At 71.7% G+C, this 49,430-nt stretch carries 41 protein-coding genes; 24 read left to right on the top strand and 17 right to left on the bottom strand.

Annotated features, from left to right (window positions below; genetic code table 11):
• Positions 1-28: 28 nt before the first annotated feature.
• From E1292_RS21810 to E1292_RS21785, 6 genes are all read left to right on the top strand, one after another.
• Entirely contained in the window at positions 29-499 is a 471-nt protein-coding gene (locus E1292_RS21810; protein WP_132597071.1) for a hypothetical protein, read from the top strand.
• Positions 500-524: 25 nt separating this feature from the next.
• Positions 525-1,664 carry an FAD-dependent monooxygenase gene (locus E1292_RS21805; RefSeq protein WP_132597070.1) on the top strand — a complete coding sequence of 380 codons (1,140 nt, stop codon included), beginning with the start codon at positions 525-527 and terminating at the stop codon, positions 1,662-1,664.
• 322 nt (positions 1,665-1,986) lie between these two features.
• A complete protein-coding gene (locus E1292_RS21800) occupies positions 1,987-2,955 on the top strand; it encodes a fatty acid desaturase family protein (RefSeq protein ID WP_132597079.1) in 969 nt (322 codons plus the stop codon).
• A 125-nt stretch (positions 2,956-3,080) separates the two neighbouring features.
• On the top strand, positions 3,081-3,653 hold the full coding sequence (locus E1292_RS21795) for a hypothetical protein (RefSeq protein ID WP_132597069.1): 573 nt from the start codon (positions 3,081-3,083) through the stop codon (positions 3,651-3,653).
• Positions 3,654-3,730: 77 nt separating this feature from the next.
• Positions 3,731-4,363 carry a copper resistance CopC family protein gene (locus E1292_RS21790; RefSeq protein WP_165974665.1) on the top strand — a complete coding sequence of 211 codons (633 nt, stop codon included), beginning with the start codon at positions 3,731-3,733 and terminating at the stop codon, positions 4,361-4,363.
• Positions 4,353-5,342 carry a hypothetical protein gene (locus E1292_RS21785; protein WP_132597067.1) on the top strand — a complete coding sequence of 330 codons (990 nt, stop codon included), beginning with the start codon at positions 4,353-4,355 and terminating at the stop codon, positions 5,340-5,342. The genes E1292_RS21790 and E1292_RS21785 overlap by 11 nt, the downstream gene beginning before the upstream one ends.
• Before the next feature lie 6 nt (positions 5,343-5,348).
• Here E1292_RS21785 and E1292_RS21780 read toward each other — a convergent pair whose 3' ends face one another.
• Entirely contained in the window at positions 5,349-6,335 is a 987-nt protein-coding gene (locus E1292_RS21780; protein WP_132597078.1) for an aldo/keto reductase, read from the bottom strand.
• Between the two features lie 169 nt (positions 6,336-6,504).
• Here E1292_RS21780 and E1292_RS21775 point away from each other — a divergent pair, with 169 nt between their 5' ends.
• Positions 6,505-7,359 (top strand): helix-turn-helix domain-containing protein, encoded by an 855-nt coding sequence (locus E1292_RS21775; protein ID WP_132597066.1) that lies wholly within the window; start codon positions 6,505-6,507, stop codon positions 7,357-7,359.
• Positions 7,360-7,371: 12 nt separating this feature from the next.
• On the opposite strand, the gene E1292_RS21770 is transcribed toward E1292_RS21775, so the two are convergent.
• The 3 genes from E1292_RS21770 to E1292_RS21760 form a co-directional block, all read right to left on the bottom strand.
• Entirely contained in the window at positions 7,372-7,965 is a 594-nt protein-coding gene (locus tag E1292_RS21770) for a pentapeptide repeat-containing protein (protein ID WP_132597065.1), read from the bottom strand.
• Positions 7,966-7,982: 17 nt separating this feature from the next.
• Complete coding sequence (locus tag E1292_RS21765) at positions 7,983-9,086, bottom strand: cation:proton antiporter (RefSeq protein ID WP_246090255.1); 1,104 nt, start codon at positions 9,084-9,086, stop codon at positions 7,983-7,985.
• A gap of 65 nt (positions 9,087-9,151) precedes the next feature.
• A complete protein-coding gene (locus tag E1292_RS21760) occupies positions 9,152-9,634 on the bottom strand; it encodes a cation:proton antiporter regulatory subunit (RefSeq protein ID WP_132597063.1) in 483 nt (160 codons plus the stop codon).
• Between the two features lie 236 nt (positions 9,635-9,870).
• Between E1292_RS21760 and E1292_RS21755 the strand changes: the two genes are divergently transcribed.
• Positions 9,871-10,284 (top strand): ATP-binding protein, encoded by a 414-nt coding sequence (locus E1292_RS21755; RefSeq protein ID WP_132597062.1) that lies wholly within the window; start codon positions 9,871-9,873, stop codon positions 10,282-10,284.
• Positions 10,285-10,432: 148 nt separating this feature from the next.
• On the opposite strand, the gene E1292_RS21750 is transcribed toward E1292_RS21755, so the two are convergent.
• Positions 10,433-11,641 carry an acetate/propionate family kinase gene (locus E1292_RS21750; protein WP_132597061.1) on the bottom strand — a complete coding sequence of 403 codons (1,209 nt, stop codon included), beginning with the start codon at positions 11,639-11,641 and terminating at the stop codon, positions 10,433-10,435.
• Entirely contained in the window at positions 11,617-13,920 is a 2,304-nt protein-coding gene (locus E1292_RS21745) for a phosphoketolase family protein (protein ID WP_132597060.1), read from the bottom strand. Before E1292_RS21745 ends, E1292_RS21750 begins: the two co-directional genes overlap by 25 nt.
• A gap of 177 nt (positions 13,921-14,097) precedes the next feature.
• Here E1292_RS21745 and pgi point away from each other — a divergent pair, with 177 nt between their 5' ends.
• The 3 genes from pgi to E1292_RS21730 all read left to right on the top strand — a co-directional run bounded on the left by pgi (position 14,098) and on the right by E1292_RS21730 (position 16,859).
• Positions 14,098-15,741: a glucose-6-phosphate isomerase gene (pgi, locus tag E1292_RS21740; RefSeq protein ID WP_132597059.1), complete on the top strand. Its 1,644-nt coding sequence runs from the start codon at positions 14,098-14,100 to the stop codon at positions 15,739-15,741.
• 52 nt (positions 15,742-15,793) lie between these two features.
• Entirely contained in the window at positions 15,794-16,150 is a 357-nt protein-coding gene (locus E1292_RS21735; RefSeq protein WP_132597058.1) for a spore germination protein GerW family protein, read from the top strand.
• Positions 16,151-16,223: 73 nt separating this feature from the next.
• Complete coding sequence (locus E1292_RS21730; protein WP_132597057.1) at positions 16,224-16,859, top strand: LysE family translocator; 636 nt, start codon at positions 16,224-16,226, stop codon at positions 16,857-16,859.
• Here the strand turns inward: E1292_RS21730 and E1292_RS21725 are convergent, their stop codons facing one another.
• Both E1292_RS21725 and E1292_RS21720 read right to left on the bottom strand, forming a co-directional pair.
• A complete protein-coding gene (locus tag E1292_RS21725; RefSeq protein ID WP_220446987.1) occupies positions 16,860-18,233 on the bottom strand; it encodes an amino acid permease in 1,374 nt (457 codons plus the stop codon).
• 20 nt (positions 18,234-18,253) lie between these two features.
• Complete coding sequence (locus E1292_RS21720; RefSeq protein WP_132597056.1) at positions 18,254-19,387, bottom strand: aminotransferase class V-fold PLP-dependent enzyme; 1,134 nt, start codon at positions 19,385-19,387, stop codon at positions 18,254-18,256.
• Positions 19,388-19,463: 76 nt separating this feature from the next.
• On the opposite strand from E1292_RS21720, the gene E1292_RS21715 reads away from it, so the two are divergent.
• Together E1292_RS21715 and E1292_RS53930 are read left to right on the top strand one after the other, a co-directional pair.
• On the top strand, positions 19,464-20,000 hold the full coding sequence (locus tag E1292_RS21715) for a helix-turn-helix domain-containing protein (RefSeq protein ID WP_132597055.1): 537 nt from the start codon (positions 19,464-19,466) through the stop codon (positions 19,998-20,000).
• Between the two features lie 112 nt (positions 20,001-20,112).
• Positions 20,113-21,705, top strand: coding sequence for a serine/threonine protein kinase (locus E1292_RS53930; protein WP_132597054.1), 1,593 nt, complete (start codon positions 20,113-20,115; stop codon positions 21,703-21,705).
• 8 nt (positions 21,706-21,713) lie between these two features.
• On the opposite strand, the gene E1292_RS21705 is transcribed toward E1292_RS53930, so the two are convergent.
• From E1292_RS21705 to E1292_RS21680, 6 genes are all read right to left on the bottom strand, one after another.
• Positions 21,714-22,250 (bottom strand): GNAT family N-acetyltransferase, encoded by a 537-nt coding sequence (locus tag E1292_RS21705; protein WP_132597053.1) that lies wholly within the window; start codon positions 22,248-22,250, stop codon positions 21,714-21,716.
• Between the two features lie 69 nt (positions 22,251-22,319).
• Positions 22,320-23,042: a VIT1/CCC1 transporter family protein gene (locus E1292_RS21700; RefSeq protein ID WP_132597052.1), complete on the bottom strand. Its 723-nt coding sequence runs from the start codon at positions 23,040-23,042 to the stop codon at positions 22,320-22,322.
• A 179-nt stretch (positions 23,043-23,221) separates the two neighbouring features.
• Positions 23,222-24,214, bottom strand: a complete 993-nt coding sequence (locus E1292_RS21695) for an endonuclease/exonuclease/phosphatase family protein (protein ID WP_220446986.1) — start codon at positions 24,212-24,214, stop codon at positions 23,222-23,224.
• Positions 24,215-24,264: 50 nt separating this feature from the next.
• Positions 24,265-26,064, bottom strand: coding sequence for a metallophosphoesterase family protein (locus E1292_RS21690; RefSeq protein ID WP_132597051.1), 1,800 nt, complete (start codon positions 26,062-26,064; stop codon positions 24,265-24,267).
• 11 nt (positions 26,065-26,075) lie between these two features.
• Complete coding sequence (locus E1292_RS21685; protein ID WP_132597050.1) at positions 26,076-27,119, bottom strand: endonuclease/exonuclease/phosphatase family protein; 1,044 nt, start codon at positions 27,117-27,119, stop codon at positions 26,076-26,078.
• A 153-nt stretch (positions 27,120-27,272) separates the two neighbouring features.
• The gene (locus E1292_RS21680) at positions 27,273-28,046 is read right to left on the bottom strand and encodes a GntR family transcriptional regulator (protein WP_165974664.1); all 774 of its coding nucleotides are present in this window, start codon (positions 28,044-28,046) and stop codon (positions 27,273-27,275) included.
• A 121-nt stretch (positions 28,047-28,167) separates the two neighbouring features.
• Here E1292_RS21680 and E1292_RS21675 point away from each other — a divergent pair, with 121 nt between their 5' ends.
• The 5 genes from E1292_RS21675 to E1292_RS53925 are packed head-to-tail and all read left to right on the top strand — an operon-like array spanning position 28,168 to position 34,169.
• Positions 28,168-29,460, top strand: a complete 1,293-nt coding sequence (locus E1292_RS21675) for an ABC transporter substrate-binding protein (RefSeq protein ID WP_165974663.1) — start codon at positions 28,168-28,170, stop codon at positions 29,458-29,460.
• Complete coding sequence (locus E1292_RS21670) at positions 29,439-30,428, top strand: carbohydrate ABC transporter permease (protein WP_246090254.1); 990 nt, start codon at positions 29,439-29,441, stop codon at positions 30,426-30,428. Before E1292_RS21675 ends, E1292_RS21670 begins: the two co-directional genes overlap by 22 nt.
• The gene (locus tag E1292_RS21665) at positions 30,425-31,255 is read left to right on the top strand and encodes a carbohydrate ABC transporter permease (RefSeq protein ID WP_132597047.1); all 831 of its coding nucleotides are present in this window, start codon (positions 30,425-30,427) and stop codon (positions 31,253-31,255) included. Before E1292_RS21670 ends, E1292_RS21665 begins: the two co-directional genes overlap by 4 nt.
• A complete protein-coding gene (locus E1292_RS21660; RefSeq protein WP_132597046.1) occupies positions 31,252-32,196 on the top strand; it encodes an N-acetylglucosamine kinase in 945 nt (314 codons plus the stop codon). Before E1292_RS21665 ends, E1292_RS21660 begins: the two co-directional genes overlap by 4 nt.
• Positions 32,193-34,169, top strand: a complete 1,977-nt coding sequence (locus tag E1292_RS53925; RefSeq protein ID WP_246090253.1) for an SIS domain-containing protein — start codon at positions 32,193-32,195, stop codon at positions 34,167-34,169. Before E1292_RS21660 ends, E1292_RS53925 begins: the two co-directional genes overlap by 4 nt.
• 178 nt (positions 34,170-34,347) lie before the next feature.
• Here the strand turns inward: E1292_RS53925 and E1292_RS21650 are convergent, their stop codons facing one another.
• Together E1292_RS21650 and pulA are read right to left on the bottom strand one after the other, a co-directional pair.
• Positions 34,348-34,941, bottom strand: coding sequence for a hypothetical protein (locus tag E1292_RS21650; protein ID WP_132597045.1), 594 nt, complete (start codon positions 34,939-34,941; stop codon positions 34,348-34,350).
• Positions 34,942-35,139: 198 nt separating this feature from the next.
• Positions 35,140-37,776 carry a pullulanase-type alpha-1,6-glucosidase gene (gene pulA / locus E1292_RS21645; protein ID WP_246090252.1) on the bottom strand — a complete coding sequence of 879 codons (2,637 nt, stop codon included), beginning with the start codon at positions 37,774-37,776 and terminating at the stop codon, positions 35,140-35,142.
• A gap of 383 nt (positions 37,777-38,159) precedes the next feature.
• On the opposite strand from pulA, the gene E1292_RS21640 reads away from it, so the two are divergent.
• Genes E1292_RS21640 through E1292_RS21625 form a run of 4 tightly spaced genes read left to right on the top strand, consistent with a single transcriptional unit; the run spans position 38,160 to position 43,803 of the window.
• Positions 38,160-39,446, top strand: coding sequence for an extracellular solute-binding protein (locus E1292_RS21640; RefSeq protein WP_132597043.1), 1,287 nt, complete (start codon positions 38,160-38,162; stop codon positions 39,444-39,446).
• A 3-nt stretch (positions 39,447-39,449) separates the two neighbouring features.
• Positions 39,450-40,445, top strand: a complete 996-nt coding sequence (locus E1292_RS21635; RefSeq protein ID WP_132597042.1) for a carbohydrate ABC transporter permease — start codon at positions 39,450-39,452, stop codon at positions 40,443-40,445.
• Positions 40,442-41,293, top strand: coding sequence for a sugar ABC transporter permease (locus E1292_RS21630; protein ID WP_246090251.1), 852 nt, complete (start codon positions 40,442-40,444; stop codon positions 41,291-41,293). Before E1292_RS21635 ends, E1292_RS21630 begins: the two co-directional genes overlap by 4 nt.
• A 53-nt stretch (positions 41,294-41,346) precedes the next feature.
• Positions 41,347-43,803: a hypothetical protein gene (locus tag E1292_RS21625; protein ID WP_132597041.1), complete on the top strand. Its 2,457-nt coding sequence runs from the start codon at positions 41,347-41,349 to the stop codon at positions 43,801-43,803.
• Positions 43,804-43,837: 34 nt separating this feature from the next.
• On the opposite strand, the gene E1292_RS21620 is transcribed toward E1292_RS21625, so the two are convergent.
• Positions 43,838-45,028 (bottom strand): cytochrome P450, encoded by a 1,191-nt coding sequence (locus tag E1292_RS21620; protein WP_246090250.1) that lies wholly within the window; start codon positions 45,026-45,028, stop codon positions 43,838-43,840.
• A gap of 106 nt (positions 45,029-45,134) precedes the next feature.
• On the opposite strand from E1292_RS21620, the gene E1292_RS21615 reads away from it, so the two are divergent.
• Together E1292_RS21615 and E1292_RS21610 are read left to right on the top strand one after the other, a co-directional pair.
• A complete protein-coding gene (locus E1292_RS21615; RefSeq protein ID WP_281284050.1) occupies positions 45,135-48,539 on the top strand; it encodes a phosphodiester glycosidase family protein in 3,405 nt (1,134 codons plus the stop codon).
• Between the two features lie 158 nt (positions 48,540-48,697).
• Positions 48,698-49,430 (top strand): thiamine pyrophosphate-dependent dehydrogenase E1 component subunit alpha (locus E1292_RS21610; RefSeq protein ID WP_220446985.1); only part of this gene is annotated, 733 nt, incomplete at its 3' end.

The following is a 49,430-nucleotide window of genomic DNA, read 5'->3' as shown; positions in this document are numbered from 1 at the left end:
ACACTCGCCTAGTGGTCGGGAGCGTCAGATGTGTTTAAGGGACAGCCAGTACGCCTCCGCCGTCGGCTCGGCCACCATGGCGCGCATGGTCGGCGGCGCCGTGGGCGTCGCCGTGGTGTCGGTCGTCATCGACCACCCGTTCATGACCGGCCCCTTCGCCGGCCTCGCGGGCGCGCTGGCGCTGTGCGTGGCCATCTCCGTGCTGATCGGCGCGCTGGCCCTCACCAAGATCACCAGGATGCGCCCCGACCCGGGCGACGTCATGGTCAAGGTGCCGCGCAAGCTCCTGCTCGAACTGCGCATGACCCTCGCCACCGTCGCGGCGGAGGCGGACGCGCTGCTGCCGGTCGAGACCCGCACGCCTCCCACGACCACCCCTCCGGCCCTCCAGCCGGACGCCCAGCCGGTTTCCCCCGTGGACACCCGGATGGGCCGGGTCCCGCTGCCGCGGGCGGCCGAAACAGGCCCGCTCGCCGGCACCCGCGGGCCCACGAACTAGTTCCACCTTCAGAAGGGCTCTCGTCATGGCAACCACATCGTGCGACGTGGCCATCGTCGGCGCCGGGCTCGGCGGCTGCTTCCTGGCCTTATTACTGGGCCGCCGCGGACAGCGCGTCGTCGTCATCGAGCAGGGACCCTCGGTCCCCAGCGCGGGCGCCGACTTCCTCAAGCCCCCGGGCCAGCGCGTGCTCGCCCGTCACGGGCTGGCGGACCTCGTCGAACGCCATGGCCTCAGGCGTGACACCATCCGCTACTACCACGACGGCGACCCGATCAGGGAATGCCGCTTCCCCGACGGCGGCTTCCTCATCCGCCCCTACCGCGAGCTGGTCGAGCTCATCTACACCTCCTGCGCCATGGAGGGCGTCGAGTTCTGGTTCGGCACCAGCATCGACGACATCGCGATCGGCGACGGCCAGGTGGAGGAGCTGACGCTCTCCGACGGCCGCACGCTCAAGGCCGGCGTCGTGATCGGCGCCGACGGCACCAAGTCCGCCGTACGCCGGGCGCTCGACATCGAGCAGCAGACGATGCCGTACGAGCGGCTGCTGATGCGGGTGGCCACCGTGCCGCTGACCGCCAGCGTCGCCCAGCTCAACCGGCTGTACTTCAGCTCCGAAGGCTGGCTGGCCTACCTCTACCCGCTCAACAGGGACCAGGCCAGGGTGTTCGTCGGCCTGCCGCCCGAGGACGACAAGGAGATCTTCCAGGACGGCATCCCCGTCCTCATCGACACGCTGAAGAGGTTCGTCACCGACAGCTCGGACGCCTTCAACGCCCTGCAGCCCGCCACCTGGCAGCGGATCAAGGTCTCGTCGCTGCGCGTGGCCGCCTACCACAAGGGCAACGCCGCGCTGCTCGGATCCGCCGCCTTCGCCTGCCACCCGATGACGGGCATGGGCATGAGCTACACGCTGCACGACGCCGAGATCCTGGCCGACGTCATCTGCACGGCCGGCGGCGACCAGGACCTGCTCGACCGGCTGCTCTACGCCCGCTACGAGCCCCGCAGGCACGCGCACAGGGAGCTCATCGACTACGGCGACGCGCTGGCCGCCACGTTCCGCGACAGGGCGGCCTATCTCGGGGCCTTCCGCCCCGACCTGCACGTCTACGGCGACGCCGCCGCGCCCGAGGAGGTGCCGGCCCTGCAGCCGATCTGAGCAGCCGATCTGAGCAGCCGATCTGAGCAGCCGATCTGAGCAGCCGATCTGAGGCGGGCGTCCCCGCCGCCCGCCCCACCCCGAAGGTGACGGCAGCCCAGGCCCAGGCGGCGGGGGCGTCGTTCCGGCGTCCGTGGTAGGGCCTGCCCTACCGCGGGAAAGGGTGACAGCGGGGGTCACACCCGGTCGCATTGTCCGCGATGCTGTTACGTAATCCCCGTACGACGCATCAGCATCGGAGAAGACTTTGACTGTGGTGGACACGTCCCGTGCCCGGCCATCAGGAGAGAGAGGAAGCGACTTCGCCAAGCTGTCGCGCCGTATGGCGCAGGCGGGCCTGCTGAAGAAGCGGCCAGGCTACTACGCGGCCAGGATCACCCTGGTCGCCGGCCTGTTCGCGGGAAGCTGGGCGCTGTTCGCCTGGGTCGGCGACTCGTGGTGGCAGCTCGCCGTCGCGGTCCTCATGGCCATGGCGTTCGGGCAGGTCACCCTGCTGGCCCACGACCTGGCGCACGGGCAGATCTCCCGCTCGCGGCGCACCAGCAGGATCGCCGGGCTGATCACCGGCAACCTGGCCATCGGGCTCAGCTACGGCTGGTGGATGGACAAGCACACCCGCCACCACGCCAACCCCAACCACGAGGACCACGACCCCGACGTCTCGCCCGACGTCCTCCTCTGGTCGGAGAAGCAGGTCGAGGCCAGCCAGGGGCTGCCCAGGTTCGTGGGCCGCTGGCAGGCGTTCCTGTTCTTCCCGCTGCTCACCCTCGAAGGGCTGAACCTGAAGGCGTCGAGCTTCCGCGCGCTGCGCAGGAAGTCGCTGAAGAACAGGAAGCTCGAAGGGCTGCTGCTGACCGGCCACGTGCTGGCCTACGCGGGCGCGCTGCTCCTGGTGCTGCCGCCGGGCCTGGCGCTGGCGTTCCTCGCCGTGCACCAGGCGTGTTACGGCGTCTACCTCGGCTGCACGTTCGCGCCCAACCACAAGGGCATGCCGGTGCTCACCGCCGAGGACGAGCTGGACTTCCTCCGGCGCCAGGTGCTGACCTCCCGCAACGTCCGCGGCGGCCGCCTGGTCAACACCGCGCTCGGCGGCCTGAACTACCAGATCGAGCACCACCTGTTCCCCAGCATGCCCACCGCGAACCTGCGCAAGGCGCAGCCGATCGTCAGGGAGTACTGCGAGTCGCTCGGCATCGACTACGTCGAATGCGGCCTGTTCCAGTCATGGGGGCAGGCACTGCGCCACCTGCACGAGGTGGGCCGGCCGCTGCGCGAAACCGCCAGGGCCTGACGCCCGGCCCCGCGAGGCGCCGGGCGGTGGGAAGCGGGACCGCCAGGGCGTGACGGTCCGGCCGGCGATGCGCCGCGGGCGGTGAGAACGCGGGACCGGCCGGCCCCTGTGTAAGGATGGCGGCTGTGCCCCTTCCGTCCTCACCCGCGCTCCCGGCGGCGTCCGGGCTGCGGCTCGCGCGGGCCGTCGTGTTCGCGGCCGTCTGCGGCGCGGTGTCGGCGGGCGGGCACGCGCTGGCGGGCGGCGGGCCGGTGCCGCTCCCGGTCCACGGCGCCGCGGTGCTGGCGGCGCTCGGCCTGGCCTACCTGATCGACGGGCGCGAGCGCGGGCCCGTCGCCGTGCTCGCGGCGACCGCGGGCACCCAGATGCTGCTGCACCAGCTCTTCGAGCGGCTGGCCCCCGCACCCGGGCCCGAGCTCGCGCATGCGCACCCGGGGCCGGGCATGGCGCTGGTCCACCTCACGGTGGCGGCGCTGACGGCGTGGTGGCTGCACCGCGGCGAGCGCGCGTTGTGGCTCATGATCCGCCTGTACGCCACGCCGCCGCCGGTCATCCGGCTGCTCGCCGCCGCCCCCGTGGAGGTCGCCCTGCCGTCATGGCGGCCCCCCACCCCCGACGTCCCCGCGTACGCGGGAGAGACCGTCTCAGGAACGGTCAGCAGGCGCGGCCCGCCCGTAAAGGCCCAGCGTTCACGCTGAAACCCGCCGCCCTGCCAGCATCCGGACGCCGGCGCCACGGGCGCGGTCGTCCGGAAGACCCTTTCTGGAGACCTGTCATGGCATTCCCGCCATCCACCATCCGCGCATCACGCCTGCGCAAGGCGGCGCTCGCCGCGTTCGCCTGCCTGCTCGCCCTCGCCCTTCCCGCCGCGCCCGCCCACGCCCACGACAAGCTCAAGAGCAGCTCGCCCGCCAAGGACGCCGAGGTGTCCGCGGTCGAGGAGATCGAGCTCGAATACACCGCGACCGTCAAGTTCCCGTTCGTGGTGCTGCGCGACGGCGCGGGCCAGCAGGTCGGGCTCGGCGAGCCCCGGCTCGACGGGCCGAAGGTGTCCGCCGCCGTGCCGCGGCCGCTCGCCCCCGGCCCGTACGTGATCGCCTGGCGGGTCGTCTCCTCCGACGGCCACCCCATCGAGGGCGAGATCCCCTTCACCGTGAAGGGCGCGGCCTCCACCTCGTCCGCACCGCCTTCTTCCGCTCCCGCCTCCGCTGAGCCGGCCTCTTCCGGGCCCGCCACCGCGAGCGGGCAGGACGCCGCCGCCTCGACGGCCGCCTCCTCCGACACGGCGTCGTCGGGCGTGCCCGCCTGGATCTGGGGCGCGATGGCGGTGCTCGTCGTGCTAGGCGCGGTCGTCGCGCTCAGGGCCGCGCGCCGCCGACCCGGAGGAGAGGAGCCGGATGCTCAATGAGCAGGCCAGACAGGTCGCCGGGCGATGGGTGGAGATGGAAGGCGCCAGGCTGCCAGGGTTCGGCGGGGCGTTCCTGACCGGGTCGGTGTTGTGGGGCGACCCGCGCGCCGAGCTGCCCCCGACCTCCGACGTCGACGTCATGCTGATCGCCGACCCCGGCGTCAGGCCGGGCAAGTTCGCCTACGAGGGCGTGCTGCTCGAGGTCTCCTCGCTGCCGGGCATCGGGTCCGCGGACGAGGTCCTGGGCGACTACCACCTGGCCGGCAGCTTCCACCTGCCGTGCGTGCTGGCCGACCCGACGGGCCGCCTGAGCGCGATCCAGCGGGTCGTGGCCCGCGACTTCGCCGCGCGACCGTGGACGACGGCCCGCTGCGCGGGCGCGATGGACCGCGTGCGCGCGTTCCTCGGCGGCATGGACGCGTCGGCGCCGCTGCCCGGCCAGGTCACCACCTGGCTGTTCGGCACCGGGGTGACCACGCACGTGCTGCTGGTGGCCGGGCTGCGCAACCCGACCGTCCGCCGCCGGTACGCGGCCGTGCGCGACCTGCTCGCCGCGCACGGCCGGCTGGACGTCCACGAGACCCTGCTCGACTGGCTGGGCTGCGCCGGCCTCGGCGCGGCGCGGGTGGAGCGCCACCTGGCGGCGCTGGAGACGGTGTTCGACGCGGCCGCGGCCGTGCGGGCGCCCGCGTACCGGTTCGACTCGGACATCACCGCCCAGGCCAGGCCCGTCGCCGTCGACGGCAGCCGGGACCTCATCGCGCGTGGGCTGCACAGGGAGGCCGTCTTCTGGATCGTCGCCACCTACGCGCGGTGCCTGGCCAAGCGGGCCGCGGCGGGGGAGCGGGGCTACGAGGACGGGCTGCTGGAACTGCTCGCGGACCTGGGAGCGGAGACGTTCGCCGACCGCAGGCGGCGCGCCGACCGCGTGCTGGCCAGGCTGCCCGGCCTGTGGGAGACGGCCATGTCGCTGTGCTGACCGGGGTCACCGGCCGTCGAGGCGGTCGACGGCGTCGCCGTAGATGCCGGGGCTGCGGTCCACCTCGCCGATGAAGTCGCCGGGGAAGCCCAGCTCGAAGTCGACCGCCGACTCCAGCCGCCGCACCGCCTCGCCGGGCAGCTCCACCCCGGTCGCCCCCAGGTCGTCCTTGAGCTGCTCGGCGCTGCTCGCGCCGAGGATCGGGTGCACCCCGCGCCGCAGCACCCACGCGATGGCCACCTGCGAGGCGGTGACGCCCAGCTCGGCGGCCACCTCCATCACGGTTCGCGCCGCCGTACGATCGCGCTCGGTGAGGGAGCCGGGGGACAGCCGCGAGGCCGCCGCGCCTGGCGCGTTGTAGCGGCCGGACAGCACCCCGCGCGCGAGCACCCCCCACGCCGCCACGCTCACCCCGTACGCCTGCGCCATCGGCAGCAGCTCCCGCTCCACGTCCCGCGACAGCAGGCTGTACGGCACCTGCAACCCGGCGAACGGCGTCCACCCGCGCCACTCGGCCAGCGTGTTGGCCCGGCTCACCACCCAGGCGGGAGCGTCGGAGACGCCGGCGTAGAGGATCTTGCCCGCGCTGACCGCGTCGTCCAGCGCCCGCATCGTCTCCTCGACCGGGGTGTGCCGGTCCCAGACGTGCACCCAGTAGAGGTCGACGTAGTCGGTGCGCAGCCGCCGCAGGCTCTGCTCCAGCGACCGGACGAGGCTCTTGCGGTGGTTGCCCGCGGCGTTCGGGTCGGTGCCGTCGATGGTGCCGGTGTACTTCGTGGCCAGGACGTAACGGTCCCGGCGGCCCTGGAGCAGTTCGCCGACGACGTTCTCGCTCTCGCCGTACATGGAGGCCGTGTCCACGACGTTGCCGCCGGCGTCGGCGTACATGTCGAAGATGCGCCGCACCTCCGGGGACGCCTCGCCGTAGGTCATCGCGCCGAGGAACAGCTGGGAGACCCTGAGCCCGTTACGGCCCAGCAGACGGTAACGCATCATGGGAGCACCCTCCTGGCACGGACGGGCGGTGCTCCGGCTTTCGATCGGGTCGTGGACGTCATGCGCACCACCCTCCCGGAGTCGGCGCGGTCGAGGGAGACCGTGCCGAGACTGGCCCTGCCGGGGCCACGATGGGGCCAAACGGATTTTCCGTACACTCGAGGGCGTGAGCGACAACGAGCTGGGCGCCTTCCTGCGCTCCCGCCGCGAGGCCGTCAAACCCGCCGACGTTGGGCTGCCCGGCGGCCCGCGGCGGCGCACGCCAGGGCTGCGCAGGTCCGAGCTGGCCACGGTGGCGGGCATCAGCGTCGAATATCTGACCAGGCTGGAGCAGGGGCGCGATCGCAACCCGTCCACGCAGGTGCTCGTGACGCTCGCCGACGCCCTGCGCATGACGCAGGAGGAACGCCTGCACCTGCGCAACCTGGCCAAGGTGGCCGGCGGGGGCGTCGCGCTGTGCATGGCGGTGGGGCAGGCGCCCTCCCGCGACGTGCGCCCCACCGTGCGCGCGCTGCTCGACCGGCTGGAGCCCGCCCCCGCCGCGGTGCTCAACAGGCTGGGTGACGTGATCGCCCACACCGAGGGGTACGCGCGGCTCTTCGAGCCCCTCGGCCTCCTGGACGGAGACCCGCCCAACGTGCACAGATTCGTGTTCGAGGACGAGCGGGCCAGGGACGCCTACCCGGAGTGGGACCGCGTCGCGGCCGAGCACGCCGCCCTGCTGAAGCTGGTCAGCGGCTACGACGACCTCTACGTCGACGACCTGGTCTCCGAGCTGTCGTTCACGGCGGGGGAGGCGTTCACGTCGCGGTTCGCCGCCCCGCCGCTGACGCCGATCGTGCCGGTGGAGCGGGTGACGCATCCCGGCGTCGGCGAGCTGCGGTTGTCGCGGGAGACGCTCGACCTGCCGGACGGCGAGCAGAGCATCGTCGTCCACCTGCCGGCCGGCGCCGACACCGCGGACGCGCTCGACCGCCTCACGGGCCGCGTGCCGGGCGGCCTCCACGCGGTGCACGGCTGACCTCGCGGCCGCTCACTCGCGGACGTCGAGGCCCAGCGCGGCGGCCACGACCGTGGCCTGGAACGGGTCGATGATCGCGCCCGTCAGCGTGACCGTGCGCGGGTCGAACGTGCCGAGGTCGCTGCCGCGAAGGTCGCACTTCGTCAGGTCGGCGCCGCGCAGCGACGCCCCCGTCAGGTCGGCCCGCCGCAGCTCGGCCCGCTCCAGCCGGGCGCCCGCCAGATCTGCCTCGCGCAGCCGGGTGCCGTGGAAGGTGCTGCCCCGCAGATCGGCCCCCGCCAGGCGGGTGTAGGACCAGTCGCCGCCCTCGACCTTGAGCAGGCCGTACGTGCAGCCGTCGAACACGCTCCCGGTGAGCTTGCACCCGGTGAACGTGGCGTCGAAGAGCGAGCACCGCGTGAACGTGCAGTTGAGGAACCTCGCGTCGGTGTGCTCCGACACGTTGAACCGCACGTTGCTGAAATGGCACTCCTCGAACGAGGATCCGTGGTCGACCAGCTCGGTCATGTCCACGTCCTGGAACAGAACCCGGTGGTGGCTCTCGCTGGATATCTCGAGCGTGTCCCAGTCCGTGGACCAGACCGTCTTCTCTGTGGGGTGGGCCATGCGAACAAGCTAGCGGATCAGGCTCGCTTCGCGATGGCGGTGATGAGGGGCTGCACGGCCTTGGCCGCCAGGGGCCCGAACGCGGCCAGGATCAGCACGTACGCCGCCGCCAGCGCTCCCAGGTCGGGATGCGCGCCCGCGCCGACCGCCAGACCGGCGATGACGATGTTGAACTCGCCGCGCGGGATGAGCGCGATGCCCGCTCGTGCCTGACCGGCCTTGGCGATGCCCGCCCGTTTGGCCGCGTACATGCCCGTGAGCAGCTTCGTGACCATGCTGACCAGGGCCAGCAGCGCGGCCAGCCCGGCCACCGGGAGGATCTTCGCCGGGTCGGTCTGGAAGCCGAAGAACACGAAGAACACCGCGGCGAACAGGTCGCGCAGCGGCGCCAGCAGCGCCTGCGCGTCCTCGGCCAGCTCGCCGGAGAGCGCGATGCCGACCAGGAACGCGCCGACCGCCGCCGACACCTGCAGCTGCTGGGCGAGACCGGCGACCAGCAGGGCCAGGCCGACGACCTTGAGCAATAACACCTCGGAGTTGGGGCTGGACACGAACGCCTCGATGAAGCGCCCGAACCGCAGCGCCACGACCAGCACCACGCTGACCGTCAGCAGCGCGATGCCCACCGAGATCGCCCCGCTCACCAGGCTCAGCCCGGCCAGCATGGTCGTCAGGATCGGCAGGTAGACCGCCATCGTGAGGTCTTCGAACACCAGCAGCGACAGGACCGTCGGCGTCTCCCGGTTACCGATCCACCCGAGGTCCGACAGCACCTTCGCGGTGATGCCCGATGAGGTGGCGTAGGTGACGCCGGCCATGGCCACGGCGGCGACCGGCCCCCAGCCCAGCAGTAACGCGATGATGGCGCCCGGCGCCGCGTTGAGCACCAGGTCGACGATGCCCGCGCGGGCGTTGCTCGTCAGGCTGGTGACGAGCTCGTCGGCGTTGTATTCCAGGCCCAGCGTCAGCAGCAGCAGGACGACGCCCAGTTCCGCGCCGACGGAGATGAACTCCTCGCTGGTGGCCAGCGGCAGCACGCCGCCGGTGCCGAACGCCAGACCGGCGATCAGATAGAGGGGGATGGGGGAGATGCCGCCGCGCAACGCCAGCGCGCCCAACACTCCGAGACCCAGCAGTACTGCACCGAATTCGAGGAAAAGGATCGCGGTATGGTGCACCCGCGGCCCTACCCTTCTGCCAAAATGCCGGCGACCTCGGCGGTGGTGTCCTCGCTGCCGACGACGACCACGACGTCACCGCCGGTGAAGACGAAGTCGGGTCCAGGACTGGCGAAAACCTTCCCGCCGCGCACGACGGCCACGATGGAGGCGCTCGTACGCGTGCGCACACGCGCGTCACCCATGGGGCGCCCCACGTACGGGGAGTCCGCCGGTATCGGCAGTTGCACGCTGACCAGGCCCTCGACCTGCTCGTGCAGCTGGTTGAGCCGCTGCACGATGCGCGGCGCCCCCAGGAGCTCGGCCAGGGTGTCCGCCTCCTCGTCATTGAGCTTGACCGTATGGCAGACGGCGTCGGGGTCCTCTTTGTCGTAGATCACGAGGTCCCGGCGCCCGGTGCGGTGAGACACGATGCCGACCCGCTGCCCTTTGCGCGTCGTGAAGTCGTGCCGCAGACCGATGCCGGGCAGTGCTGTTTGTTCGACCTCCACCTGTCCCACCTGTCCAAATCCGCATTTTTCCGGACAACCCTACCAATGCATTACCCGCGTTATACACGCGCTTACCGAACCCGCCGGCGACACCTGCGCGGGCCGGCTCACGGCCGGTCGCGCCCCCCGCCGCGCGCGGGATGGTGACTCGTGGGAGACTGCTCAACGGCGCAACGTGACGAACCGCGTTCAACGGACGGCCGACCGGCCGCACGAGACCCCCCGAGAGCAGAGGAATGGGCAGCAAGGAGGCGCAGCCGTACATCGTGGACACCCGGTTGCCCGAGGAAATGGGCAGCATCACGGCGTCACGGCAGATCGTCGGCGAGGCTCTGGCCTCACGCGGCTACCAGGGGCGGCACGAGGACGTCCTCCTGGTGGTGTCCGAGCTGGTCACGAACGCGCTCGTGCACGGCGACGGCCCGCCCTCACTCCGCATGCGGGCCGACGCGTCGAGCGTGCGGATCGAGGTGAGCGACGCCGGCGCCGGGCTGCCCCGGCCCCGCGAGCCCGGACCCGGCGACGGCTGGGGGCTGCACGTCGTCAGGCTGCTGTCCACCGGGTGGGGCGTCGCGCCGGCCGAGGACGGCAAGACGGTGTGGTGCGAGCTCGCCGCCGACCTCACCGGGATCCACCCGGCTGAGCTCTGATCCGTCCGCCGGTGACGTGTTCCGTTCGTGATTGATCTGGCCAGCCCGCCGGTGACGTGTCCCGTCCGTAAGTGATCCGGTCAGCCCGTCAATGGTCTGGTCGGTCCGTGCATGGTTTGGTCGGTCCGTCAGGGATACGTGCCGCCTGTCAGGGACCTGATGCGGTGTCCTGCTCGGGCCCCTCGCTGATCAGGGCGAGGACCTCACGGGCGATCTCCCACTCCTCGTCGGTCGGGATGACGAGTACGGCCACCTCGGCGCCGGGCGGCGACACGACGCGCTCCCCGGTCGACGCGGCCCGGTTGAGCGCCGGGTCGACGGCGATACCGAGCCGTTCGAGCCCGGCCAGCGACTCGGCGCGGGTGGCGGCGTCGTGCTCGCCGACCCCGCCCGTGAACACGATCGCGTCCACCCGGCCCAGCAGCGCGTAGTAGGCGCCGACGTACTTGCGGATGCGCCTGGTGTAGATCTCCAGGGCCAGCCGCGCCTCGTCGTCGTCGCGGGCCCGCACCTCGCGCATGTCGCCGCTGCCGGTGAGGCCGAGCAGGCCGCCCTGGCGTCCGAGCGCCTCCTCCACCTGCTCGGCGTCCATCCCGTTCACCCGGACGAGGTAGCCGCAGATCGCCGGGTCGACGTCGCCCGAGCGCGTACCCATGATCAGGCCCTCCAGCGGGGTCAGGCCCATGGAGGTGTCGACGCTGCGGCCGCCGGAGACGGCGGTGGCGCTGGCGCCGTTGCCCAGGTGCAGCACGATGAGGTCGAGCCCGGCCAGGTCGCGGCCGAGCAGGGCGGCGGCGCGGCGCGAGACGTAGGCGCAGGAGGTGCCGTGGAAGCCGAAGCGCCGCACGCCCAGCCGCTCGCGCCAGTCGCGCGGCACCGCGTACGTGTGCGCCGCCGGCGGAAGCGTCAGCTGGAAGGCGGTGTCGAACACGGCCACCTGGGGCACCCCGGGAAAGGCCTCGCCCGCGACCCGGATGCCCGTCAGATTGACCGGGTTGTGCAGGGGCGCGAGCGGCGCCAGCCGCTCGATGGCGGCGATCACGGCGTCGTCGATGAGCACGGCCCGGGTGAACGTGGTGCCGCCGTGCACGACCCGGTGCCCGACCGCGACCGGGCTCAGCTCGGGCCCGGCCGTCTCGAACGCCTCCATGACGGCGTCGAGCCCCTCGGCGTGCCCGGGGAAGCGGGCCCGCCTCTCGTAGGCGGGCCCGTCACCCGCGTGGTGCGCCAGGCGCCCCTCGTCCTCGCCGATGCGCTCGACCAGCCCCCTGGCGGGGCGCTCGCGGGTGCGGACGTCGATGAGCTCGTACTTGATGGACGAGGAACCGGTGTTCAGGACGAGGATGCGGCCGGCCACGTCCACGACCTTATGTCGGCGGGGTCCTCGCCGTGCGCGCGGGTGTGGGCGCGGGCGCGCAACCGCTCATCGCTCATGTGCTGGCGCAGGTGCGCCTGGGTGGCGCCGAGCCCGGGGACGCGGTCGATGACGTCCATGACCAGGTGGTAGCGGTCGATGTCGTTGAGCATGCACATGTCGAAGGGCGTGGTGGTGGTGCCCTCCTCCTTGTATCCGCGCACGTGGATGTTGTCGTGGCCGTTCCGCCGGTAGGTGAGCTGGTGGATGAGCGAGGGGTAGCCGTGGAAGTTGAAGATGACCGGCCTGCCCGTCGTGAAGAGCGTGTCGAACTCGGCGTCGGACATGCCGTGCGGGTGCTCTGACTGGGGCTGCAGCCGCATGAGGTCGACGACGTTGACCACGCGTACCTTCAGCTCGGGCAGGTGCTCGCGCAGCAGCGCGGCGGCGGCGAGCGCCTCGAGGGTGGGCACGTCGCCGGCGCAGGCGAGCACCACGTCGGGCTCGCCCCCCTGGTCGGTGGAGGCCCAGGGCAGGATGCCGAGGCCGCGCGTGCAGTGGGCGATGGCCTCGTCCATGGTGAACAGGTCGAGCACGGGCTGCTTGCCGGCGACGACGACGTTGACGTAGTCGCGGGAGCGCAGGCAGTGGTCGCCGACCGAGAGCAGCGTGTTGGCGTCCGGCGGCAGGTAGACCCGCACCACGGAGGCCTTCTTGTTGACCACGACGTCGAGGAAGCCGGGATCCTGGTGGCTGAAGCCGTTGTGGTCCTGTCGCCACACGTGCGACGACAGCAGGTACGTCAGCGACGCGACCGGCCGCCGCCACGGGATCTTCTGCGACGACTCCAGCCACTTGGCGTGCTGGTTGAACATGGAGTCCACGATGTGGATGAAGGCCTCGTAGCAGTTGAACAGCCCGTGGCGGCCGGTCAGCAGATAGCCCTCCAGCCAGCCCTGGCACAGGTGCTCGCTGAGTACCTCCATGACGCGCCCGCCGGCGCCGAGGTTCTCGTCGGTGGGCAGCAGCTCGGCGTCCCAGGCTCGGTCGGTGACCTCGAACACCTCCTGCAGCCGGTTGGAGGCGGTCTCGTCCGGCCCCATCAGCCGGAACGTGTGCGGGTTCCTGGCGATCACGTCGCGCAGCAGCCCGCCGAACACCCGCGTCGGCTCGGTCTCCTGGACGGCGGGCGACTTGACCTCGACCGCGTGGGTGCGGAAGTCCGGCAGCCGCAGCGGCTCCAGCAGCTCGCCGCCGTTGGCGTGCGGGTTGGCGCTCATCCTGCGCGGTCCGGCCGGCACGGTGTCCACGACCTCCGCGGCCGGGCGCCCGTCGGCGTCGAACAACTCCTCGGGGCGGTAGGAGCGCATCCACTCCTCCAGCATGGCCAGGTGGGTGGCGTTCTCGCGGACCTTCGCCAGCGGCACCTGGTGGGCCCGCCAGGTGCCCTCGACGGGCTGGCCGTCCACCTCGCGCGGCCCGGTCCACCCCTTCGGGGTGCGCAGGATGATCATGGGGAGGCGGTCGGCGTCGCCGGCCTTGTACGCGGCCATCTCGTCCCAGACGGTGTCGAGCGTGCCGGCCATCTCGGCGTGGTCAGGGCCGACCAGATGGGGGCGGTAGCCGTACCCCTCGATGAGTTTGATCAGCTCGGGCTCGGGGATGCGGGCGAGTACGGTCGGGTTGGCGATCTTGTATCCGTTCAGGTGCAGGATGGGCAGCACCACGCCGTCGCGGCGGCGGTCGGCGAACTTGTTGGCGTGCCAGCCGGCGGCCAGGGGGCCGGTCTCGGCCTCGCCGTCGCCGATGACGCAGGCCACGACCAGGTCCGGGTTGTCGAAGGCGGCGCCGTAGGCGTGCGCGAGCGAGTAGCCCAGCTCGCCGCCCTCGTGGATGGACCCGGGCGTCTCGGGCGCGACGTGACTGGGCACGCCACCCGGGAAGGAGAACTGGCGGAACAGCCGCCGCATGCCCTCGACGTCCTGCGAGACGTCGGGGTAGCGCTCGGTGTAGGAGCCCTCCAGCCAGGCGTGCGCGACCGCCGCCGGGCCGCCGTGGCCGGGACCGGCGATGTAGATCATGTCCTGGTCGCGCTCTCTGATCACCCGGTTGAGGTGGGCGAAGCAGAAGTTCAGCCCCGGCGTGGTGCCCCAGTGGCCGAGCAGGCGCGGCTTGATGTGCTCCGGCCGCAGCGGCTCGCTCAGCAGCGGGTTGTCCAGCAGGTAGATCTGCCCGACGGACAGATAGTTGGCTGCCCGCCAGTATGCGTCGATATGCTCCATGCTCCTGCTGCTTCCTCCATAGAGCGAGCTGAATCCACTTTCCACCCGGCAAGGTGCGGGACATGACGTGAGTCCCGCGTACGCAAAAGGTCTCCTCCGCCACGCGCGGAATCAACGCCGGGGGGTACGTGGTTACGGGACGATGGTGATCGGTTTGGCGACGCGAGGAGGAAGAGCGTGAACGGCGACATCACCCGGAGCCAGGAGTGGGCGGCCCTCGACAAGCACCACGGCGAGCTGGCGGGCAAAGAGCTCCGCGAGCTGTTCGCGGATGACCCGGGCCGCGCCGACCGCATGACGGCGACCGCCGGCGACCTCTACCTCGACTACTCCAAGCACCGCGCCACGCGCGAGACGGTCGACCTGCTGCTGGCCCTGGCCGAGCGGGCCGGGCTGCGCGAGCGGATCGCGGCCATGTTCGGCGGCGAGCACATCAACGTCAGCGAGGACCGCGCCGTGCTGCACGTCGCGCTGCGCATGCCTCGCGAGACGCGGCTGGTGGTCGACGGCCAGGACGTCGTGGCCGACGTGCACGCCGTGCTCGACAAGATGAGCGCCTTCTCCGGCCGGATCCGCTCGCAGGAGTGGAAGGGCGCCACGGGCAGGCCCATCGAGACCGTCGTCAACATCGGCATCGGCGGCTCCGACCTGGGCCCCGCCATGGCCTACGAAGCGCTGCGCGACTACGCCGACGCGGGCATCGCGGCCAGGTTCGTCTCCAACATCGACCCGGCCGACATCACCGGCGCCCTCGCCGGGCTCGACCCCGCGACCACGCTCTTCGTGATCAGCTCCAAGACGTTCACCACGCTGGAGACGCTGACCAACGCCAGGGTCGCGCGCCGCTGGCTGGTCGACGCGCTGGGCGAGGAGGCGGTGTCCCGGCACTTCGTGGCCGTCTCCACCAACGCCGCGAAGGTCGCCGAGTTCGGCATCGACACCGACAACATGTTCGGCTTCTGGGACTGGGTGGGCGGCCGCTACTCCTATGACGGCGCCATCGGCCTCTCGCTGATGATCGCGATCGGGCCCGAGCGGTTCCGCGAGATGCTGGCCGGCTTCCACGCCATCGACGAGCACTTCCGCACGGCGCCGTTCGAGGCCAACATGCCGGTGCTGATGGCCCTGCTCGGCGTCTGGTACAACGACTTCTTCGGCGCGGAGACCCGCGCCGTGCTGCCCTACAGCCAGCGGATGCACCGCTTCCCGGCCTACCTGCAGCAGCTCACGATGGAGTCCAACGGCAAGTCCGTGCGCGCCGACGGCGCTCCCGTGACCGCCGCCACCGGCGAGATCTTCTGGGGCGAGCCGGGCACCAACGGCCAGCACGCCTTCTACCAGCTGCTCCACCAGGGCACCCGGCTGGTGCCCGCCGACTTCATCGGTTTCGCCGAGCCCTTCGAAGATCGTGACGGCATGCACGACCAGCTCGTCGCCAACCTGCTCGCGCAGACCTCGGCGCTGGCGTTCGGCAAGACGGCCGAGGAGATTGCGGGCGAGGGCACCGCGGCCGAGATCGTCCCCCACAAGGTGATGCCGGGCAACCGTCCCTCCTCCACCATCCTCGTGCCCAAGCTGACCCCGTCCACGCTGGGCCAGCTCGTCGCCCTCTACGAGCACATCGTCTTCGCCGAGGGCGCCATCTGGGGCGTCGACTCCTTCGACCAGTGGGGCGTCGAGCTGGGCAAGAAGATGGCGCTCGACCTGGCGCCCGCGCTCACCTCCGGCGAGCCGCCCGAGGCGAGCGCGGCCACGCTGCCCGACCCCTCCACCGAGCGGCTCGTGCGCCGATACCGCGAGCTGCGCGGCCGCCGCGTCTGAGCCCGCACCTGCGACATTGGCCAGGCGGGCGGCGCGGGGCCACGATGGGGGCATGGACATCATGGAGCTGGTGGAGCAGTCCAAGGACGCGGCGACCGTCAACCGTGTGTTCGGCGAGCCCATTCACCACGGTGACATCGTCGTCATCCCCGTCGCCAGGGTCGCCCAAGGAGGCGGCGGCGGCCAAGGGCAGGGCGCGAAGGAGAAGGGCGAGAAGGGGGAGGGCAGCGGGGGCGGCTTCGGGTTCAGCGCCACTCCGGCGGGCGTGTTCGTGCTCATAAACGGCGAGGCCCAATGGCGGCCCGCCGTCGACGTCAACCGCATCGTCATCGGCGGCCAGATCGTGGCCGTCGTGCTCCTGCTGACCGTGCGTTCCATCCTCAAGCGGCGCCGCCGGCGCAGGCACTGACCGCCGTCTCGCCGCCGGAACGGACACGGGACGCCGGGCGATCGAGGGACACGGGGCCCGTAAGGTGGACGCCATGACCTCTGTGACGCAGCTTGTCGCTTTCGGCGGGGTGGTGCTGCTCGGCGCCATGGCGCCCGGCCCCGACTTCGCGGTCGTCGTACGCCGCTCGGCCGTCTCCGGGCGCGGGCACGGCATGGCGGCGGCGACGGGGATCTCCGTGGGCGTCTTCGTCTGGGTGGTGGCCGCGGCCACCGGCGTCGCTGCGCTGCTGGCCGCCTCGGCCATCGCGTTCACCGTGGTGAAGGTGGCCGGCGCGGCCTACCTGCTCTACCTCGGGGTCAAGGCGCTGCGCGCCGCCCTGCGCCGGGGCGGCGACCTGACGCTCGACGTGCCGGACCCGGGAGGGCAGGGAGCGTGGGCGGCGTTCGCGGAAGGGCTGCTCACCAACGTGCTCAACCCCAAGGCCGCCCTGTTCTTCGTGGCCCTCATGCCCCAGTTCGTCAGCTCCGGCGCCTCGCTGCCGGACACCCTGGTGCTGTCGGTGATCGCGCTGGCGGGCACGGTCGCGTGGTTCCTGGTGGTGGCCAACATCGTGGGGACACTCCGCAAGATCTTCGCCAGGCCCGCCGTACGCAAGGCCGTGGACGGCCTGACGGGCGCCGCCCTGATCGCCCTGGGCGTCAAGCTGGCCACCTCCGGCAACCCCTAGCTACACCGTTGACCTCGAGCGGCGGGAGATGACGGCGTACGCGAGGCTGACGATCACGAAGAACGGGACGCCCGCCCACCACGCCGGCCGCAGCGACTCGATGAACAACGTCGAGACGAGCACCGCGGCGAGGAAGATCATCACGAGCCCCGACGTGACGGGCGCGCCCCAGAGCCGGACCGGCGAGGGCGGCAGCCCCTGCGCGGCGCGGGTGCGCCGGAAGGCGTGGTGCGTGAGGAGGATCAGCAGCCACACGACCAGCGCGCCGAACACCGAGACGCCGAACAGCGCCAGGTAGGCCTCGCTCTCGCTGGCCGCCGACACGACCGCGGCGAGCGCGAGGCCGAGCGCCGACAGCGCGAGCGCGTTGCGCGGCACGCCGGCCGCGCTGAGCCGCCCGGTCCAGGCGGGGGCGTACCTGTTGGCGGCGAGCGAGTGCATCATCCTGGTGGTCAGGTAGAGGTTCGTGTTGGCGCTGGACAGCGCGGCGGTCAGCACGACGAAGTTCATGACGGTCGCCGCGGCCGGGATGCCCGCGGCGGAGAACACGCTGACGAACGGGCTCTCGGTCACGGAGCCGCCCTGGGCGGTGGTGGTCCACGGCACCACCGTGAGCACGATCGCGATGGCCAGCACGTAGAAGAGGGCCAGCCGGGTGACCATGCGGTGGGCGGCGCGCGGGATGTCGCGCACCGGGTTCTCCGACTCGGCGGCGGTGACCGAGACGACCTCGGTGCCGATGTAGCTGAACAGCACGAACACCATGGCGAGGAACAGCCCGCTCATCCCGTTGGGCAGGAAGCCGCCGTGCGCGGTGAGGTTCGAGACGCCGGTGGCTCCCGCGCCGGGCAGGCCGACGGTGACGAGCAGCACGCCGAGCAGGATGAACACGATGATCGCCACCACCTTGATCATCGCGAACCAGTACTCGACCTCGCCGAACAGCTTGACCGCGGCGGTGTTCACAACGAGCACCACGGCAGAGAACACGGTGACGGGCAACCACAGCGGCAGCGACGGCCACCAGAACTGCACGTAGATCCCGGCCGCGATGACCTCGCCGCCGATGGCGATGACCTGGATCGTCCAGTACGTCCACCGGACCACGAACCCGGCCCACGGGCCGAGGTACCGGTGCGCGATGACGCCGAAGGCGCCCGCCTCGGGGTGGACGACGACCATCTCGGCCAGCGACCAGCCGATCACCAGGGCGACGCCCGCGCAGATGATGTAGGCGACGATGGTCGCCGGGCCGGCCTGGGAGATCGCCAGGCTGGAGCCGAGGAAGAGCCCGGTGCCGATCGCGCCGCCCAGCCCGATCATGGTGAGCTGGCGCCCGGTCAGCCTGCGTCGCAATCCGAATGCGTTGTCCACAAGAGACCTTTCGGGGGTGATCAGGCCCGGCGGCAGGCGCTGATGGCTTCGACGGCCGCGTCCACGTCGGACCGGTCGTTGTAGTAGTGAAAGGACAGCCGCAGCAGGTCGCCCCGCGGCGCGGTCCAGATGCGGCGCTCGGCCAGCCGGGCCGCCAGCCGGGCCGGGTCGTCGTCGGCGATGGCCACCTGCGGGCCGCGTGCTCCCGCCGGGCTCGCCACGCGCTCGCCGGCCGCTGACAGCCGCTCCGCCAGCTCCTCGACCAGGGCGGACACGTGCTCCTCCACGGCGTCCATGCCGACCCGTTCGACGAGGTCGAATCCGGCGTTGGCCGCGTAGGCGGACGGGATGGGCGGCGTGCCGGTCTCGAAGCGCCGGGCGTCGGCGGGGAAGTCGAGCAGCCGGGGGTCGAAGGCGAACGGGTCGGTGCGGCCGAACCAGCCGGTGAGCTCGGGCTCGCGCTGCTGCTCCATGCCGCCGCGTACGTAGAGGAACGCGATGCCGGGCAGGCCGAGCAGGTATTTGAGCGACCCGGCCGCCAGGTAGTCGCAGCCGAGCCGTTTCACGTCGATCGGGGTGACGCCGGCGCCCTGGTAGGCGTCCACGAACACGCGCGCGCCCTGCTCGTGCGCCAGGCGGACGACGTCCTCGACCGGGAGGCGGGCGCCGTTGCGGTAGGTGTGCAGCGGCACCGACACCAGGTTGACGGTCTCGTCGACGACCTGCTCGTACGCCTCGGCCGCGACGTTCTCTCCGGTGTCGGCGGCCACCTTGACCGTGGCGCCGCGCCCGCGCTGGGCCAGCCACACGTGCGCGATGGACGGGAACTCGAGGTCGTTGGTGACGAGGCCGGGACGGCGCGACCAGTCGAGCGACGACGCGGCCTGGAAGGCGGCCTCCGAGGCGCACGACAGCACGGCCACCTCGTCGGGCTCGGCGCCGATGAGCCGGGCGAACCGCTGCCTGGCGCGACCGACCTCCGCCATCCACACCTCCCAGGGGGCGCCTCTGTCGCGCAGCGTATGGCCGATCTCCTGGAGCGCGTACGAGAGCCGCGACGACAGGGCGCCCTGGCTGCAGCTCGCCAGGTGCACGGAGTCGGTCAGGGAGGGAAACTCGGCCCGGAACTGAGTGGCGTTCAGCAGATGCGACATTTCGGGCACCTTATCCGGACCGATTTAACCAGGTCAATATCTCTTCAACGGCATTAACGCCCGGTAGGATCTGCGCGTGATTGGCGCCAGGATCCGTGAGCTCCGCACCGGACGCGGGCTGACCCTCGCCCAGCTGGCCGCGGAGGCTGGCGTGTCGAGCGGGCTGATCAGCCAGGTCGAGCGCGACCTGGCCGACCCCAGCCTGGAAACGCTCAGGAAGATCGCGAAGGTGCTCGACCTGCCGCTGTTCAGCCTGTTCCAGGAGCCCGACGCGGCCGCCGTGGCCGTGGTCAGGCGCGACGGGCGGATGCTGGTCAGGTCGCCCGCGGGCGGGATCACCTACACCCGCGTGTCGCCCGGGCACGGGCGGCTGGAGGTGCTGGAAGGGCACCTGCTGCCCGGCGGATCGTCGGCCGCCGAGCCGTGGTCGCACCCGTCCGAGGAGTGCGTGCTCGTGCTGCGGGGACGGCTCGTCGTCGAGGTGTCCGGGGCCGAGCACGTGCTGGAGGCGGGGGACAGCTGCTACTTCGACTCGTCGCTGCCGCACCGCTATCTCAACACCGGGGACGAGCCGGTCGACTTCGTGATCGTCGCCACTCCGCCCAGCTACTGAGCCGGCGCGACCGCAGGCGAGCGCGTCGATCACGTAACACGCCCACGCGTCGGGATTTATCCCGTTAAGGTGCATGAGTTCCGTCCCAGCCGCCACAGGAGTCATCCCCCTCATGCCGAACGCAGAGCCGCTGCGCCCAGACGATCCTGAGGCGATCGCGGCCTACCGGCTCGTCGGGCGGCTCGGGGAGGGCGGCCAGGGCACCGTCTACCTCGGACAGGCCCCCGACGGCCGGCCGGTGGCCGTCAAGGTGCTGCGCCAGCCCGTCGCCGGGGGCAACGGCTTCGCCAAGGAGATCGCCGCGGCCCGGCGCGTGGAGCCGTTCTGCATCGCGCAGGTGCTCGACGCCTCGATGAGCGGGCGTCCGTACATCGTCAGCGAGTACGTCGAAGGCCCGTCCCTGCAGGAGGCGGGCCCCCATCGCGGCGCCGATCTGCAGCGCCTGGCCGTCAGCACGGCCACGGCGCTGGCCGCCATCCACGAGGCGGGGGTCGTGCACCGCGACTTCAAGCCCTCCAACGTGCTGCTCGGACGGGACGGGCCGCGCGTCGTCGACTTCGGCATCGCCCGCCTCGCCGACTCCGCGGTCACCGTGACCAGCAGCGTGGTCGGGACGCCCGCGTACATGGCCCCCGAGCAGCTCGCGGGCGCGTACGTCGGCCCGGCGGCGGACGTCTTCGCCTGGGCGTCGGTCATGGTGTTCGCGGGGACGGGCACGCCGCCGTTCGGCGAGGACTCGCTGCCCGCGGTCATCAACCGGGTGCTCAACCAGGAACCGTTCCTGGGCGACCTGCCGGAGCCGCTGCGCCACGTCGTGTACGCCTGCCTGGCCAAGGACCCGGCCGCCCGGCCGCGGATGCGGGACGTCCTGCTGCGCATGCTCGGCGGATCACGGCCCCACCCGGCCGGGACGCCACCGGAGGCCGCCCAAGTCCCCCGGCCAGGCACGCCCGGTCACCCGCACCCCGCGGTGGGCGGCGAGCCGCATGGCACCCTTCCGCCGCGCCGCACGAGAGCGCGGGTGCCGCTGATCGCCGCCGTCTCCGGGGCGGTCGCCGTGTGCCTGGCGGCCGGCGTCGTCGTGTGGAACGCCTCGGCGGACGGGAGTCCCGCCCCGTCGGTGCTGGCCGCCGGCTCCAGCGAGCCGTCCCCCTCCGCCACCACCACGCCCCGGCGCGAGAGGACCGCCCCGCCCAGGAAGAAGACGCGTACGGCGTCGGCCGTTCCCGAGACCACGCGCTCGCGACCCGTCACGCAGCCGTCACGGGAGCGCACCGCCGCGCGGCGAACGCCCACGAGCACCCCGGAGCCGACGAGGAGGCCGGCGACCAGGAAGCCGGTGACCAGGCGGCCGTCGCCCACCGCGAGCAAGAAGAGCACGAAGGCCGCCTCGTTCAGCCTCGCCTACGTCCGGGTCGCCGGCGCGTCCAAGATCAACAGCGCGGGCGTCACCTGTTACACGGGCTCGCTGGGCTTCGGCGTCGGGCTGGACGCGTCCGAGATGGGCGCCCCGTTCTCCTACCGGTGGCTGGTCGACGGCCAGGTGATCGAGAGCGGGTCGAGGCGGATCCCGTCCCACGCCCGGTCCGACTATTTCGGCTCGAAGGAGCAGATCAGCCCCGACCTCGGCACCGAGCACACGGTCGTCTTCCAGCTCACCTCGCCGGTGCGGAAGAGCCGGTCCACCTCGTGGACCATGTGCTGAACGCGGCGTCAGCCGAGCTTCTTCGTCAGGGTCTCGAACGCCAGGTCGTCACGCATGGGCACGCCGAACCGCTCATCGCCGTACGGGAAGGGCGTCACCTCGCCGGTGCGGACGTAGCCGCGGCGCACGTACCAGGCGATGAGGTCCTCGCGCTGGACGATCACCGTCATCCGCAGCTCGCCGGCCCCCCACTCGTCGCGGGCGAGCCGCTCGGCCTCGGCGAGCAGCGCCCGCCCCGTGCCCGCGCCCTGCAGGTCGGGCGCGACGGCGAACGTCCCGAAGTAGGCGTGGCTGTCATGGCGCTCGACCTGGCAGCAGCCCACCATGACGCCACCGGCCTCGGCGACGATCACGGTCGTGGCCGGATCGTCGATCATCTCGGTCACCATCGCCGCGTCGACGCGCTGCCCCTGGAGGAGATCCGCCTCACCGGTCCACCCGTTGCGGCTCCTCTCTCCCCGGTACGCCGACTGCACCAGGTCGACCAGCGCGGGGACGTCGGAACGGCGGGCGGGACGGAACGTGTGCTCACGGGGGCTGCTCATGCTCATTCTCCAGGGACGTGTCCGGTGGCCATGGAAGACCGTGGCATACGATCCGCGCGGTGGCCGCCATCAGGAGACGGCTACGCCGAGCAGGTGTCCCAGTCCGAAGGTGACGGACGCCGCCCCCACACCCAGCACCAGCTGGCGCAGCCCGCCCAGCCACCACGGCCGCGCCGTCATCCGCGCCACCGTGGCCCCGAATCCGAACAGTCCCAGCACGCTCATCACCAGGGCCACCGCCAGCCCTGACGCTCCGAAGAGGAAGGGCGCCAGCGGCACCAGCGCCCCCGCGGCGAACGCGCAGAACGAGGACCCCGCCGCCACGTACGGCGAGGGCAGGTCGTCGGGGTCCACGCCCAGCTCTTCGCGGACGTGGACCCGCAGCGCCTGCTCGGGATCGGCGGACAGCCCCTGGGCCACCCGGTGCGCCAGCGCGGGGTCGAGCCCCCGCGCCTGGTAGAGGGCCGCCAGCTCAGCCAGCTCGCCCTCGGGGTTCCTGGCCAGCTCGCGCCGCTCGACGGCGATCTCCGCCCGCATCAGCTCGGTCTGGGACTTCACGGACGTGTACTCGCCGGCCGCCATGGAACACGCGCCGGCGACGAGACCGGCGAACCCCGCGAGTACCGCGCCGCGCCCGGCGCCCGCCGCGCCGACGACGCCGGCGATCAACGCGAAATTGGACACGAGCCCATCCATCGCCCCGAACACGGCCGGACGCAGCCAGCCGCCGGTCACGTCCCGGTGGCTGTGATGCTTCTCGGGCGAGTACGGCCGGGTGAGCTCGATGGTCATGCAGTTCCTCCGCTTTCGGGTGCCTTATCCCGAAATGTAGGCATATGCCGCCAAGATCCGCAACGAAGGAAAGCCTTCCCTGACCAGGCATTTCGCATGAAACAGCTCGGCGGGCGTAGTGCAGGGGTGCTCACCGGCGTCCGCAGGTCGCGCGGCCGTGGTGGAGCATCCCGGCGTGATCAGCCGGCGGTGACGGTGACGGTGCCGAAGAGGATGCGGTGATCCGAGCAGGACCCCGCGGGGTACTTCTCGGTGGCCGGGATCCCCGTGCAGGACGTGGAGATGCCGAGGGAGTCCCCCATGTAGGGGCCGGCGATCCGGTCCTGGCGTACGAAGATCATGTCGATCTTCGCCCGGGGCTGGACGGCGGCACACGGCGGGGCCGGTGACGGTGTCCCCGTCGCCGTCCACTCGCCGTATCCCGGGCAGTGGCCGAGGTCATTGTCGTCCAATTCTCGATAATGTCCGGTGTTTCCGCTGTTGTGGGCTGTGTCCAGCGTGCTGGAGTACCAGGTGTTGAGCCTGCCGTAATGTGGTTGCGCGTTGAAGTCGCCCGCGATGATCACGGTGTCGCCCTCCGCGCCGTAGCCTTCGAGCCGGTCGAGCACGAAGGTCAGCTGGTTGACGTTGTGTTTCTGCCCGTTGTCGCCGATCGCGTTGCTCGGGGTGATGTGGGTCGTGCAGAAGCGCACCCTGGGTGCGTCGAGCAGGTGGCCGCACAGGAGGTTCCGCTGCTCCCGGCTGCCGTCGGACGGAAGGGTGAACCGGCTCGCCGGGCCCAGCGGCCGCTTGCTGAAGATGGCGTTGCCGTAGTTCTCGTTCCCGTCGCACACGCCGGGTGTGGGTCCGAGAATCGTGGCGAAACGGGAGTAGTTGGTCGGATCGGCGGGCCAGCCTCCCGACCGGAGCTCGGCCTGGATCGATCTGTACTGTCCCCAGCACAGCTCGTTGAACGCGACGAGATCAGCGTCGCGGTTGAGGATCGAGGCCACAGCCCCGGCGACCATTCCGTCGCTCGTCGAGCCGTGGTGCATCTTGTTGCCGGCCACGTTCCAGTGCCAGACGGTGTAGGCGGCCGTGGCCGTCGCGGACGCCGGAGGGCTCGGCAGGGTCGTGGCCAGGACGGCGATCAGCGCCGTCAGGCACGCCGCCGTCCGTTCGAGGTGACGCACGGTGACTCCTATGAGGGATAGGGATCTTCGGGAAACGTGGTGGGCCCGGCTCAGCGCGCGGGCGTCCCGTCGGCGCCGACGTCGATCACCACGTGGTCGGAGTAGGTCCGCCGCTCGGTACGGAGCACCGTCAGCGTGTCGTCCATGACCGGGAAGACATGGACGGGTGTCAGGGTGATCCGCGCCTTCCGGCCGCTCTTTCCCCGAACCCGGTCGACGTCGATCTCGAGGTGACCGTAGTGCTTGCCGCCCGAAAGCAGCCGCGGCGTCCCGCCGACGACGTCCCACACCTCGGGCTCGCCCTGGTCAGCCGTCCACCGGCTGAAGGCGTTGTACGCCAGGGGCGGGCTGTCGAGCGTGGGGCCGTCCCGGCGCACGCCCCGCAGGCCGTCGCCCGACACACCCACGTCGTAGTAGTGCACACCGGTGCCGTCGCCGTCCGTGTCGACGAAACTCCGCTCGAACATCTCGCTGTGGCCGGAGACGACGGCGGTCACCCCGTACCGTTCGAACAGGGGATGGTAGACGCGCATCGGGGTGCCGCCCTGGCCCGAGGTCAGCGCGTGGTTCATGGGCAGGCCGTGCTCCCCGCTGCTGTAGGGGGCGTGGTGGAACTGCACGAGCACGATCTGACCTGCGGCTCTGGCATCGCGGAGCTGCTGCTCCACCCACGTCCATTGCCGGCCGCCAGGGCTGTGGTCCGACAGGTCACGGCCGCCGGCCGCCTCGTACTCCGGACGCGTGAAGTTCTCCTGGGTGTCGGTGCCCGGCCCGGTGTACTCGCGACCGGTCAGCTTCTCCTCGGGCGGGTAGCTCGCCGCGCTGTCATCCGGTTCGCCGTTGTTGCTGTCGATCGTCAGCACGGTGACCGGCCCGTAGTCGATGCGGTGGTAGTTGTCGCGGTGCTCCGGCGTTCCGTTGCCCGGCGCGTCGAAGTAGGCGTGGAACTTGGCGCGCGATCGTACGACCGGCGTCCGGTCCTCCGGCGTGCCGTACCCGCCGTTGATCGCCCCGTAGCTCTCCCAGTTCCCGAACGCGGGGATGATGGGCACGTCGGTCAGCAGGTCGCCGGAGGCGCCGGCGGTGTGACGGAAGAACTCGTCCCAGCCGGGCTGGTAGCCGCCGCCCTGGACGAGGTCTCCGGTGAAGAGCACCGCGTCGGGCGATCTGTCGCGCACGACCGCGAGGTTGCGGCGCAGGCCCTCGTCCTCGGTGAGCGGATAGCGCAGGACGCGCGTCCCGGACAGGACCGTGGTGCCGTACGTTCGATCCCAGAGCGAACCCGGATCGGCCGAGGGCCGGCCGGCGGCGCCGGCGCCCGGCGCCCACTCCCGGCGCTGAACGCGCCCGCGTGGCTCGGTCTCGGAGTCGGACATGGCGATCAACCTGATGTGCTGCCAGCGGTCGGCGGCCGGGGCGGTGCGGAAGCGGCCGCGGAAGGTCTCCCCGCCCTGTTCCACCGTGTAGTGGTACTGGGCGCCCGGTCGCAGGCCGCTCACCTGCGTGGAGTGCTTGTAGTTGTCCGGCCCTTCGAGCCATGATCCCTGCTCCAGCCCGGGGATCTCCTGGGTGAGCTCGGCGGTCGTGTAGGCCAGGTCCGGCTGTAGCTCGCCGGCGACCCGCGCGATCTGGCGGCCCCGGGGGCCCGGGCCGCGGACGGTCAACCGGCCTGGCCCGCCGTCCTCGGTGAACCAGGTGATGGTGATGCCCGAGGAACTCGGGCTCTGCAGATACGGAAGGATGCGGAAGTCCGCCTGCCGGGTGGCCGCCGTGGCCTGACCTGACAGGGTCCCCGCCGGAAGGAGGGCCGCGGTCAGCGCCGCGGCGCACAGTCTCGTTCGCCTGCGCATGTGCGGACCCTTCAGTGCTTCAGCGCGACGTCGCCGACGACGATGCGGTGGTCGGAGTACGGCGTCGAGACGACCCAGCCGGACGTGGGGCCCACCTTGAAATGACGGCGATCGACGAAGATGTAGTCGATCTTCCGGTTGCTCTGGTAGGACCGGTGGTAGTCGTCGGGCAGACCTTCGGCGCCCATGGTCCACTCGCCCTGGCGGTGCGGGCACGCCTCCGTCCCGAGGTGCCATCGCCTGATGTTGCCGCGCCAGCGCGGGTCCGCTCCGTCGACCTCGTTGAACACCCCCGTCCCGCCGCACTTGGCGTAGAAGTGGGTGAGCGAGGGCAGGAACGGCAACTCGTTCAGGTCGCCGAGCAGGGCGACCGGCATCCGGGCGGCCATCGGCGTGATGGTGTCGGCGATCAGCTTCGACTGGGCGTAGTTGATGGAGCGGCCGTAATAGGGGTCGCCGGCGATGTCCGGGTCGTCGGGGAAGGAGCCCTCGTCGATGATGACCAGGGGCACCTCGGTATGGGTCACGCACGCGCGCACGGCCACCGCGCGGGGCACGTGGACGTCACCGCAGACGAGCTTGCGGAACCGCTGGCGATAGTGGTAGCCGAGGTCCAGGTACGGCGTGTCACCGAACATCACCCGGTCGGACGGGTGCTTGCTCAGCAGTCCCATGACGTACCAGCCGCCGGGGTTGACGTCCGCGTCGTGGCAGTTGGGGATGTCGTAGTTCGTCACGACGACCTGCTCGGTGAGACCGCCGTACCCCGGCTTCGCCTTCAGCCGGTCCCGCAGCGCGACCCACTGCGTGTAGCACATCTCGTTGAGCGAGATGATCTCGGCGCCCTGCTCGTAGATCTTCGTCACGGCGTCGTCGACCGGGGCGCCCGTGTTCCCGCCGTTGAAGCCGTTTCCGGCGAAGTTGAAGTCCAGCATCCGGATCCTTAGCTCGGCCTGCCCGGCCGGAGCGCCGCCCGGCGGCTCCGCGGCGGCGACGGCGGGCGTCGCCAGGAGTAATGCGGCCGCTGCCACGACCGCGGTGACTCCGAATCTCATGGTGCGTCTCCCTGGGGGTGAGTCTCCGCCCAGACATTCCTGTCTAGACCAGTATTCGGCGGAAACGTAACACCGCGTGGAGGGAGTGACAAGGGGGAGACGCGTGCAGGGGAGGGGCCTGGCAGCTCGCGGTGAGGGTCCGCCGGGCCGGGGTCAGTCGACGGCCGGGGGCCGGCTGACGTGCATCTGGATGACGTAGCGATCGCCGCGGTACAGCGAGCGGCCGAACTCGACCACGTTGCCCATGGTGTCCACGGCGACCCGTTCCACGAGGAACGCCGGATCATAGTCCGGCACCTCCAGCCGTCTGGCCTCCGACCGGCTCAGCCGGGCGATGGAGACGGTTTGCTCCGCGGTCTCCAGCCGCACGCCGAACAGGCGTCCAAGGAGCTCGAAGAGCGAGTCGTCCCGCCCCATCTCGGCGAGCAGACCCGGGAACCGCGCGGCGGACAGGTTCGTGCGCTCCAGCGCCATGGGGACGCCGTCAGCGGTCCGCACCCGCTCGATGGAGTGGACCGGATCGCCGGAGGCGAGGCCGAGGCGGGCCGCGATGTCGCGCGGCGCGGGCCGGGTGCGGCCCCGGTAGCTCTTGGCGCCGGGAACCATCCCGCGCATCCGCATGTCCTCGCTGAAGGAGCGGAAGTTCTCCGAGTGCGTGAGGGTGGGCTGCTGCACGAACGTGCCCCGCCCCGCGACGCGCCTGACCAGCCCGCGCGCCTCCAGGTCGTTGATCGCTCCGCGGACCGTCATCCTGGCCACGCCGAACCGCTCGGCGAGGACGCGTTCGGAGGGGAGCAGGGCGCCGTCGCGCATGTCGAGCACCAGGGCGGTGAGGACGTCCTGGATGTGCTTGCCCTTCGGGCTTCCCTCGCCCGCCGAGAACACCTCTGGTGCGACATCACGCGGTTCGTGTCGCGGCCTCGCCACCGCCGGCTCCCTCCCAGTCCTGTCGGCGCACCATCTTATGGCCTCCCGCCTGTTGACTTACGGTCTATACCAGTATTACCTTCCAGTCCATCGCATGAGCGCCCGATATGGAGAAATGCGTATGTTTCGTACACGGCGCGGCTTGCTCGCGGCGGCCGGGGTGCTGGCCATGGCTCTGTCGGCCTGCGCCCCGAGCGCCCCCGAGGGGCAGACGAGCTCCGGCACCACCTCCGAACAGGTCACTCTCGACGTCTGGGGATGGCGGCAGGAGGACGTCGCCGCCTACGAGAAGATCTTCAAGATCTACGAAGACGCCCATCCGGGCGTGAAGGTGAAGTACGTGCCCTACAAGGCCGACGAGTACGACACGATCCTGCGGACGGGGCTCAGCGACGCCAACGGCCCCGACGTCGCCCAGCTGCGCTCGTACGGGTTGCTCCAGCCGCTCGTCGCCGCCAAGAGTCTGGTCCCCCTGGACGGCCAGGTCCAGGAGCTGGCCGGCTTCCCCGAGCCGGTCCTGGACGGCGCCCGCGGCGAGCGCGACAAGCGGGTGTACGGCGTGCCGTTCGCCATCCAGACCCTGCACGTCATCTACGACAAGGCCCTCTTCGGCAAGCACGGGCTGACCCCGCCGAAGACCTGGGACGAGATGATCGCGGCCTTCGACAAGCTGGCGGCGGCCGACCTCGTCCCCCTCGCGACGACGGTGACCGACACGTGGATGCTCCCCATCCAGCAGGAGATCTTCGGCGCGACGACCTACGGCGGCCACGACTACCTCGGCAGGATGCTGGCCGGCCAGGCCAAGTTCACCGACCGGCCCTGGGTCGACTCGCTGACGAGGTGGAAGAGCACGAGCAAGTACTGGCCCGAGCAGTACGAGGGCGTGAGCTACGTTGACGCCCAGGCGCTGTTCACCTCCGGGCGGGCGGCGATGTTCCCCGGCGGGGTCTGGGAGCTGGCGGTCTTCGGGAAATCCAACCCGGAACTCGAGCTCGGCATCTTCAACGTCCCGCCACCGCCGGGCGCGGCGGCCACCCAGACGCTCGTCCCCGGCTACGTCGACGGCTCGTTCGGTGTCTCGGCCAAGTCGCCCGACCAGAAGGCAGCCATGGACCTGGTGCGCTGGATGGCCTCCCCCGAGTTCGGCCAGGCGTTCTCCACCGAGCTCCGGCAGATCTCGGCGGTGCCTGGCGTGCGGCCCCAGGACCCGCTGCTCGCGCAGGCGCTGGCCGCCTACCAGGCCGATCCCAGCCCGTACGTCACCTACGCGTACTTCTCCGGCGGCTCGCCGACCGCCTGGGACCTGGCCTCGGAGGCGTTCTCGACGTTCGTCGCCGGGCGCTCCGGCGCCGAGGACGCCGCCGAACACATTCAGCAAGGTGTGGATCAGTGGTTCAGGCCGACCCAGTGACCGCCGGGCGCCTCGGGCCGGCGCGCTACCGTGCCGGCTACCGGGCCGGCTACCGGGCCGGCTACCGGGCCGGCCGCACCTCCCCGGCCTGGATCGCGGCGTTCTGCCTGCCGGCCCTCGTGCTCTACGGCGTGTTCGTCGTCGTCCCGCTGGTCACGGCCTTGTACTACGGCCTGTTCCGGTGGGAGGGCATCCGCCGGGGGGAGTTCGCCGGGCTCGGCAACTATCTCGAGGTGCTGACCAGGTATCCGCTCAACCAGGAGATTCCCGCCGCGCTCTGGCACAACGTGCTGTTCTTCGCCGGCACGATGGCCATCCAGAACACCGTCGGCCTCGGGCTCGCGGTGCTGCTGTATCGCAACCCCCGCGGCAAGCGCTTCCTCCAGACGATCTTCTCCCTGCCGTACCTCATCAGCCCGCTGATCGTCGGATACGTCTGGTCACTGCTGCTGAGCCCCACGTTCGGGCCGATCAACTTCCTGCTGCGGGCGGCCGGCCTGGAATCGTGGGCCCGGCCATGGCTGGGCGCTCCCGACACGGCGCTTCCCGTCCTGGTTCTGGTGAACGCCTGGCAGTGGATCGGGGGCCCGATGCTGATCTTTCTCGCCGCGCTGGGCGGCATCCCCCGGGAGCTGGAGGAGGCCGCCGCGATGGACGGCGCCTCCCCGTTCCGGGCCTTCTGGAGCGTTCGGTTCCCGCTCCTCATGCCCGCAGTCGGGGTCATCACCGTGCTGACCTTCATCGGCTGCTTCAACCTCTTCGACCTGGTCTACGCGCTCGGCGGATCGGACGGCGGCCCGGGCGGCGCGATGGACGTGCTGGGCCTGCTCTACTACCGCACGGCCTTCGAGGGCGGCACGAACGCGATCGGGGAGTCCTCCGCGCTCGCCATCATGATTTTCATCCTCGTCTTCGGCGCCTCCGCGGTCCTGGAGCGCTTCCTGCGGCGCCGGGAGGTGACCTCGTGACCACGAGACGCCGAGGCGTACGGGTCCTGGTCGTCCACGCCCTGTTGTGGTCCTACGCCGCGGTCGCGTTCGGCCCGCTCCTCCTGGTGGCGATCGGCTCGTTCCGCACCAACGCCGACATCCTGCGGCAGCCGGTCGGGCTGCCGGAGTCGCTCACCCTCGACAACTACCTGCGAGCCTGGGAGACCGCGTCGATCTCCACGTACTTCGCCAACTCGCTCCTGGTCACCGTCGGGGCCGTCGCGCTGTGCGTGGCGGTGTCGGCCACGGCCGCCTACGCGCTGTCGCGCTGGCGGTTTCGCGGGCGTGCGCTCCTGGCCGCCTTCTTCCTGTCAGGGCTGATGATCCCGGCCAAGCTCGGGCTGCTCCCGGTCTTCTACATGTACCTGTCCATGGGGTTGATCGACACACGGCCCGGCTTGATGCTGCTGTACGCGGCGAGCGGCGTGCCCTTCTCGATCTTCGTGATCATGGGTTTCATGCGAGGGCTGCCCACCGGACTCGAAGAAGCCGCCCGCCTGGACGGCGCGAACGAGGGACGGCTCTTCGTGTCGATCGCCCTGCCGCTCATGCGACCGGCCCTGGCCGTGGTCACCGTCTTCCAGTTCGCGCCCACGTGGAACGACTTCTTCTACCCGCTCGTCCTGCTGCGCAGCGACGCGAAGTACACCGTTCCCGTCGGCCTGACCCGCTTCTTCGGCGAGTTCGCCACCGACCGGGCGACGCTCTTCGCCGGGCTGGTGATCGCCCTCGTGCCGCTGGCGCTGGTGTTCGCGCTCGCGACCAAGCAGATCATCGCCGGGCTGACGGCAGGTATGTCCCGTTGACGGCGGATCACAGGTCACACATCAGCATCGACGGCGGCAAGTCCGAGCTTCGCCTGCTCGTGAGCACCGGCCGGAACCGGCAGTACGGCGTCGGGCCTGGCATGTCGTACGAGCCGGGCGAGGATGGCGTCGCCCGGATCCTCGGCAGCGTCCGGGCCGCCGCCGAGGCGGTCCGTCTGCCGGCGGACCCGGCCGGTGTGGCCGCCGGCCTCACCGGCGTCCCCGGCGACCCGGCGGCGAGGCGCCGGCTGGTCTACCTCCTCGAGGAGTTCTTCGCATGCCCGGCTCTCGTCGTGGAGGACAGCCTGCTCGCCCACGCCGGGGCCCTGGAGGGCGCGGGCACGGTGTTGTGCGTGGGCACCGGGACCACCGTTCTCGCGATCGGCGACTCCGGGCACAGCGTCAGGATCGACGGCTGGGGGCCGCTGCTGGGAGACCGCGGCAGCGCCCACGCCATCGGCCTGGCCGGGCTGCGCGCCGCCACGGCGGCGTACGACGGCGTGGGGCCGGCGACCGAGCTGGCCGACCGGCTCGTGGAGGAACTGGGCGGCACGGATCTGGCCGGCCTGCAGCGCTTCTACCGGGACGCCGCGCTGGTCGCGCGGACCGCCGCCTTCGCGCGTGCCGTCCTGGAGGCCGCGGAACACGACGCGGTGGCCCGCGGCATCTGCGTCGAGGCGGCCGAGGCTCTCGCCGCGGCCGCCTCGGTGGCGGTGTCGCGCCTGCCGGACGCCGGCCGGCGGGTCTCCTACAGCGGGCGCCTCCTGGTTCCCGGCAACCTCCTGCACACTTCTCTGGTCGCGAGCCTGTCCGGCCGCGGGTTGGACCTGGCCGCGCCGCTCGCCACATCTCTGGAAGGTGGATTGACCTTGCTCCGCTCGCAAGAACCGTATCGAGGCCTGCTGCGGCGGCTCACCACCCAGCCGGGAGGCCAGGCGTGAGAGCCGGGCATGGCGTCGAGCGACTCGACGTCGTCGTGGGCGAGGCCATGGGCGGGTACGCCGACCGGACGGAGGGCATCACCGGCACCCTCGACCCGCTGGAGGTCCACGCCGTCACCTTCACCGACGGCGGGCACCGATTCGTGTTGATCGTCGCCGACCTCGTGTGTGTGAACACCGATGTGGTGGAGCGGATCCGGGTCGCCGTCCGCGACCTGGGCGTCGACTCCTGCTGGGTGGCGGCGACGCACACCCACGCGAGCCCGGAGGCCGGGTGCGTCCCCGGGGGCGCACCCACCCCTGCCTCGCTGGCCGAACGCCTGGTCGGAGCGTCGCTCCAGGCCGTCAGGGCCGCGCTCGCGGACGAGCGGGACGCGCGGCTCCACACGATACGGGCGAATGTCCCGAATCTGGGCGGCCGGCGCGTGCTCCCGGACCGCCACGCCGCCGACCTGCCGGTCGACGCGCTCGTCGTCTCGTCCCCCGCGGGAGAGACCGTCGGCGTCATCGTGGTCTCGCCCGTGCATCCCACGGTGCTCCCGGCGGGCAACAGCGGTGCCGGCGCGGACCTCACCGGCGGCATCCGGCGTGCCCTCCAGGCCGGTGACCGGTGGATCGTGGCGGCGACCGGCGCCGCGGGCGACATCAGCACGCGGAACACGCGGCGGGCGCGGGACCGGGCGGAGATCGATCGGCTCGGCATGCTGGTGGCCGAGCGGCTCCCCATTGCGGCGCCTCCCCCGGGCGAGCCGGGGGAGGCGTCCGTCCTCGCACCGGCTTCCGTCCGCGTCGAGCTCGCGCCCAAGCGGCCCGAGGAGTTCGCCGCCGCCAGCGCCGCGGCGGCCGACGCGCAGGGCGCCGGCGAACGCCACCGGAGCGTGGTCCACCAGGGCCGGCGAATCGCGCGTGATCTCCAGGCCCAGGGGCGCACACGACCCTACGAGATCGAGGTCCAGGCGATCCGGCTCGGCGACGTCACCCTCGTGGCCGTGCCGGGCGAGCTCTTCCTCGACCTGGGCGAGGCCGTCCGCGCGGCGTCCCCGGCGCACGGTTCACCCGTCGTCGTCCTCGGCTACACCAACGGCTACCTGGGGTACCTGCCCAGCCGTGGCACTCCGGCCACGTACGAGACCCTTGTCAGCCCGGTCGCGGAGGGCAGCGGCGAGCGCGTCGTGGCGGCCGCGGTCCATGCCGTCGAGACATCAGGAAGGAACGGACACCCCATGGGCGAATCACAGTTCGCAGCCCGCGCCGGGTCACTCGTGGACCAGGTGCTGACGACGCAGATGACCGCCATTCACCAGGCGGCCGAGCTCGTCGCCGACTCGATAGCCGCCGGCGGGGTGCTCCAGGCGTTCGCCACCGGGCACTCGCGGGCGGTCGCGCTGGAGCTCACCGGTCGCGCCGGCGGGCTGGCGGCCGTGAGCATGCTCGCGGTCAAGGACCTGGTGATGTTCGGGGGCGTGGACCCGGCGCTCATCCTGGATCCGACGTACGAGCGGACGCCCGGCCTCGCCGAGCGGATCTACACGCTGGCGCGGCCTGAACCGGCCGACGTGTTCCTGATCGTGTCGAACTCCGGCATCAACGCGGCGGTCGTCGAGATGGCGAAACTCGCGCGCGGCAACGGCCATCGGGTGATCGCGCTCACGTCCCTCGAACACACCCGCTCGTCGTTCGCGCGAAAGGCGGGGGGACCCCGCCTGGCCGATCTCGCGGACGTCGTGATCGACAACTGTGCTCCGGCCGGCGACGCCGCGGTCGAGCTCAGCCCCGGGACACGTATCGGCGCGGTCTCCTCCTTCACGGGGGTGCTCATAGCGCAGGTGCTCGCCGAGCTCGTCTGCCGGAGGCTGCTCGAACGGCGAGTCGACATCCCGGTGTTCGTCTCGGCGAACCTGGCGAGCGGCGACGACCACAACGCCGCGCTGTACGAGCGCTATCGCGAACGCGTGCGCCCGCTCGAGCCGTAGTCCCCGGTGCTCGTGGGCGTTGCCGGGGCGATGAGGTCGAGCAGGCCGGGATCGTCGGGCGGCGCGGATCCCGGCGGCCGCCGAGCAGCGCGCGGTCAGAGGCGGCCGTCGCCGTGCTGAGGACACGCGCCGATCACAGGAGGGCGTCCCCGGCGGGCGCCGGGGACGCCGCGCCGTTTCAGGCGTGGGCCGGGGCGGTGATGGTGCCGGAGGTGTCGGCTTGCCGGCCGCGGATCATGGCGTCGCAGTCGGCGATGGTCTCCTCCAGGAGCCGGCGCAGCAGCGAGTCCGGGTCGGGGATGCAGGCCTGGACGATGCCGACCACCGACAGTTGCACCGCGTTGGGGGCGGCGTACCGGCGGAAGCCCTTCTGGGTGATCCTGGCCGCGCGGCTGAAGCGGCGCGCCTGCTCGGCCGCGTGGGGGACGTCCTCCATCACCCGCACGCTCGGCTCGCTCAGCCGCCCCGGCGGAGCACCGTCGAGCCTGGCCAGCATCTCCTCGGCAGCCAGCACCGACACCGCCAGCGCGAGCTGGCGCTCGGCCGCCGCCACGGGCAGCGCCGTGGTGGCGCAGCGCAGCGCGATCCGCGCGTCCACGCGCAGGTCGTCGCTGGCCAGGCCGATGATGGACGGCACCAGGTGGACGAGCCCGGCCCGGCTCTCGTCGCTGGTGTTGTCGTTGACCAGGCGGGCGAGCGCGGCCAGCAACGGATGTGTGCAGGCCGGATGGTCGCTCCAGCGCTCTCCGGCCAGATAGGAGGCCAGCTCCATGAAACAGGCACCGCGTTTCGGGTTGCGATGTCTGCCTCGGGACAGAACCGGCATGTGATCAAGGTGATAGTCCACGGGTGCTCCACTGCTCCACGCGATCGCCGTCTATCCAGTCTGCGTCGTCATGCGGCTGAAAGCCATGGGTTTTTGACCTGTGGGTTCCCCCTACCCAGCACACCCGTCGTCTACCGGCTTCGTTCACCGGGCCGCGACGAAGACCGCGACCGTGCGGGCCGGGACCGACAGGGTGCCGGTGGCCGGGTCGAACGCCGAGCCCCGCACCACCGCGTCGCCGGAGCGCTCCTGCACGGGATGGAGCGACACGTCCTGACCCGCCAGGCCGGGCATCGCCTGCGCCTGCGCGTACGGAGTCGCGTTGAACACGACGGTGACGGACGTCCGGCGCGGGTCGAGTCCCGTCGTGTCGATGTGCATGGCGATCACGCCCTCCGCCGAGGCGGGGAACGACAACCGCCGCCGCACCTCGGCCGCCGAGCCCAGGGCGAACGCCGGTGACGACGCCCTGATCCGCAGCAGCTCGCCGAACCTCGCCCGGCAGGCGTTGATGGCCGCGCAGTCCGGCCGCAGGGCCGGGTCGTCGAGCAGGGGTCTCGCGTACGGCCACGCGGCCTCGTTGGCGGCCCTGGGTGGCAGGCCGGCGCCGAAGCCGTTGCCCGCCGAGCAGTCCCACAACAGCCGGTTGAACCAGTCGCCCGAGTCGTAGGAGTTGCGGTCCAGCGACTTCGACCGCAGCCGCTCGCTGCCCGCGTGCACGAACGCCGTCCCCTGCGCCAGCACCGCCGTGGCCAGCGAGAGCACCTGCATGCGCACCCGGTCGGCCATCGGCGTCCGTTGCGGCAGCTTGTACGCCAGCGCGTCGAACAACGTCTCGTTGTCGTGCGCATCGACGTACGCCACCGCCTCGCCCGGCGCGGCGGTGTAGCCGGCGGGTGAGCCGTTGTAGTCGACCTCGGAGCTCTTCCTGCCCGAGGGCAGGACGTAGTCGCGCAGGCTGCCGGTCAGCCCCACCTTGATCAGCTCGGTGCAGGCGGCCAGCCTGGCCCGCCGCTCCTCCTCGGTGCCGTTGGCCGGTGCGCCGTTGGGCGCGCCCGCCAGGCCGGAGCCGAACCCCTGCACGCGCGGGTCGGCGTCGAACGGGCCGCCGCCGCGCACCGCGTCGCGCAGCCGGTCGGTGAACGTGCCGATGCCGGTGCCGGCCAGATTCGCCTGCGTGGCCTGCTCGAACCTGGCGTCGTAGGCCACCTCGCCGAAGTTCCAGCCCTCGCCGTAGAGGATGATCGATTGTCCGTCGACGCCGTCCTTCTTCGGGGTCAGCCGGTCGAGGGCCGCGCGGACGGCGAGCATGCCGGCCTTCGGGTGGTGGCCCATCAGGTCGAAGCGGAAACCGTCGATCTTGTACCGGGTGGCCCACGTGACGACCGAGTCGACGACCAGCCTGCCCATCATGGTGTGCTCGGGCGCGGTGTTGGCGCAGCACGTGGAGGTGGCCACCGTGCCGTCGTCGAGCAGCCGGTGGTAGTAGCCGGGCACGATCGGGTCGAGCACCTCGGTGGAGTGGGTGTGGTTGTAGACGACGTCCATCACCACGCGCAGCCCGGCCCGGTTGAGCCCGGCGACCATGCCGCGGAACTCTTTCGCGCGATCGTCGGGGTCCGTCGCGTACGATCCCTCGGGCACCGTGTAGTGCAGCGGGTCGTACCCCCAGTTGAAGGAGTCCTTCGCCGCGGTCCTCGCCACGCACTCCTGCTGCCGCTCGGAGCCGGGCGGGAACGCGGCCAGGTCGCAGCCGGGCTCGGTGCGGTCGGCCGCCCGCTCGGGCACGGTGGCGAAGTCGAAGACCGGCAGCAGGTGCACGTGTGTCAGCCCGTCGCCGGCCAGCGCCCGCAACTCCCGCATCCCGGCGCCGTCGCCGCCGAAGGCCGCGTACGTGCCGCGCAGCGCGGCCGGGACGGTGGCGTCGGAGGCGGAGAAGTCGCGTACGTGCAGCTCGTAGATCGACGCCCGGTGCTGCGGCACGGCCGCGGGCTTGACCAGCCGGTCCCAGCCGCGCGGCTTGTGCGCGGCGCCGTCCAGGCTGACGAGCCTGCTGCGCGCGCCGTCGGGGGCGACGGCCAGGCTGTACGGGTCGGTGACCTCGTTCGTCACGATCCCGCCCATCCTGGGGGAGTAGACCGTGACGAGGAACGTGTACTCGCGGCCCAGCCACGTCGGCAGCCCGCGCACCGACCAGACGCCGGTCCGGTCGTCGCGCCGCATCCGGTGCACGCGGCGCCGGTCGGTGCCGGGCGCGTAGAGCGCCAGCTCGACCGTGCGCGCGGTCGGCGCCCACAACGACAACGACGGGAACACCCGCCCCGCCGGGCCCAGCCTGGCGGTGGCGGCCTCGGCGTAGACGTCGTCGAGCACGCCGGGCAGCTGCACGCCGGTCGCGGCCAGCAGCTCGCCCGCGGCGTCTCGCTCCACGGCCACGATCTGGCCGCGCAGGGCACCCTTCACCAGGCCGGCGTCGCGAGGGTCCACCTTGAGAGCGGCGAAGGAGGCCAGGTGGGGCCACCGCCGCCGCTGCTCCTCGCTCATCGTGCCGGGTGCGAGCCGGATGTGCCGCGGGTCGCCGGTCAGCTCGCCTCCGTCGAGGGCGATGTCGCCCTCGGCGCTGAAGGCGAGCGCGTGCCGCAGCGACGGCTCGACGCGCCAGGCCACCGTGTCGCGGTCGATCCAGCAGGCCCTCGCCCTGGTCAGGTCGACGTCCGCACGCGGTGGCCGCGGTGTCCGGTCGCCTTCGGCGCCGGCGTGAGCCGGCCGACGGCGACTCACGTGGAACCCCGCATCGCCACTCCCGCAGTTCACCCTCTGTGATCGTCAGATTACCATCTATGTCCGGCTCGGGCGGAACGCCTGAGCGACCCGGCGGTCACCATCGCTTGCAAGCATTTCTGGAAATTTCTGCAACCTCCCATCCAATTCCCGGCTTGCCTGGTGCCTGCCGTCCGCCGTCCGACCGTCCACCATGTGGAACGGCTCTGCCTGCACCTGCGGAAACTCCCGGGGATGCGGCGTACGGCGGGCGGAAGGCTCCGCGTGCGGATCAATGTAACAACTTGCAGAAATCTTGCGTCCCCATCTATCCGAGAACGCCGCGTCGGCGTAACCTCCGGCGTACCCCGACCGTTGATCCAGACAGCTGTGAGGACAAGGACATGCGACGACTCTTAGCGGCCTCGGCCGTGGCGGCGCTCACCCTGACGGCCACCGCCTGCGGCGGCGGGGGTGGTGAGGCCGCCGCTCCCACCGCCTCCGTCACCGACCCGTCGAAGATCACCGGTGAGCTGACGTGGTGGGACACGACCAGGCCCGACAGCGAGGGCCCGACGTTCCAGGCGTTGATCAAGGAGTTCGAGGCGCAATACCCCGGCATCAAGGTCAAATATGTGAACGTGCCGTCCGACCAGGCCCAGAACCAGTTCCAGACGGCGGCGCAGGCCGGCACCGGGGCGCCCGACGTGATCCGCTCCGAGGTGGCGTGGACACCGCAGTTCGCGTCGCTGGGCTACCTGCAGCCCCTTGACGGCTCCCGGGCGGTGGATGACGAGCCCGACTTCCTGCCCGGGCCGTTGAGCAGCACCAAGTACAACGGCAAGACCTACGCGGTGCCGCAGGTCACCGACACGCTGGCGTTGATCTACAACAAGCGGCTGCTGAAGGAGGCCGGCCACGAGGAGCCGCCCAAGACGATCGCCGAGCTGAAGCAGGCCGCCCTCGACGTCAAGGACAGGACCGACGCCGACGGCCTGGCGCTCAACGTCGACTCCTACTTCCTGCTGCCGTTCATGTACGGCGAGGGCGGCGACCTGCTCGACGTGCAGAGCAAGAAGATCGTGGTCAACTCGCCGGCCAACGTGAAGGCCATCGAGACCGTGGCCGACCTGATCAACTCCGGCGCCGCGCCCAAGCCGGCCACGACCGACAGCTACGCCAACGCCATGACGGCCCTCAAGGAGGGCAAGGCGGCCATGATCTACAACGGGCCGTGGGCGCTGTCGGAGATCTACCAGGGCAAGGAGTTCAAGGACAAGTCCAATCTCGGCATCGCCCCCGTCCCGGCCGGCTCGGTCAAGGCGGGTGCCCCCACGGGCGGCTGGAACCTCGCGATCTACGCCGGGTCGAAGAACATCCCGGCCGCGTACGAGTTCGTGCGGTTCATGACCACCGCCAAGGCCCAGGCGAAGATCGCCAAGGAGATCAGCCTGCTGCCCACCCGCACCTCCGCCTACGCCGACCCCGACGTGCAGGGCAACCCCGACGTCGCGGTGTTCAAGCCGATCATGGACACCGCCGTGCCGCGCCCGTGGATCCCCGAGGGCGGGCAGCTGTTCCAGCCGCTGCTGGAGGGCTACCAGTCGCTCGTCGGCGGCCAGACCACGCCCGCCGACATGCTCAAGAAGGTGGACGAGCAGTACCACGGCATCATGAAGGACTGGAGCTGACCGGTGGCAGTCTCGACCGGACGGGCTCCGGCCGCGGGCGAGTCCGCCCGCGGCCGGAGCCGCCGCCATGACAGCCCCGGACGGCTGAGACGCGCCCTGTCGGCCCACTGGTACGCCTGGGCGATGATCGCGCCGGTGGTGGTCGTGATGCTGGTGCTGATCGGCTGGCCGCTGGCCAGGGGCGTCTACCTGTCGCTGACCGACGCGACCGAGGCCAACATGGGCCGCACCATCGGGGTCAACGTGATCCCGTCCACGTACGAGTTCGTCGGCCTGGACAACTACCTCCAGATCCTGACCAGCAGCGTGTTCTGGGACAAGGTGCTCTGGACCGTGACGTGGACGGTGGTGTGCGTCGGCCTCCACTACGGCATCGGGCTCGGCCTGGCCGTGATGCTCAACCGCAAGCTGCGCCTCCGGTCGGTCTACCGGGTGCTGCTGATCCTTCCGTGGGCCGTGCCGGCGTTCGTGGCCGCGTTCATCTGGCGCTACCTCTACAACAGCGACTACGGCGTGATCAACGGGTTTCTCAAGATCGCCGGACTGTCCGGCGTGGGATGGCTGGACGACCCGGTCACCGCCAAGATCGCGGTGATCGCGGTCAACGTGTGGATCGGGGTGCCGTTCATGATGGTCGCCATGCTCGGCGGCCTGCAGTCGATCCCGGCCGAGCTGTACGAAGCGGCCGAGGTCGACGGCGCCTCCCCGTGGCAGCGCTTCAAGGCGATCACGCTGCCCGGGCTGCGGCAGGTCTCCACCACCGTGGTCCTGCTCGGCACGATCTGGACGTTCAACATGTTCCCGATCATCTTCCTGGTCACGCGGGGCGGGCCGGGCAGCGAGACCGAGATCCTGGTCACCTACGCCTTCCGCGAGGCCTTCACCGGCATCCGCAACTACTCCGGCTCGGCCGCATGGGGCGTGATCATCCTCGCCATGCTGGTCGTGCTGGCCATCGGCTACCGCCGCACCCTGCGCAGTCAAGGAGGACCCTGGTGACCCGCGCGACCCGGCCCCGCGGCGAGCGGGGGCCGCTGGCCTCCGTCGGCCTGCACGCCGGCCTGCTCATCGCCGTGGCGATCTCGTTGTTCCCGGTGGTGTGGCTGGTGCTCACCTCGCTCAAGCCGCGCGACAGCTGGCTGTCGGCCGAGCTCCAGCTGTTCGACGACTCCTCGCTGGACAACTACGCCCGCGTGCTGACCGCCACCGCCTTCCCGCGGTGGCTGCTCAACAGCGTGCTGACGGCGGGGCTGACCATGGTGCTCGGCGTGTTCCTCGCCGCGACCACCGGCTACGCCGTCAGCCGCTTCCGCTTCCCCGGTCACCGCTCGGTCATGTGGCTGCTGCTGATCACCCAGATGTTCCCGGTGGCCATCCTCATCGTCCCGCTGTACAACCTGATGGCCGGGCTCGGCCTGCTCAACCAGATCCCCGGCCTGGTGATCGCCTACATGACGATCGCGGTGCCGTTCTGCGCCTGGATGATGAAGAGCTACTTCGACACCGTGCCGGTGGAGATCGACCAGGCCGCGATGGTGGACGGGCTGACGCCGTTCGGCACGTTCTGGCGGGTCGTGCTGCCGCTGGCCCGTCCGGGCATCGCGGTGACCGCTTTCTACTGCTTCATGACCGCCTGGGGCGAGGTCGGCTACGCCACGGTGTTCATGTCGCAGGAGGACAAACGCACGCTGGGGGTGGGCCTGCAGCAGTTCGTCGGCCAGCACTGGTCGGACTGGGGGCTGATGACCGCCTCCGCCGTGCTGATCGCCATCCCGGCGGGCGCGGTCTTCCTCCTCGTGCAGCGCCACCTGATCACCGGGCTCACCGCCGGCGCGACCAAAGCGTAAAGTATCCGACCGATCACTGTACGTGACGGGTGCGCCGCAGGATCCTTGTCCACATGGACGGATTCCTCGACGAGACCTGCGGCGGGGTGACGGAGCTGCGCGTCCACGGTGTCTCCGGCACGCCGCCGGCGGGCATGCTCAACCATCCCCATCCCCGGCTGGTCGCCGGGGACCGGACCACCGGGTTCTACCGGCGCTGGTGGACGGCGGGCCGGCCGGTGGGCGACCGGGCCGACGTGCCGGGCGTCCGCCGGCGGGAGGCGTACGCGTGGGGCGGCCTCACCTCCGGCGGGCGGACGATCGCGCTGTGGCTGCTCCTGCTGCCGTTCTCGCTGGCGAACCTGTCCTACTTCATGCTGCCCAGACCGCGGGGCGGCGACCGGCTGCGGCACCTGGCGGAGGCGGCGCAGCGGCTGTTCGCCCTGCTGCTCACCGGCACCCTCGTGGGCGCCGTGACCAGGGCCTGCGTTGACCTCGTCGGCTGGCAGTGCACGGCCGCGGGGCGGGCCTGCACCGATGAGCTCGCGCCCGTCTGGCTGCGGTGGATGGGCGCGATGTGGGGGCACGAGCCGTCCAAGCGCCTGGCCGTCACCGCGCTGGCGCCGCTGCTGGTGGTCGTCCTGCTGTGGTGGATCGCCCGCCGCACCTGGCGCCGCGACGAGCGCAAGGTCGTCCCCGACGGCGATCCCGACAGCGGTCACGCCGGAAATCCCGACGGCGGTCACGACGGCGGTCACGCCGGAAATCCCGACGGCGGTCACGACGGCGGTCACGACGGCGATCCCGGGGCCGGGTCCGGGGCCGGGTCCGGTGGCGATCTCGGGGGTGAGTCCGGGGCCGGGTCCGGTGGCGGGTCCGGTGGCGAGCCAGGGGCCGGGCCCGTGGACGGGCCTGCGCGTGAGCGGCTGCTGCTGGCGCGGGCGCGGCTGTGGCACGGCGGCGCGCCGGTGTGGCGGCTGCGCATCGTCCACGTCGCCTTCGCGATCGCCTCGATCGGGCTGGCCGTCGCCGCGCCCTTCGCGGGCACCCCGCTGGGGCTGGCGCTCACGGCGGCGAACGCGGGCGTCGAACTCGCCGCCGCCGTGCTGGTGGTGCTGCCGTGGACCGGCCGGCGGCTGGACCCGCACTCCGGCGGGCGCGAGCCCACCTGGCTCAAGGTCGCGTGCCACGCGTTGCGGGTGGCCGCGCCGCTGGTGTTCCTGGCCACGTTCTGGGCGACGCTGGCCGGTCTGCCGCCGAGCGCGGAGGGGCTCGTGCTGCCCGGCATGGGCGCGGGGCCCGTCCAGTTCGCGCTCATGCTGGGGCTCGGGGCGTTCATCCTGGCCGCCACCTGGGTGCTGGCCCGCATGGACCGGCCAGGCGCCGGCCGGGACCCGCTGGACCGGCCGGCGATGGGCGGGCTCGCCGCGTGGTTCATGCTGATGGTGGCCGCAGGCTGCGCGAACGTGCTGGCGCTCGGCGTGCTGTTCTGGACCGCCACGTTCTTCGGCGTGCCCGGCAGCCTGGGCGACCCGGGGCCGCCCGGCAGGAGGCTCTTCATCGACGACCCGGTCTGGTGGACGGCCGCCCTGGTGCCGCTGCTGGCGGCGGCGTTCGCCGGGGTGGCGATCGCCCTCTGGCTGATCCGCCGCGCCGAGGCGGGCAGGCTGGTGCCCGAGCTGGAGGCCCACTACGGGGAGAGCGGCGGCGCCGCGGTCGCCCGGAAGTGGGCGCTGGCCGCGCTCACCGACCGGGCCGGGCTGGTGCTGGGCGTGCTCACCGGCATCGGGGTGGCCGGGTTCGCCGTGGTGACCGTGATCTACCAGCTGCAGCTGTACACGCCGAAGGCGGGGTTCGCAGGGCTGCTCGCCTCGATCGGGAGCTGGGCCACGGCCGCCACCGTCGTCGGCCTGGCGCTGCTCGGCCGCCGCACGTACGGCAGCTCGCGGCTGCGCAGGACCGTCGGGATCGTCTGGGACGTGTCCACCTTCTGGCCCAGGGCCATCCACCCGCTGGCCCCGCCCTGCTACACCGAGCGCGTCATCCCCGAGCTGGTGGCCCGCGTCGGCAGGCTGGCCGCGACCGACCGGGACACCGTCGTCCTGTCCGGGCACAGCCAGGGCAGCGTCATCGCGGCCGCGCTGGTGCTGCAGCTCGACCCTGACGCGCGCCGGCGGGTCAGGCTGCTCACCCACGGGTCGCCGCTGCGCCGCCTGTACGCCGCGTTCTTCCCCGCCTACTTCGCCGGCCATGGCCTGCCGGCCTTGCGCGACGCGGTCGCCTGGCGCAACCTGTACCGGCTGAGCGACCCCATCGGCGGCCCGGCGTTCCGCCGCGTCGACCCCCTCGCCGCCGAACCCGATCGCGGCAACACGGTGGACCGGTTCTGCTGGGATCCGCTCCGGCCGGCGCCCGGCGAGCCGCTGCCCGAGGCGCGCTGGCACTCGGGTTACTGGCTCGACCCGCCCTACCACGACGAGCTGGCCCGGCTGATCAGCCCGAGCCTGCCGCCCGAACGTACGGCTCGGTAGCGACGCGAGCGCCCCAGGCCAGGGCGGGCCCGGATCACCAGGCCAGGACGAGCTTCTCCGGGGCGCGGTGGATCGGGGTGGCCGCCATGGTGACCTCGCCTTCGGCGAGGCGCAGCCCGGGCAGCTCGCGTACGAGCAGCTCCAGCGTGATCCGCACCTGCTCGCGGGCCAGGAGCGCGCCGGGGCAGCCGTGCACGCCGTGCCCGAACGACAGGTGACGCGCCGGTTCCCGCGCGATGTCGAACACGTCCTGCTCCGCGAACACGGCCTCGTCCCGGCCCGCCGAGGCGAACGACACGAACACCGTGTCGCCCTCGTCCAGCCGCGTGCCGCTCAGCGTGAGCGGCCTGGTGACCCGGCGGCGGAATCCCTGCACCGGCGCCTCGAACCTGGCCGCCTCCTCGATCGCCGCCGGGATCAGCTCGGGCCGCTCGCACAGCAGCTCCCACTGGCGGCGGTCCCGCAGCAGGCGGTGCACGGCGGTGCCGAGCAGCGCGGTGGTGGTGAGGTGGCCGGCCAGCATGAGGTTCTGGGTGTTGGACACGATCTCGTCGCGCTGCCGGGTGGTCGGCTCGCCGGGGCCTGGGGCAAGGCCGCGGACCAGCTCGCCCGTCAGGTTGTCCTGCTCGCGCGAACGGGCGGCGTGCGCGACCAGCCGGTGCCGCAGCGCGGCCACCTCGCGGGCGGCGGCGATCTGCTCGTCCTCCGGCATGGGCGTGAAGATCAGGTCCTCGGCGCGGTCGCCCGCCCGGATGGCGGCGGGCACGTCGGCCGGGTCGAGGCCGAGCAGGTGGCCGATGACCGTCGCGGGCAGCGGCCTGGCGTATCCGCCCATCCACTCCACCCCGCCCTCCGCCGCGAACGACGCGACCAGCCCGGCCGCCGCGGCCCGGATGAACGGCCGTGCGGCGGCCACCCTGGTGGCCGACAGGCCGCGGGTGAGCGGCCTGCGGTAACGCTGGTGGGCCTCGCCGTCCGAGCTGAGCACCACGGGGGCGTTGCCGGGCGCGCCCGCCAGCTCGGCGAAGGCGCGCGGGCTCGGCGTCACGTCGCCGCGGAAGGCGCCCTGGGAGGAGAAGTCGGCCGGCCGGCTCAGCACCTCGCGCACGTCCGCGTGCCGGGCCACGAGCCAGGCGTCCAGCTCGCCGGCGAAGGTCAGCCCCCGGGCGGCGCGGGCGCGGGCGTAGACGGGGTACGGGTCGCGGTAGAAGGCCTGTCGATCCACGCGTTCCATCGTGGTGGGCCGCGCGCGAGGCGTACAAGATCTGAAATTTTCTTTTAGTTCATGCTTAAGCCTTGAAAGTTATATCCATGAGCGATTGAGTTCGGTCGTGCAGACCCTCAGATTGCTGGCCGCCGCCGCGCTCGTGTTAGCCCCCGTGGCCCTGAGCGCGCCCGCGCAAGCCGACCCCGCACCCCCCGTAGAGGACGCCCAGAAAGCGTCGTCCTACCCGCCGCCGTCCACGCTGATCACCAAGGCCGCCGAAGGGCGGCAGCGGCTGGAGACGGCCAAGAGGACCCGGCCGGTGGCGCCGGGGATCTCGCTGACCTCGTTCGACACCTACGACCCGCTCGGCTGGCTGCGCGCCGACGCGATCACCGCTGACCTGGGCGGAGAGCACGGAGCCAAGGCCGACTACGTGTTCTCCGGCGAGGTGTCCAAGACCGAGCCGCTGTCCGGGCCCGCCAAGCGTTCCCACGCCGTCGCCGCCGTCAACGGCGACTTCTTCGACATCAACAACTCCGGCGCCGCCCAGGGCATCGGCGTCCAGGACGGCACGCTCGTCCAGTCGCCCGTCGCCGGGCACGAGAACGCGGTCGCGATCACCGGCGACGGCGTCGGGCGCGTGCTCAAGATGTACTTCGAGGGCACCGCCACGCCCGACGGCGGCTCGCCGATCACGCTCACCCAGTTCAACCAGATCGTGCAGGACGGCGGCGTGGGGCTCTTCACGCCGCTGTGGGGCTCCTACAACCGGGCCCGCGCCGTCGAGGGCGCCACGACCGTCGCCGAGGTCGTCCTGGAAGACGGCGTGGTGACCGAGGTGCGCACCTCCGCGGGCACCGGACCGATCCCGGCGGGCACCTCGATCCTGCTCGGCCGCGACGCCGGCGCCGAGGCGCTGTCCGCACTGAAGCAGGGCGACCGGATCGACGTGAAGTACCAGCCCAAGGCGTCGGACGGCAGCACGGTCAAGGCGGCCGTCGGCGGCAACTGGGTGCTGGTCAAGGACGGTGCCGTACAGAACTCCACCGACACCAGCGCCCACCCGCGCACCGCTGTCGGGTTCTCGGCCGACGGCAGGAAGATGTACCTGCTGACCGTGGACGGCCGCCAGGCCGACAGCCGCGGCGTCACGCTCAACGAGCTCGCGGCGATGATGGTCGAGCTGGGCGCGGCCCACGCGCTCAACCTCGACGGCGGCGGCTCCTCCACCATGCTCGCCCGCGAGCCCGGCTCGGCCGACGTCCAGGTGGAGAACAGCCCCTCCGACGGCGGCGAGCGGCACGTCCCCAACGGCCTGGCGCTCTACGCGCCCGAGGGCAGCGGCAAGCTGAAGGGCTTCTGGCTGGAGACGGCGAGCGACCCCTCCAAGGCGGCCGGCGTCGCGCCCGTCGCCGGTGGCCGCCCCGACCGGGTCTTCCCCGGCCTCACCAGGCGCCTGACCGCCGCCGGGTACGACGAGACGTACGGCCCCGCCAAGGGCGCGCCCTCCTGGCGAGCGAAGCCCGCCGTGCACGGCGTCGTCCGCGACGGCAGGTTCCACGCCCTGGTGCCCGGCCAGACCACCGTCACCGCCTCCCGCGGCCGTGCCAAGGGCAGCATCGAGCTGACCGTCCTGCAGCCGCTCGAGCGGCTCGGCGCCACCGCCGACCGGCTCGGCATCGCCGGCGCGGACGGCGTGGCCACGTTCGGCGTGGTCGGCTACGACCGCAACGGCAACTCCGCGCCCATCGAGCCCGCCGACCTCAGGCTCGACTACGACAAGAACCTCTTCGAGGTGACCGCCGCCGAGCACGGCTTCTTCACCGTCAAGGCCAAGCAGGCCTCGGGAGCGGGGCTGATCACCGCCAAGGTCGGCAAGCTCACCACCGCCGTGCCCGTCACCGTGGGGTTCGACGAGAAACCGGTCGCCGACTTCGAGGACGCGGCCGCGTGGAAGTTCGCCGCCGCCCGCGCGACCGGCTCGCTGTCGGCCGCGCCCGGTCACGACGGCGGCGGCCTCAAGCTGTCGTACGACTTCAGCACCTCGACCGCCACCCGGGCCGCGTACGCCAGCCCGCCGGGGGAGATCGTGGTGGAGGGGCAGCCGCAGGCGTTCGGGTTGTGGATCCACTCCACCGGCAAGGGGGAGTGGCCGAGCCTGGAGTTCTACGACGCGCTCGGACAGTCGCAGATCCTGCGCGGGCCGTACATGACCTGGACCGGCTGGAAGTACGTCGAGTTCGCCGTGCCGCCCGGCGTCAATTATCCGCTGCGGCTGCGGCGCTTCTACGTGGCCGAGACCAAGGCCGGCGTGCAGTACACCAACGAGATCATGATCGACGGCCTGGTCGCCAAGGTGCCGCCGCCGGTCGACGCGCCGCCCGCGCCGAAGGTCGCCGACCCGGTGGTCATGGAGGAGGTGGCGACGATGCCGTGGCGGTTCGCGGTCATGTCGGACGCGCAGTTCGTGGCCAGGGAGCCGGACAGCGACCTCGTCAAGAACGCCCGCCGCACGCTGCGCGAGATCAAGGCGGCCGAGCCCGACTTCCTGCTCATCAACGGTGACCTGGTGGACGAGGCGTCGCCCGAGGATTTCGCGCTGGCCAGGCGGATCCTCGACGAGGAACTGGGCGGAAAGCTGAAATATCACTACATCCCCGGTAACCATGAGGTGATGGGCGGCGCGATTGACAACTTCAAGGCCGCCTTCGGCGACACGTACCGGACCTTCGACCACAAGGGCACCCGCTTCATCACCTTGGACACCTCCCGCCTGAACCTGCGGGGCGGCGGCTTCGAGCAGGTGGCCATGCTCAGGTCCGAACTGGACAAGGCGGCGAAGGAGCCCTCGATCGGGTCGGTCACCGTCGTGTTCCACGTCCCGCCGCGCGACCCCACGCCGGGCAAGGGCAGCCAGCTCGGCGACCGCAAGGAGGCGGCGCTCGTGGAGGGCTGGCTGGCCGACTTCCAGCGCACCACCGGCAAGGGCGCCGCTCACATCGGGGCGCACGTGGGGACGTTCCACGCCGCCCGCGTGGACGCGGTGCCGTACTTCATCAACGGCAACTCCGGCAAGAACCCCGCCACCGCACCCGAGGACGGCGGGTTCACCGGCTGGTCGCTGTGGGGCGTCGACCCGGTCACGCCGGCCGAGGCCGAGCACGTCAAGCGGAACTGGTTCGCCGACGCGCCCGACTGGATCGGCACCCAGGTGCGCCCGCACGTGGACGAGCTCACGCTGACCGCCCCGGCCACCGTCGCCGTCGGCACGCCCGCCGAGGTGACGGCCGCCGTCAGGCAGGACGACAGGACGGTGCCCGCCGCCTACCCCGTCTCGGCGGCGTGGTCGGGCTCGCCCAACCTGCACGTCGGCAGCGGCAGGACCGCCAAACCCTGGCACGTCGCCGTGCTAGACCCGTCGAAGGGCACGCTCACGGCGCTGCGCGAGGGGAAGGTGACGGTCGCCGTGACCGTCAACGGCGTCACCGAGCGGGCGTCGGTAGCGGCCACCGCCAAGGCCGCCGCCTGACCCCCGCCTGATCCCTCCTGTCCAGGCGTGTCCACGCCGGGGCCGGGTCGCGTCGTCGAGGCGCGGCGCGGCCCCGGCGGCATCCCCGTCCCGTCCTGGACGCGATGTGCGGGTGTTGTATACCCTTTCAGGAGGTTTTCCTGGTGCTCGAGGAGCCTATGGACAGACTCTCTGACGACGACCTGGCGCTGCTGCTCCTGATCCGATCCTTCGAGCTGAAGCTCCTCGAGCTCTTCGGGCGGGGCGAGCTCAACGGCACCACCCATACCTGCCTGGGGCAGGAGTACGTCCCCGTGTCCCTGCGCCCGCTCCTGCGCGAACCCGACTGGGTGTTCAGCAACCACCGCGGGCACGGGCACTACCTGGCCAGGTTCGGCGACCCCGAAGGGCTGCTCGCCGAGATCATGGGCAGGAAGGGCGCGGTCTGCGAGGGCGTCGGCGGCAGCCAGCACCTGCGGCGGGACCGTTACCTGTCGACCGGGGTGCAGGGCCAGAGCCTGCCGGTCGCCGCCGGGGTGGCGCTGCGGCTGAAGCGGCACGAGCCCGGCGCGCTGGCCTGCGTGTACATCGGTGACGGCACGTGGGGCGAGGGCTCCGTGTACGAGGCCCTGAACCTGGCACAACTGTGGCGCCTGCCGCTGCTGGTCGTGGTCGAGCACAACGGCATCGCCCAGTCCACGCCCACCGCTCTGCAGATGGCGGGGACGATCGAGGGCCGGGCGGGGGCGTTCGGCATCGGCCACCACCGCGTGGACCTGTTCGAGATCCCCCGCATCCGGGACGGCCTGGCGCCCCTGATCGGCTCCTTGCGCGCCGACCCCCGGCCCCTGATCGTCGAGTTCGCCACCCACCGCCTCGGCCCTCACAGCAAGGGCGACGACACCCGCCCGC

Origin of the sequence: Nonomuraea deserti (assembly GCF_004348685.1) — a bacterium.
In the GTDB taxonomy this organism is placed as follows: domain Bacteria; phylum Actinomycetota; class Actinomycetes; order Streptosporangiales; family Streptosporangiaceae; genus Nonomuraea; species Nonomuraea deserti.
This window is presented reverse-complemented; position numbering and strand designations above follow the sequence as displayed.

Excerpts from the sequence above, each read along its gene's own strand:
- E1292_RS21810 (WP_132597071.1), top strand. The coding sequence starts at position 29 with ATGTGTTTAAGGGACAGCCAGTACGCCTCCGCCGTCGGCTCGGCCACC.
- E1292_RS21805 (WP_132597070.1), top strand. The coding sequence starts at position 525 with ATGGCAACCACATCGTGCGACGTGGCCATCGTCGGCGCCGGGCTCGGC.
- E1292_RS21800 (WP_132597079.1), top strand. The coding sequence starts at position 1,987 with ATGGCGCAGGCGGGCCTGCTGAAGAAGCGGCCAGGCTACTACGCGGCC.
- E1292_RS21790 (WP_165974665.1), top strand. The coding sequence starts at position 3,731 with ATGGCATTCCCGCCATCCACCATCCGCGCATCACGCCTGCGCAAGGCG.
- E1292_RS21785 (WP_132597067.1), top strand. The coding sequence starts at position 4,353 with ATGCTCAATGAGCAGGCCAGACAGGTCGCCGGGCGATGGGTGGAGATG.
- E1292_RS21780 (WP_132597078.1), bottom strand. The coding sequence starts at position 6,335 with ATGCGTTACCGTCTGCTGGGCCGTAACGGGCTCAGGGTCTCCCAGCTG.
- E1292_RS21770 (WP_132597065.1), bottom strand. The coding sequence starts at position 7,965 with ATGGCCCACCCCACAGAGAAGACGGTCTGGTCCACGGACTGGGACACG.
- E1292_RS21755 (WP_132597062.1), top strand. The coding sequence starts at position 9,871 with ATGGGCAGCAAGGAGGCGCAGCCGTACATCGTGGACACCCGGTTGCCC.
- E1292_RS21745 (WP_132597060.1), bottom strand. The coding sequence starts at position 13,920 with ATGGAGCATATCGACGCATACTGGCGGGCAGCCAACTATCTGTCCGTC.
- E1292_RS21735 (WP_132597058.1), top strand. The coding sequence starts at position 15,794 with ATGGACATCATGGAGCTGGTGGAGCAGTCCAAGGACGCGGCGACCGTC.
- E1292_RS21730 (WP_132597057.1), top strand. The coding sequence starts at position 16,224 with ATGACCTCTGTGACGCAGCTTGTCGCTTTCGGCGGGGTGGTGCTGCTC.
- E1292_RS21720 (WP_132597056.1), bottom strand. The coding sequence starts at position 19,387 with ATGTCGCATCTGCTGAACGCCACTCAGTTCCGGGCCGAGTTTCCCTCC.
- E1292_RS53930 (WP_132597054.1), top strand. The coding sequence starts at position 20,113 with ATGCCGAACGCAGAGCCGCTGCGCCCAGACGATCCTGAGGCGATCGCG.
- E1292_RS21705 (WP_132597053.1), bottom strand. The coding sequence starts at position 22,250 with ATGAGCAGCCCCCGTGAGCACACGTTCCGTCCCGCCCGCCGTTCCGAC.
- E1292_RS21700 (WP_132597052.1), bottom strand. The coding sequence starts at position 23,042 with ATGACCATCGAGCTCACCCGGCCGTACTCGCCCGAGAAGCATCACAGC.
- E1292_RS21690 (WP_132597051.1), bottom strand. The coding sequence starts at position 26,064 with ATGCGCAGGCGAACGAGACTGTGCGCCGCGGCGCTGACCGCGGCCCTC.
- E1292_RS21685 (WP_132597050.1), bottom strand. The coding sequence starts at position 27,119 with ATGAGATTCGGAGTCACCGCGGTCGTGGCAGCGGCCGCATTACTCCTG.
- E1292_RS21675 (WP_165974663.1), top strand. The coding sequence starts at position 28,168 with ATGTTTCGTACACGGCGCGGCTTGCTCGCGGCGGCCGGGGTGCTGGCC.
- E1292_RS21650 (WP_132597045.1), bottom strand. The coding sequence starts at position 34,941 with ATGGAGCTGGCCTCCTATCTGGCCGGAGAGCGCTGGAGCGACCATCCG.
- E1292_RS21640 (WP_132597043.1), top strand. The coding sequence starts at position 38,160 with ATGCGACGACTCTTAGCGGCCTCGGCCGTGGCGGCGCTCACCCTGACG.
- E1292_RS21625 (WP_132597041.1), top strand. The coding sequence starts at position 41,347 with ATGGACGGATTCCTCGACGAGACCTGCGGCGGGGTGACGGAGCTGCGC.